Source organism: Halocynthiibacter styelae (genome assembly GCF_016123485.1).
Classification (GTDB): domain Bacteria; phylum Pseudomonadota; class Alphaproteobacteria; order Rhodobacterales; family Rhodobacteraceae; genus Halocynthiibacter; species Halocynthiibacter styelae.
Window position 1 is genome coordinate 398865 of sequence record NZ_JADCKQ010000001.1, and the last position, 57671, is coordinate 456535.

A 57671-nucleotide genomic window follows, 5' to 3' on the forward strand; every position below is an offset into this window, starting at 1 on the left:
ACCGCCAAGTGTTGGACACAGTCTGAAAATATGTCCACAATCGACTGGAAGAAAAATGTTCTTCGTAGATGTCCTCGCACAAACCGCAGAACGAAAAATCCGGGAAATAACATCAAGCCTCGGCATTCCAGACAGCTGCGTCATTTCGGAAGATGACGAACACAGCGACTACAGCTACCTGTCAGCTAAACATGGATACCTGATTTTCAGAAAGGTCTCAGGGCATTTCACATATTGGCTGACATTTCGCGCACCGGTCCTTCCGGATTGGCCCGCAGTTGAACACTATCTGCTCCCTCAAACTCTGACCCATGCAAGTTTCATGATAGAGCAATATGACAACCCGGATCAGGCTCCTTGGGACTATTATCTCATTTCAGATGGAAAACGGTACACTGCGGAACTTCTGGAACATGACGATCCACGTCTGCCCCCCAACACCTGCGAAGGATATTTTGAATTCCGCCTGACCTAATCCAACCGCCCCACCCGGCTGACGCCAATCCAGGCGCGTTGGTCCCATGTTGCAAGCTCTGCCAGGATCCAGCGCATGACCGGACCGGTTGTTGTACTGTGACCACTCAGCAAACCAACAGTTTCAAGGATCGAATTCTGCGCGAAATCATAGTGCAGGACTTTCAAACTGCCGGACAGCACCCCATCGGTCACCAGTTCCGCAGGCAATTCTGACCAGCCCAGCCCTTCGTTCACAAAGGTCAGACAACTGCGCGCGCCATCAGACACCCAGATTTTCGGGCTGATCCGATCCCCATCCGCAGACACAAGCTGACGGTGTTTCACAAGCTCTGCCCGATTAATTTCCGGCGCATGGGCCAGAGGGTGATCACAATGCACAACCGGCACCAGACGCAGAAACCCAATGCCACGTGACATGCCACCAGACGCAGCATTGCCCCGCGTTTCTTCCAGGCGGCTGACAAGCACCAGATCGGCCTGCCCGTTGTTCACCGCAGAAATCACCTCTGATCGTGGGCGTTCTTCAATATGCAGCTCAAGCCCCGGAAACTGATCCGCCAGCGCACACAGCAAGTCACGCACCCGCGACACCAGCAGGCCTTCCTCAATCCAGATCGCAAAACGGGGTTCCACCTGCGCCCCAAGCGCATCTGCCTGCCCTTCCAGCGCCGCCATACTGTCCAGAACAGATTGCGCATAGCCCAGAACCACACGCCCCTGACGGGTCAGTTCCGGCCGATACCCGCTGCGATCAAACAAGGTCAGATCCAGATCAATTTCCAGGTTTGCAATGGCCGCACTGATCGCGGATTGCGCTTTGCCCAGCTCGCGCGCAGCCGCAGAAAAGGACCCGACCTGCTGTGACACCACAAAGGCCCGCAATTGTTCAATATCCGCCAAAGCCAAACTCCATCTGCAAATCCGATAGTCATTAACTTTCTATATCAATAAAGCATCTGTTTAAACCCGGCAAACGACTCGCGAGTAAAGGACATGCGATATGAACCGCTTTCACGCCCTGCTGCTGACCACTGCCATCATGACAACCTCTGCCCAGGCCCAGACAGCCTGTGACACCACGCTTGATATCGCGATGCCCGCGCAATGTGCCGGCATCGGCGTATCCCACCCGGTGGAAGGCCTGGCCAATTTTCGGGAACTGACGACACCAGACAATGGCATTCGCCAAGGCCAGCTGTTCCGGTCCGACCAGTTGCACGACCTGACCGATGCAGATCTTGCCCTTCTGTCGGACAAGGCGATTGAAACCGTGGTTGACCTGCGGGCTGCGAATGAACTTGAAACACATCCCAACCGACATATCCCATCCGTGGATTTCACCGCCAATCTGCCAATCGGATCGGATCCCGCAGATGTTGCAAAGATCATGCCGGTTGAAGTTGCTGATCAGATCCGCCCGCTGTGGTTTGAAGGGAAATTCACCGAAATTGATGCCCTGCTGGCCGAACATAATGTTGACCTGCGCCAGACCCGCCTTGACCGCTATGAAGAGTTCGCCACAGATTTCGCACCACAGGTGTCACGTTTTCTGCATCTGCTGACAGAGGCCGATAACTACCCAGTGCTGTTCCACTGCGCCGGTGGCAAAGACCGCACGGGTTACATTGCTGCTGTCACCCTGCTTGTGCTGGGATATAGCGAAGAAGACGTGATGCGCGATTACCTCGTCACCAATGTTTTTACCTACGAAGAACTGGAACAGCTGGTCGGTCATGGCCCCGCGTCTTTGCGTCCGGCCTTTGGCGCACATCCGGAACAGATGACGAAGGCTCTGCAAACCATCAAAGACGAATACGGGTCATTTGATCTTTACCTCAGCGAGGTGCTGGATATCTCGGCAGAGGACATCAAAGCCATCCGACAGAACCTGCTGACCGACAGTTAAGATCGATTAAACCTGGAAAAGATGCGCCCGTCCGTCACCGCAAACCCAACTGCGATAATGGCAAAGCCGATCCAGGCGGCCGGCGCGATCACCTCGCCCAGAAACAACGCGCCAAGGCCAATCGCAAAGGGCGGGATTAAAAGCGTGACCAGCATCAGGTTCGCTGCCCCCGCCCGTATAAGGATGGCAAAATAAAGCACATAGGCAAACACGGTTGAAAGCGCCGCGATCCCCCAAAGCGCGCCCCAGACAGGCAGCGACAGGCTGACCGAAGGCACACCATCCACCAGCAGAACCACAGGGATCATAAGCAAAATCGTCCCACAGATCATGCCAAATGCATTCATCATGGGCGGCTGTCCCGCCAGCATGACCTTTCCCCAGACACTGGCAAACGCATAGGACACTGCGCCCAGGATCACAGCAAACTGCGCCAGGTTTCCGGGGTTCAGCCCGGCTATGGCATCGGGCCCCATAATCACCGCAACGCCTGCCAGCCCAATCACTGCGCCCGCGATTTTATTGCGCGTCAACGGTTCATCCTTCAGCAATAGTCCCGCAACCACCGCCCCAAACATCGCAGTTGTTCCGTTCAGGATGGATGCCACTCCACTGTCAATCTGCTGCTGCGCCCAGAATATCAGTGAAAATGGGATCGCATTGTTCAGCGCGCCCATCCCCAGATAGCCCAGCCAGATTTGTGGGTCGCGCGGCAGGGACAATCTTCGCAGGCGGATCAGAATGAACAGCAAGGGCAAAGCCCAGAACACCCTGTGCAAAGTGATTGTCATGGGCGGCACTTCCCGCAGGGCTATTTCAGCGAAGAAGAACGACCCGCCCCAAACCGCCGCCAGACACAGCAACATAACCAGAGATTTCGGATCCAGAGACGGTGTATTCATTGCAGCTTCCTATTTACAGATCTGACTGCAATGCATTCATCCGTATAAATCCGCGACCCGTTTCCTGCTCAAATCACTCCAATGCCAGATCAATCAGGCGCGTCGCCTGCGGGAATTTGTCCGCCACCACAGGCCGCCATTGCGCAAAGGCATCGCGGGTATCTTCGGCCGGGCTATTTGCGTAACTTAAACAGACATCCAGCCAGGCGGCTTCAAGTGGTTCGCGTTCCAGCATCGCAAACGCCGCCCCAACCATCGCCTGTATTTTCAGATTGCGTGCTGCGCCTTCCGGTGGGTTATCCTCCGGATCATCCGGGTTTAGCGTGAGAGGGAAGAAATCGTTCCGGGCGATCCGGCGCAGATCATCTGCGATATAGTCCGCATACCCCGGATACCAAAGCGCATAATAAACAATCGCAGTTGCCAGGCTGAAAGCATCATGATCCGCATCAGAATAATCCTCAATCCGCATCAATTCCGGCGGTTCTGATGAAAACCACAGCGCCTTCAGCGCATCAAGCATTTCATCCCCACCTTCCGGCACCAGATGTCCAAGATCACGCATCCAGTCGTTCAGATCCGCCGTTTCAAAAACATCCAGATAATCCAACCTCCGAATACCCTGCGCAAGCCGCGCAAAATCTGCCTGCCTAAAGGCCGGTTCCTGCCCCTTCAGTATCTTCAACGTACAGGAAAAATAGCCCAGCCGGGCGCAATCGCGACCAGAGGCCAGGACGCGCTGCAGGAGTGCGTCTTTCGCAGCTGCCCCCACAGCCGGTATTCCCGCAAAAAGCGCATCACTCCAAGCGTCACACCATTGATTAAACGTCAGCTCTGGGTTTTCCGGGCGCACCATGTCCAGATTCAGGTTCACAAGTTCAGAAATCTCGTCCGCCGTAAAATCGGGGCAAAGCCCGGCAGCCATGCGATCCGCAGCCGCCCTGTCAGTCACGGCAATCACCGCCAGCTGAAAGATATATGTATCAACCCGATTTCGGGGCTGTGCTTTGAAACGATCCCAAATACCTGACAAAATGCTTTAACCTGAATAACTTACTACGACATGTCAGATAACATACCATTTTTTCGCCCGGACGCACAGTTTTTTAACACTCCGGTCCCGTCCCCTTTTGGGAAGGCACATCAGACCACGTTACCGCAAACATTACATGTTTACGCTAACATGTTGGCGCTAAACTCTTTTCCCTCAGCCATCGCAGGCATATAGAACCCCAAATCCATATCGGATATCTGCTGTTCTCTGGAAGGAATAATCATGACTGTCACTGTTGCAATTAACGGATTTGGTCGCATTGGCCGCTGCACACTTGCACATATTTCCGAAAGCGCGCGTGATGACGTGAAGGTCGTAAAGATCAACGCAACCGGCCCACTGGACACAGCCGCCCATCTGATGCGCTATGACTCTGTGCACGGTCGTTTCCCAAATGACATCATTGTTGGTGACAAGACCCTGGATCTGGGCCGTGGCCCGATTGAGATGTTCTCAACCTACAACCCGGAAGAACTGGACTGGTCCGGCGTTGATGTGGTTCTGGAATGCACCGGCAACTTCAACGACGGCGAAAAGGCGAAAGTTCACCTGGAACGCGGCGCAAAGAAAGTTCTGATCTCTGCCCCCGCAAAGAACGTTGAGAAAACCATCGTATATGGCGTCAACGATGAGCTGATGACAGCCGGTGACACCATGATCTCCAACGGCTCCTGCACCACCAACTGCCTTGCACCACTGGTGAAAGTGCTGAATGACACGGTTGGCGTCGAGCGCGGCATCATGACCACAATCCACAGCTACACCGGCGACCAGCCAACGCTTGACCGTCGTCACAGCGATCTGTACCGCGCCCGCGCAGCCGCCATGGCGATGATCCCGACCTCTACCGGTGCCGCCAAAGCCCTGTCCGAGGTTCTGCCAGAAATGAAAGGCCGCCTGGACGGTTCCGCCATCCGCGTTCCAACCCCGAACGTATCCGCAGTTGATCTGACATTCGAAGCAGGCCGCGATGTGACCGTCGAAGAAGTCAATGCAGCCGTGAAAGCCGCCTGTGAAGGTCCAATGGGCCGCGTGATGTCATATGACCCTGAGAAAAAGGTCTCTATCGACTTCAACCACACGCCACATTCTTCTATCTTCGCACCGGACCAGACCAAAGTCATCGGCGGCCGCACCGTACGCGTTCTCGCATGGTACGACAACGAATGGGGTTTCTCTGTGCGTATGGCAGATGTAGCTGCGAAAATGGGCAACCTGTAAAAACGGCCTGCCCCCGAAATGTCAAAGCCCGGCCATCGCGCCGGGCTTTTTCTTTGCAAAATAGAAATGGGGCAAATACATTCAACCTCTGACTATTTGACCTCAGAAGGTATCTCAATGAAACTATTTGTTTCACCCGAAGCTATCAATATCACCAATGATGAATTTGACTACGAGCTCCTTACAGACTTATTTTACTATGCTTTTTACCTGACAAGGGAATGCAAAATCCCAGCCGAAACGTTTCCACCACTGTTGAACGCAGTGCAACATCTGCCCACATACGGGGAACATGTGCTTTCGGGCGGACATCTTTCAATGTTCAAACGCATGCGGTCCGAAAGTACCACAACCCTAAACGGGGTCATTGCGCTTTTCCAAATAACAGAATCCCCGGCTTTTGAAGCAATCGCCAGGGAAGCGCTTGATTGGTTTGACAAAAATGAGACCTCCCTGGATGCATTGGAAGAAGCACCTGCGGATTTGGCTAGCCTGGACCTGCGATTTGCGGAAGAATGTAATAAAAAACATGCTTTTACATTGGCAGCCCAATACGTTCGCAACACACAAGAGCTTGTCGAGTACATTGAAGGTGATGACGAACATTATGAACAACTCCGCCAATATGCCGACGAGCTGAAACATGAATATGCATCGGCACTAAAGTAACGCAAGCAACGCAGCATCAAAGGAAACTCCGGGAAATCGCTCACACCCAAGGCTTGTAACTCTCAGGCCAGAGGTTACAACTGACAGCGTAACCTCTACCAGTCAGGCCCTTCCGTGACCAACTTTTCAGCCATAGCCATTATCACCCTGTTAATCCTTTCGATGATCGTTGACGCTGTCTTCTTTGACTCTTACGGCACAGTTTACATGCTGAAAAAAATTGTTGATCTGCGTGAATGGGTGGCTTTCTGGCGTTAATTTTGCCCTGCCCGGTGACCCTCACCTGCCACACCCCTGCTTTTCCCGGAACAACACTCGCTTTCTGATTGACCTTCTCGCAAAAATGAACATGTTAGCGTTAACATATCTCATGACGGAGGGGCCACACCGGCCGAAGGACTATGGCAGTAAAAGTTGCAATCAACGGATTTGGCCGCATCGGTCGCCTGGTTCTGCGGGCGATTATTGAAACCGGCCGGACGGATCTGGAAGTCGTCGCCATCAATGATCTTGGCGATGTAGAGATGAACGCCTTGCTTCTGCAGCACGATTCCGTTCACGGGCGCTTTCCCAATGACGTGGTGGTCAACGGCGATACCATTGACGCAGGCCGCGGTCCGATCCGCGTCACCGCGATGCGCAACCCGGATGATCTGCCCTGGCAGGATGTGGATGTTGTGATGGAATGCACCGGCATCTTTAAATCGCACGAACAGGCCTCTGTTCACCTTGGTAACGGGTCTTCCAAAGTGCTGATCTCTGCCCCTTCCGGCGACGCGGATCGCATGGTGGTTTATGGCGTCAACCATGACACGCTTCTGGCCGCTGACAAGATCGTGTCCAACGCATCCTGCACCACCAACTGCCTGTCCCCGGTGGCGAAAGTCATCAATGACACTGTCGGCATTGACAAAGCCTTCATGACAACCGTGCACAGCTATACCGGCGATCAGCCGACACTGGACCGTCTGCACAAAAAAGACCCGCGCCGTGCGCGTGCCGCTGCGCTGTCCATGATCCCGACATCCACCGGTGCCGCTGTGGCCGCAACCAAAATCCTGCCGGAACTGGCAGGCAAAATGGATGGCGTTGCGATCCGTGTGCCGACCCCAAATGTGTCCTGTGTGGATCTGACCGTAGATTGCGCCCGTGACACAACTGTTGAAGAAATCAATGCCGCCATTCAGGCCGCCGCAAGTGGCCCGATGAAAGGCATCCTTGATGCAACCGACAAACCGCTGGTGTCCACTGATTTCAACCATGACCCGCATTCTTCCATCTTCCAGCTGGACGAAACCAAGGTCATCGGCGGCAACATGCTGCGGATCCTGGCCTGGTATGACAATGAATGGGGCTTCTCAAACCGTATGTGTGACACAGCGGCTTTGATGGGAAATCTGAAGTAAACCCTTTTGGGGGCTGACCTTAATGCAGGGTCAGCCCATCCTGCACCAGACGTTTGAGCATCTTCCCTGTGTCAACAAATCGCCTGGCAGGTTCCGGTGTCTGTTGTTCCAGCTCTGGGAACAGTGCATAAATGTCTTTCAGAGCCTCAACAGACATCGCCTGTTTTGCCTGCGCCCCCAGATAAAGACTTTCTGTTGGGGCACCTTCCGCATAGATGATCTCATGACGGTCAAACAGCAGATGGTGATAGCTCACCTCTGTCACCTCCTCATCCACGTAAATACCTGGCAAACGGGTCAATTTAATCGCGGGGATCATAACTTCGTCCTCCCCAAACAGACGTTTCACCTTCGCCCCCTGCACCACCATCCGGTGCTGGCGGGATACAAGGAGATCACGCGTCGGCAGAGGAGACGCCGCACAGCCCCCCAGCGCACCGGCTGAAATCCGGACGGGCGCAAGTTTTGGCTGCTCTCGCAACCAATTTCTCGTAACCTTTTGCGCCCCGACCCATCGCAGAACCTGCCAGCCACTGTCCCGGGTTAAAACACGATCCCCCACCTGCAGATCTTCAACAGGACGCAGGCCAGGTTTCGTTTCCACAAGTGTGCCACCGGCAAGGCAGACGATCTTAGGCTCATAACGTTCCTGGCTGAGCACCCGGAATGCGTCATTTCCGGAATCAAAAAACTTCGGATCAATGAAAACCGGGTTCTTCACATCCAGATCCAAAGTTGCCGGATCTACAGGAATAATCATGCTATCCCCGCCATGCAGGTTAAAGATATTGATCACTGTATATTGTGCAGTTTCACCAGTTGCTGAATCTCTGAATTCGATCACCCGAACCCCACGTCCGCGAATATCAGTATCCAGAACACCATTGATCCGTAACTGATCATTCCGGTCAGTCTTACCAAATCCGATCTGTGTGCCTCGGTCCGTATCTGTCAGAAATACTGTTTCCGGTCCGCTTTTGACAGATTCCCGATCACCGCGATCAATCACGATATTTCCATTCAGGCGGTATGCGTTTCTGATTTCAAGGTCTGTGACAGAGATCACCATCTTCGTGAAATCCTTTGCGCTTCAATTAACCTTTCGGCAATAAAGATCGAAAGGGGGTTTCAGCTAATTAGCCACACAACCTTAAATGTCAATTAATCAGAATATCAAAAAATCGGAATGCAGATCAAATATACGTGAAACGCGCCATCACTCTGAATAAAAACACATTTTAAGATATGGAATTATAAAGGTACAAATTGAAGAAAACCCTGCTCACTTAAAAGACACGGAACTCTGCGAAAGGGGGTAATAAATAAAGATGGCGGAAATTCATTTGGAATTAATACAACGCGACAGGAAAAACCGGCTCTGACATCCTGAAAAGACATCATCCGATCCCCTGAAACTGCGCTGGCGCCAGACAGATTATATTGAAACATGCGCAAGGCTTAACCCGCCTTTCACGGTGCTAAACACTTACTGTCTCAGCTGCGGCCAAGCTTTTCATAAAGCGCCGATTTCACCGCTGGCGGCACGAACTTGGTAATGTCACCGTTCAGGCGCGCAATCTCTTTCACAAGCTTCGATGCAATCGCCTGGTGCTTTGCATCCGCCATCAGAAAGACGGTTTCGACCGATGAATCAAGTGAACGGTTCATGCCAACCATCTGATATTCATACTCAAAATCCGCCACAGCACGCAGGCCGCGCACGATAACTTGTGCGCCGACATCATTGGCGCAATCAATCAGCAGATTTTCAAACGGATGGGCCACGATCTCTGTGCCGGTTTCTTTCGAAAGCACTGCGCACTCCTCCTCGATCATTGCGACACGTTCTTCCAGAGAAAACATCGGCCCTTTGTCGCGATTAATCGCAACACCAATCACCAGACGATCCACAAGCTGGGCACCACGGCGAATAATATCGAGATGCCCGTAGGTTACGGGATCAAATGTACCCGGGTAAAGACCAATGCGCATGGCGGGATTCCCTTCGCTTTTCGTAACAAGGCACGTCCCGGACAGTCCGGAACCTCATGATAACCTGTTGTCATTTCATTCCTGCAACCAGATCCAGCTGGCTGCGTTTCACAAAGCATGCACGCCAGGCCCGCAGTTGCAAGCCTCCATCGCTGCAATGCGGCATTTTTCCGCGACGGAATATTACGACAACCAGGTCGTTTACTTTCCCCCCCCGATCTGCAAACTTTGCCCGGTATTATTATGGAGAACCGGTCATGTTATCTGATCAGTATGGCAAAATCGACATTCACAGCCTCAATCCGCTGATCCTGACCATTGATGATTTTTGCGACGCTGATGAAGTCCTGAAAATTCAGAACTTTGCCCGCGCTCAGGAATTCATGCCATCCCAGGTTTCAACTGTAGAAGGGATGAAAACTGATCGCACCATCCGGTCTGCAAGCGGGTCTGAGCCCACCAAAGAAACCGAACGTATCATCGGGCCAGCCCGTGAACGCGCTGCTGATCTGTTGAACTTTACGATTAACGCAAGTGAACCAACCGCCCTGCTAAAATATGAAGTGGGTGAAGAATATAAAAATCACTTTGATACCACTGCAGATCCTGAATCAGAAACGTTTGGCCGTTGCTTTACGGCCGTCCTTTATATCAATGATGACTTTGAGGGCGGCGAAACCAGGTTTTCCCGCCTGGGCCTCGATATAAAACCTAAAGCCGGGCGCCTTGCGCTCTGGAGCAATAAACGCCCAAACGGCACAGACCCCCATCCAATGAGCTTACATGCGGGTCTGCCTGTCACTGCAGGCACCAAATGGATTGCAACCTTCTGGATCCATCGTGGCGTAGTTGGAAGGGGCGCAGCGCCTGCTGCGGTCAGTGCCCCATAATCATGCCCTGAAGCGCTTCTTTCTCCATGGAAATCTCTGAAAGCTGCGCTTTCACCACATCGCCCAGGGAAATCAGGCCAATCAGCGCGCCTTTGTCAACGACAGGCATATGACGGAAGCGGCCTTCTGTCATTTGCGACAGAACCTTATCTGTGCTGTCTTCCGGGGCGCAGGTGACAAGTTTCTTTGTCATCAGATCATTCACAGTTTCCGACATACAGCCAGGCCCGCGCTTGCCCAGTTCGCGCACGATGTCACGTTCAGACAGAATACCATCGGCCTTATTCCCATCTGTCGAAATCACAACCGTCCCGATCCGTTTTTCTGAAAGCATTGCCGCAGCTTCAGAGACACTTGCCCCTGGCTTCAGCGTCACAACCCCATCAGAAGATTTACCTTTCAGGATCTGTTGTACGAGCATATTGGGGGACCTCCTCAGGAATAAATACACTTCCAGCGTGGCCGTTTGCCCTGCCCTCTGTCAAGCCTGCGGTTCACAAAGACCTTCCAGTCGGGTCACTTCCCTGCGGATTTCCCGGGCAAGTGCGGTGGAAAACCGGTTCAGCCGTTCAACCCGCCTCTCATCCGCATGGCGCACCAGATAAAAGCTGCGGGTCAGGGACAACTGATCTGTCAGAATGCGACGGATTGGTACGTCAGAAGCCGGAATGGCAAAATCATGTACCACCGCAACCCCCGCCCCCTGGCGCATGAAATTGAACTGCACAGAGAAGGAATTGGACGAAAGATGCACTTTCTCTGCCTGCATATCAGCGAGATAATCCAGTTCTTTGTCGAAAATCATATCCGGGATGTAACCGATCAGCCGGTGATGCTTCAGATCTTCAAGCGATGTGATCTCCGGATGCCCCGCAAGATAGCTTTCCGTCGCCGCCAGATGCAGATGATAATCCGACAGTTTCTGCACCAGCAGCCGTCCCGTGTCCGGCGGTGAAACTGTCACTGCCATGTCGGCCTCACGTTTTGACAGGTTAAACACCCTAGGCAGCGCGACGATTTCAACCTCCAGCCCGGGGTTTTCATCGCAGATCTTCGCGCAGACCTGCGGCAGCAGATAATTCGCAGATCCATCCGGCGCTCCCAGACGGATCGTGCCCGTCAATAGCCCTGCCTGCCCGCGCAGTTCTTCTTCACCAAGATGCAACGCCTGTTCTGCCCGCGTGGCGTGCGCCAGCAGACGTTCGCCCTCATCCGTCAACGCATAGCCCTGCGGCGATTTCAGAAACAGCGGCGCGCCCAGGGCTTCTTCCAGCCGGGAAATCCGCCGCGCCACAGTCGCAGGATCCATCTTCAACCCTTTCCCTGCCCGCGAGATGCTTTCTTCCCGCGCCACCGCCAAAAACACCCGTGTGTCATCCCAATTCATGAATTATCCTTGCATTTTTGCAAAACCTCTTTGTGAAATTACGGCTTTTCCCGGCAAAATTGCAAGTGTAACCTGCCCCCAACGTGAAAACCTTTAGGGAGAGTTTTGATGCAAAACATCGGACATTTCATCAACGGCGCAGAAGTTGCAGGCACCACCGGCCGCACCAGCGACGTGTTCAACCCGGCCACCGGCGAAGTTCAGGCAAAACTGGCTGTGGCATCTGCCGCTGAAGTCAACGATTTCGTTGCCAAAGCCGCTGAAGCACAGGTTGCCTGGGGCAACACCAACCCACAAAAACGCGCACGCGTTATGATGGCAATGGTTGGCCTGATGAACCGCGACATGGACAAACTGGCAGAAGCCCTGTCCCGTGAGCACGGCAAAACCATCCCGGACGCCAAAGGCGATCTGCAGCGTGGCCTCGAAGTGATCGAATACTGCATCGGCGCCCCTGAAATGCTGAAAGGTGATTACACCGACGCAGCCGGCCCTGGCATCGACATGTATTCCATGCGTCAGCCTCTGGGTGTTGTGGCATCCATCATGCCGTTCAACTTCCCGGCTATGATGCCGCTTTGGCATGTTGGCCCGGCTCTGGCTTGTGGTAACGCTGTGGTTCTCAAACCATCCGAGCGTGACCCATCCGTTCCAATGATGCTGGCTGAACTCTTTGTTGAAGCTGGTCTGCCTGCGGGTTGTTTCCAGGTTGTAAACGGCGACAAAGAAGCTGTTGACGCGCTGCTGGACAATGAAACCATCATGGGCGTGTCCTTTGTGGGTTCCACCCCAATCGCGCAATACATCTATTCCCGCGCAACTGCGAACGGCAAACGTGCGCAGTGTTTCGGTGGTGCGAAAAACCACATGATCATCATGCCTGATGCGGACATCGAACAAGCCGCTGACGCGTTGATCGGTGCTGGTTTTGGCGCGGCTGGCGAACGCTGCATGGCGATTTCCGTTGCGGTGCCTGTGGGTGAAGAAACAGCAAACAAGCTGATCGACGCTCTGGTTCCACGTGTGGAAAAGCTGCGCGTTGCCCCTTACACTGACGGCAATGATGTGGATTACGGCCCGGTTGTGACCGCAGAAGCAAAACAGCGTATCCTCGGCCTGATCGAGAGCGGCGTTGAGCAAGGCGCGAAACTGGTTGTTGATAACCGCGATTTCAAACTGCAAGGTTATGAAAACGGCTTCTTCGTTGGTCCACACCTGTTCGACAATGTGACCACCGACATGGACATCTACACCCAGGAAATCTTTGGCCCTGTTCTGTCCGTTGTGCGTGCAACAACCTATGAAGAGGCCATCGGCTATGCCATGGACCACGAATATGGCAACGGCACCGCGATCTACACACGTGACGGCGACACCGCCCGTGACTTCGCACATCGCATCAACATCGGCATGGTCGGCATCAACGTGCCAATCCCTGTGCCGCTGGCCTACCACACCTTCGGCGGCTGGAAGAAATCCATGTTTGGTGACCTGAACCAGCACGGCCCGGACAGCTTCAAGTTCTACACACGCACAAAAACTGTGACCTCCCGCTGGCCATCAGGCATCAAAGAAGGCGGCGAGTTCAACTTCAAAGCGATGGACTAAGTCTTTCTTTAAAAACACTAATCGGGCGGTGCAGAAATGCGCCGCCCTTTTTCATGCGCACGCAGCTGTTGTGATTTCTCAATCTTTGATCTGCATAGTTCTACGTGATCGATCACACCCGGACCATCAATCCGGGAACCATAAACGGAACGAGGCCCGATAAAATACTGGGCGAAACAAGCTTTCTCACCGGATTTCACAAACCCGGTCTCATCCTCCGTATGGGCGGCGCCGCCACTTTATAAACGGCACGAATTCCATACCTGAAAGCGGCGGACATCCGGGCAAGGCACAGGCTTTGCACCGGTAAAAGCGCTGCCCGCCTCTGCGTTTTCCACCTCAATCATGTCGCCTCTTCTTCTTGCACTTCTCTTTTCTGCATGCTGAACTCTTCCAAACGAGTGAGGGTATTTTTATGGCACATGCAGATCCGGATTTCACAATTGGTGTTGAGGAAGAATACCTTCTGGTCGACACAGACAGCCTCGCCCTTGCCCCTGCGCCCCAGGAATTTATGGATCGCTGTGTGTCTGAACTGGAAGGCCAGGCCAGCCCTGAGTTCCTTGCCTGCCAGATCGAAATCGGCACAACGGTTTGCGCCACGACAAGCCACGCCCGCGAGGAACTGAAACGCCTGCGCAGCTGTGTGGCCCGTGTGGCCGGTGACTATAATCTCGCCCCGATCGCCGCCTCTTGTCATCCGTTTTCCGACTGGAAAGATCAGGTGCATACAGATCGCGAACGCTATCAGGTTCTGAAACGTGACCTGGCCGGTGTTGGGTATCGCATGTTGATTTCCGGCATGCATGTGCATGTGGGCATTCCGGCAAAGAACCAGCGTATCGATCTGATGAATCAGCTGAAATATTTCCTGCCACATCTGCTGGCGATGTCCGGCTCATCCCCGTTCTGGCAGGGATCAGACACCGGCATGAATTCCTATCGTCTGACAGTGTTTGACAATCTGCCGCGCACCGGCCTGCCGCCGCAGATCGACAGCTGGGGAGAATATGAACGTTCGGTCGAATCCCTTGTGGACACTGGGGTGATTGAGGACAGCTCAAAAATCTGGTGGGATCTGCGCCCCTCTGCAAAATTCCCCACGATTGAAAGCCGCATCTGTGATGTTCAGCCGACCATAGATACCACCCTTGCGCTGGCGGGTCTGACCCAATGTCTCACCCGGATGCTCTGGCGGTTGGGCAAAAAGAACCAGCGTTGGCGGCTGTATGACAACTTCCTGATTTCTGAGAACCGCTGGCGCGCGCAGCGTTATGGGGTGAATGAAGGTCTGATTGATTTCGGCGCCGGGGAAATCCTGCCGTTTTCCGAGCTGCTTGAACATATCTTTGAACTGGTGGAAGAGGATTCCGTCGCAATGAACGCCTGCGACGATATCGAAGTCGCGCGCCAGATCATTGCCGGCGGCACCGGATCCGACAAACAACGCGCGGTGTATGAGGCTGCGATTGCCGCGGGGAAAGACAAAGACGACGCGCTGAAAGACATTGTCCGTTGGTTGACAGAAGCCTTTCACGAAGGGCTGTGACGTCAGGTTTCAACGCAGTTTTCTCCTGGGATCAGCATTGCAAAACTCCTGTAACAATCGTTAATTAAACGCGTGTTCAGTTAGAATGCTTGACCCTGCCGGGAGGACATAATGGATTTCGCGCTTACCGAAGAACAAACCCTGATCTTTGACATGGCAAAAGGCTTTGCCGATGAACATATCGCGCCCTTTGCCGCAGAATGGGAAGCTGCAGGCACCGTCCCGAAGGAACTTTGGGGCAAGATGGCGGAACTGGGGTTTGGCGGGCTATATGTTTCTGAAAAGAACGGCGGATCCGGCCTGACGCGCCTTGATGCGACTCTTGTTTTTGAAGCCCTGTCTTCCGCCTGCCCGGCTGTCGCCGCCTGGCTGTCGATCCACAATATGTGCGCGGCGATGCTCGATAAATTCGCAAGCCAGCATGTGGTTGATACCTGGCTGAAACCAGCCGTGAATATGGAAAAATTCTTCGCCTATGCCCTGACCGAACCCGGTTCCGGATCAGACGCCGCCGCGTTGAAAACCCGTGCGGATCTGGTTGGCAATGAATATGTCCTGAACGGTTCCAAAGCCTTCATTTCCGGCGCGGGCTATGCCGATGCCTATGTTGTCATGTGCCGCACCGGCGGTGACGGGCCGAAAGGCGTATCCACCGTGGTTGTTGACAATGGCACCGAAGGGTTAAGTTTCGGCGGGCTTGAGAAAAAGATGGGCTGGCACGCCCAGGAAACCCGTCAGGTGCAGTTTGACGATTGCAAGATCCCCGCAACGAACCTTGTGGGTGAGGAAGGCAAAGGCTTTTCCTATGCCATGGCCGGGCTTGATGGCGGGCGTCTGAATATTTCCTCCTGCTCGCTGGGTGCCGCGCAAACTGCCCTGACGAAAACCTTAGAATACATGGGCGAACGTCAGGCCTTCGGCAAATCCATTGACCAGTTCCAGGCGCTGCAATTCCGCCTGGCGGATATGGAAATCGAACTTCAGGCCGCCCGCACCTTCCTGCGCCAGGCCGCCTGGAAGCTGGATCAAGGCGCACCGGATGCCACAAAATTCTGCGCCATGGCCAAACGTTTCGTGACCGAAACCGGGTCACAAGTTGCCAATGGTTGTCTGCAACTGCACGGCGGCTATGGCTATCTGGCAGATTACGGCATTGAGAAACTGGTGCGTGATCTGCGCGTGCATGAAATCCTGGAAGGCACCAATGAAATCATGCGCATGATCGTCGCCCGCAACCTCCTGGCGGAGCGCGGCTGATGGATCTGGTCAAATCTGACGACATCCACATCCGCCGTGAAGGCCATGTTGGTCGCATCACCCTGACCCGTCCTAAGGCATTTAATGCGCTTGGGTATCAGATGGCGCTTGAGGTGGAAAAAGCACTGGATGCCTGGCGCGATGATGACGCGGTGAAACTGATCCTTCTGGATGCAGACGGTGATCGTGCCTTCTGTGCTGGCGGTGATATTCAGGAAATGTATGACACCGCCAAGGCCGGTGACTTTGAATATGGCCGCACGTTCTGGCGCGATGAATATCGTATGAATGCCAAAATGTTCGAATTCCCCAAACCCGTAGTCAGCCTGATGCAGGGATTCACCATGGGCGGCGGCGTTGGTATCGGCTGTCATGGCTCGCACCGCGTGGTCTGTGACAGTTCCCGCATCGCCATGCCGGAATGTGGCATTGGGTTAATCCCAGATGTGGGCGGTACGCTGATCCTTGCCCGTGCGCCGGGACGTCTGGGCGAATATATCGGCATGTCCGGTGTGCAACTGGGCGCAGCGGATGCGATTTATGCCGGGTTTGCTGACTATTATATCCCGGAAGAGGCGTGGCCTGATCTTATCAAGGCACTCTGCGAAACAGGGGATGTCAGCGCTGTGGACGCTGCGGCACGAACCGCGCAGGACGGCGCACTCGCGGCAAATGAGGAAGCGATTAATCGTCATTTTACCGGCGAAACCGCCCTTGATATCCTGCGCAACCTGGACGGCGACGACAGTGAATTTGCGCAAAAGGCCCTGAAAACCCTGCGCCGGAACTCTCCGCTTGCGGTTGCTGCCACAGTCGAACTTGTACATCGTGCGCGCGGCGCAAAAGGTATCCGCGCCGCCCTTGGGCAGGAATACCGCTTTACCCATCGGGCCGCCAGTGAAGGTGACTTTATCGAAGGCATCCGTGCCCAGATCATCGACAAAGACCGCAACCCGACCTGGAAACACGCCAGCGTGGAAGATCTGTCGCCGGTGGATGTCACAAAAATGCTGATGCCCGTGCCCGGCATCAAAGTCGAATTTGAAGGAGAAGAGCCATGAAAATCGGATTTATCGGCCTTGGCAATATGGGCCATCACATGGCACGTAACCTGGCAAGCGCCGGGCATGACGTCACGGGTTTTGACCTAGCCGCCCCCTGTCCGGATGGCGTCATCAAAGCCGACAGCCCCGCGGACGTTGCCACGGGTGCCGACGTGGTTGTCACCATGCTGCCCAATGGCGCGATCCTGAAATCGGTTGCGGCGGAAATCATTCCTGCAATGTCCGCAGGTGCCGTGTTGTGCGACTGTTCCACAGTTGATGTGGAAAGCGCGCGTTCTGTGGCAGAAGACGCCAAAGCCGCAGGCCTAATGGCGGTGGATGCCCCGGTGTCTGGTGGTATTGGCGGTGCAGATGCAGGCACGCTGACGTTCATGGCTGGCGGCGATGATGCGGCCTTTAAGACGGTTACAGAATTATTTGATATCATGGGGCAAAAGGCCGTTCACTGTGGCGAAGCAGGCGCGGGTCAGGCGGCCAAGATCTGCAACAATATGATCCTTGGCATCACCATGGCAGGCACCTGCGAAGCCTTTGCTCTGGCGGATAAACTGGGCCTTGATCGTCAAAAAATGTTTGACGTGGTCAGTACCTCTTCCGGCTACTCCTGGACCATGAACGCCTATTGTCCTGCCCCCGGCGTCGGCCCGCAAAGCCCGGCGGATAATGATTACAAACCCGGATTTGCCGCGGAGCTTATGCTGAAAGATCTGCGCCTGTCCCAACAAGCTGCTGTTGCTGCCGATGCTGACACCCCCATGGGCGAACGCGCGACCGAACTTTATTCCACCTTCGTAGAAGACGAAGACGGTCAGGGCCGCGACTTTTCCGCCATGCTGCCGCGCTTTGAGAAACGTGGGCGGGACTGACAATGTCTGATTTGCGACAAAAATAACGTCGCAAATACTCTATACGGGTCACGGTGACCTCTCGCACTATGGTGTTAACGCAGCATTAACGAGGCCCGCCGTGACCCTTTCTTTCGCCGATTTCGCATCCAATCTGACCTATGACGACCTGCCAGAGGCGGTCCTTCAGGTACTGCGCCGCAGTTTCCTTGATACGATGGGCGTGGCTGCGATCGGGTCCACCACCGAAATGTCTGAAGCCGCCTATAAAGGGGCAACTGCCATGTTCGGCGTCACGTCAACCGGCCCGGCCCGCGTTATGATGCGCGGCACGGAGCTATCGCCTGCCGGGGCGGCCATGGCCAATGCCTTCACCGTGGATTCCGTTGATGCCCATGACGGAACCTCCCACTGCAAAGGCCACGCGGGCAGCGCTATTTTCCCCGCACTTATGGCGGTGGCAGATGCAGAAGCCAGCCTTGGCCGCCCCGTGGATGGTAAAACCTTTGCCATGCTTCTGGCCCTTGCCTATGAGGTCAGCTATCGCGCGGGCCTGGCCCAACACGCGACTTGCGCGGATTACCACACGTCTGGTGCCTGGACGGCTGTCGGCGTCGCGGTTGCCGTGGCACGGATGCTTGGTCTGGATAAAGAACAAATCCGCCACGCGGCAGGCATCGCCGAATACCATGGCCCGCGCAGCCAGATGATGCGCTGCATTGATTTTCCGACCATGCTACGCGATGGCGTTGGCTGGGGCGCACCCACCGGCGTGACGGCCGCCTATCTGGCCCAGGCCGGCTTCACAGGCGCACCCGCCCTGACCTGTGAAGGCACGGAAGAAGCCCATTTCTGGGAGGATCTGGGTCAGGCCTGGCGCCTGGTCGAGGACACGCATTACAAACCCTACCCCTGCTGTCGCTGGGCGCATCCCTCCGTCGATGCGGTGGCCGATCTCATGCGCGACCATGATCTGCATCATTCCCAGATTGCCTCTGTGAACATTAAAACCTTCCACAACGCGACACGTCTTGCAGGCCACGCCCCGGCAACCCTGGATGAATTCGCTTATGGCATCGCCTTCCCTGTTGCGACCATGATCGTGCGCGGCCAGATCGGTGTGCCGGAACTGACCAATGACACACTGCAAGACCCCGATATTCAGCGTATTTCAAAGGCCACACAGCTGATCGACGATCCGCATTACACAAAGATCAGCGTCGGCAAACGTTGGGCAGAGGTTTCGATGACGCTTACCGACGGGCGCATTATCAGCGCGGCACCGCGCACCCCGCGTGGGGATACGGATATGCCTCTGTCGGATCAGGAGATCAGCGACAAATTCCACCTCTTCACCGACCCGGTCCTGGGGCGCACACGCGCGGATGAGATTGAAGCACTCAGCACAGATTTTGATGCATTAAATGCCGGGGATCTCATGCGCCTGAATGAACTCTGCCTGACAGCGCCCTGATCTTTTCATCTTGCCCGAAATACTCCGGGGTCCGGGGCAGCGCCCCGGTCCGACCTGCCAGCTTTATTCTGCCGCCAGCGTCTTCCCCATCAACATTTCTTTCAGATAGCGTCCGGTGTGACTGCGCGGTTCCATCGCGACTTTTTCAGGCGTTCCAGCCACGACCAACTCGCCGCCGCCATCGCCACCTTCAGGGCCGATGTCCAGGATCCAGTCGGCGGTTTTCACCACATCCAGATTGTGTTCAATCACCACAACGGAATTGCCTTGTTCCACCAGTTCATGCAGCACTTCCAAAAGTTTACGCACATCTTCAAAATGCAAACCGGTGGTTGGTTCATCCAGAATATACAGCGTACGACCGGTGGATCGTTTCGCCAGTTCTTTTGACAGTTTCACCCGCTGCGCTTCGCCACCAGACAAAGTTGTCGCCTGTTGGCCCACTTTGATATAGCCAAGCCCGACCCGCATCAGGGCTTCCATTTTATCGCGAATGGAAGGCACTGCATCAAAGAACTGACGCGCGTCTTCAACGGTCATATCCAGCACATCCGCGATGCTTTTGCCCTTGAATTTCACCTCCAGAGTTTCACGGTTATAGCGCGCACCGTCACAGGTTTCGCAGGTCACATAGACATCGGGCAGAAAGTGCATTTCGATCTTGATCACACCGTCGCCCTGACAGGCCTCACACCGCCCGCCTTTGACGTTGAAACTGAACCGCCCGGGTTTATAGCCGCGCGCACGTGATTCAGGCAGACCGGCAAACCAGTCGCGGATCGGGGTGAACGCGCCAGTATAAGTCGCCGGGTTGGACCGTGGCGTACGCCCGATGGGGCGCTGATCAATGTCGATGACTTTGTCCAGATGTTCGAGGCCCTTGATGCTTTCACAGGGCGCAGGCGTCTGACGCGCGCCGTTCAACTGCATGCTTGCTGTCTTAAACAATGTCTCAATCGTCAGGGTCGATTTCCCGCCACCGGACACACCGGTAACACAGGTGAATTTGCCCAGCGGGAAGTCCGCAGTCACCTTTTTCAGGTTGTTGCCAGTGGCTTTTTTCACGGTGATCTTTTTCCCGTTGCCCTTACGACGCTCAGACGGCACCATAATTTCACGACTGCCTGTAAGATATTGACCTGTAACAGAAACCGGGTCTGCACAGATTTCCGCAGGGGTGCCTTTTGCAACGATTTCACCGCCATGCACACCGGCGCCTGGGCCAATATCAAAGACATAATCTGCCTCGCGGATTGCCTCTTCATCATGTTCCACAACAATCACGGTATTGCCCTGATCGCGCAGGTTCTTCAGCGTGGTCAAAAGCCGCCCATTGTCGCGTTGGTGCAGACCGATCGAAGGTTCATCCAGCACATACAGAACACCCGTCAGACCAGATCCAATCTGGCTGGCCAGACGGATACGCTGGCTTTCACCACCAGACAATGTGCCGGAATTACGCGACAGCGACAGATATTCAAGACCGACATTGTTCAGGAAACCCAGGCGTTCGCGGATCTCTTTGACAATCGCGCGGGCGATTTCTGCTTTTTGTTTACTCAGCACATCCGGCACCTGGGAAATCCAGTCCAGTGCCTCGCGGATCGACATCTGAACCACCTGCCCCACGTGCAGCAGTTCGTCAGCGCCACCAATTTTCACGGCCAGGGCTTCGTCCTTCAGACGATAGCCTTCGCAGGCCTCGCAGGATCGGTTGTTTTGATAGCGTTCGAATTCTTCACGGATAAAGTTACTGTCCGTTTCGCGGTAGCGGCGCTCCATATTGGGGACCACGCCTTCAAAGCTGCGTGAAATTTCATAAACCCGACCTGAGTCATCATAACGGAACGGAATTTCATCGCCGTTGGACCCATACAGAAACACCTGCTGAATATGTTTCGGCAGATCTTTCCAGGGGGTCTTCGGGTCAAATTCGTAGTGTTTTGCAATCGCTTCAATCGTTTGCAGGAAATAGGGTGATTTGCCCTTGCGCCAAGGCGCAATCGCCCCGTCGGACAGACGCAGGGACTGATCAGGCACCATCAGGCGTTCGTCAAAGAACAGTTCCACGCCCAGGCCGTCACAATCAGGACAGGCCCCAAAAGGCGCGTTGAAAGAAAACAGGCGCGGTTCAATCTCGGGGATGGTGAAACCGCTTTCTGGACATGCGAAATTTTCACTGAAGGTAAAGCGTTCCGGATCACCTTCCTTGGGTGCAGTTTCCAGAACCGCAATCCCATCCGCCAGATCAAGTGCTGTACGGAAGCTGTCAGCAAGACGGGTTTCCATGCCTTCGCGCACGACAATCCGATCAACCACAACATCAATGTCATGGCGGAATTTCTTGTCCAGCGTGGGCGGCTCATCCAGTTCATAAAATTCGCCGTCGACCTTTACCCGCTGGAAACCCTGCTTGCGCAATTCCAGAAACTCTTTCTTATATTCGCCTTTGCGGTCGCGGATGATCGGGGCCAGAAGAAAGCCGCGCGTGCCCTCTTCCATGTTCATCACACGATCCACCATATCCTGGACCTGCTGGGCCTCAATCGGCTTACCGGTGGCTGGGGAATATGGCGTACCAGCGCGGGCGAACAGCAGACGCAGATAGTCATAAATCTCGGTTACGGTGCCGACGGTGGAACGCGGGTTTTTCGATGTGGTTTTCTGTTCAATCGAAATCGCAGGCGACAGACCCGAGATATGATCAACGTCAGGTTTTTCCATCATATCAAGGAATTGGCGTGCATAGGCAGACAGGCTTTCGACATAGCGCCGCTGCCCTTCTGCGTAGATCGTATCAAAAGCCAGGGATGACTTGCCAGACCCGGACAGGCCGGTGATCACCACCAGTTCATCGCGCGGAATATCCACATCAATAGACTTCAGGTTATGTTCCCGCGCACCGCGTACTTCGATCTTCTTCAACTCGGCCATATCTGCCCCCGTAATGTCAGAAACAGAGATAGGGTATTCCCCCCGCCACGCCAAGGGTTAATTAAGAACTAAAAGTGAACATCCTGATCTCTGCTGACAAACCTATAAATACATATCGGCGCGCAAACGAAATTGGTTAATCCTGGCCGTATCACACCTTCTTACATGTGTTATAAGCGGTTTTTCGTTTTTTTTCTGAATTTACAATGAAATAACTACTCACCAGAATTGTCGCTGCACTTGCAGCAACAACATCTGCCCAGGCCGCTGACTGGTCCGGGGCTTACGTCGGCGCAGGCCTGTCACTGAATAATGGTACAGCTTACGACGCCAGTTTTGGAAACGGACCCGTTGACATCGACGGCGCAGAAGCCCTTCTGTTTACCGGCTATAACTGGCAGTTTAACCGATTGATCTACAGCGGTGAATTCTGGTTGGGTCTCGGCGGCCCCTCCGGTGATGACGGGGATTTTCTGCGCCCTGTCACACAGGAAAGCTCTTATGGGGTAAAAGCCCGGCTTGGCTATGACATGGACCGCTTTATGCCCTTTGTGTCACTTGGCTATGCAAACCTCAGCTATTCTGCTGATCACGATGGAGGCGGAAGCAATATCGCAAATGACAGTTTTGGCGCGACAACACTTGGAGTCGGCGCAGATTACGCCCTGAGCCGGAATACCATTCTGCGTATTGAAGCAGAACATTTGAATATTGAAGGCACCGCCTTTGATTTTGGCGGCGGCGACCTGCACGGCACAGAATTCTCTCGAAACCGTTTGAACTTAAGTGTCGCCTGGAAATTCTGATCCTTCCGGGTATACATCTGAGAAATGCCTTTTCCCCGGTCTTTCATCCCGGGGAACGGGCCATGTAAGAATGAAGGCTTCACGGTATCTGATGGCCCTTCGCAAAACCCTTGTTTCATGCAGCTTTTACCCCATTGATGTATTTTTGAGGCTATGATGCTGCTGAATTTTTCCGTGTCCAGAATGCTATCGGCTCCATGTAGGGACAGATTAGTAGCATCCCGAAAATCGAAATCGCACGCATTGTGATCGGGGATCTGTTTCTGGAAATTCCACAGGACATAGCGATCATTGCCGACGAAACCCGGGCAATATCTGATCGAATATTCCATGGGGCCGGGTCCGGGGCGGCTGATCAATCTCCAGCCGGTAACTGCAAACAACTGATACGGCCCACCGGTGCCGTTTTTTTTTGTGACAGAGTCACTGACTTGTGGGGCCCTGGTCGTGTAAACCGGGAAAAACGCAACAAACAGGACGCCAGATGTTTAATTTTATCAAAGCTATGAGTGCCGGTAAAATCGACACAGGGGAAGCCGTGGCCCGTATCAACGCCGGAACAATGACTCTGATTGATATCCGGGATCCCGGCGAAGTGCAGGCCAGCGGTATCGCATCAGGCGCGCTGCATATCCCGATGGGGCAGCTGCCCACCCGTGCCCGCCCCGGCCATAAGGATTGCGCTTCAGGCCTGACATTCGACACGCCGCTTGCGCTTTATTGTGCTTCAGGTGCACGATCTGGCATGGCGGCCCAGACCCTACGCAAAATGGGCTATAAAGAGGTACAAAATTTCGGCGCCCTCGCAGACTGGCAGCGCGCGGGCGGCACGATCACCAACATCTGACAAAAAAAACCGGAAACTTTGAAAGTTTCCGGTCCGTTTTCTTTGAAAAGAAAACGCTACCCTCACATGTGAATGGCACGTCCATAGGCATCCAGCACGCTTTCATGCATCATTTCTGACAGTGTCGGATGCGGGAAAACGGTGTGCATCAGGTCTTCTTCGGTGGTCTCAAGCTGACGCCCGATCACATAACCCTGGATCATTTCCGTCACCTCAGCACCAACCATATGCGCCCCCAGAAGTTCGCCAGTCTTTGCGTCAAACACAGTTTTCACCATGCCTTCCGGCTCACCCAAGGCAATCGCTTTGCCATTACCAATGAAGGGGAAGCGCCCGACTTTTACGTCAAAGCCCAGCTCTTTTGCTTTCGCTTCGCTATACCCAACCGAGGCGACCTGAGGATGGCAATAGGTACAGCCCGCGATGCTTTCCGGACGCACAGCATGCACCTTTTGGCCCGCGATTTTCTCAGCCACCATCACACCTTCATGACTGGCCTTATGCGCAAGCCAAGGGGCCCCGGCGATATCACCAATGGCGTAAAGCCCCGGGACGTCGGTTTCGCAATATTCATTTACCACGACATGCGTACGGTCGATCTTCACGCCCAGTTCTTCCAGGCCCAGGCCCTCAACATTGCCGACAATGCCGACAGCGGAAATGACCGTGTCAAATTCCTGTTTTTCAACTTTGCCGCCAGTTTCGATATGCGCCGTTACTTTATCAGCCGCGCGATCCAGCTGTTTGACCATGGCTTTTTCCATGATCTTCATGCCTTGTTTCACGAATTGTTTCTTCGCGAATGCGGAAATCTCGGCATCTTCCACGGGCAGAACCCGATCCATGACCTCGACCACAGTGGTATCCGCACCAAGCGTGTTGAAGAAGCTGGCAAATTCAATGCCAATCGCACCGGATCCAATCACCAGCAGTTTCTTCGGCATATGTGGCGGGTTCAGCGCGTCTTTATAGGTCCAGACACGTTTGCTGTCCGCCTCAAGCCCCGGCAGTTCGCGCGCGCGGGCACCGGTGGCAAGGATGATGTCTTTCGCTTTAAGTGTTTCAGTACCCTTTTCCGTCTGAACGCTGACTTCACCCGGACGGGTCACTTTCGCGCTTCCCATCACAACAGTCACTTTGTTTTTCTTCATCAGGTGACCAATGCCACCGGACAATTGTGCTGCAACCCCACGGGAGCGTTTCACAACCTTATCAAGGTCATAGCCAATTTTATCAGCAGAAAGGCCGTAATCCCCCGCATGCTGCATCAGATGAAACACCTCTGCAGAACGCAACAGCGCTTTCGTTGGGATACAGCCCCAGTTCAGGCAGATCCCGCCCAGATGTTCACGTTCAACAATCGCCACCTTTTTACCGAGCTGCGCAGCACGGATTGCAGCCACATAGCCACCGGGGCCAGCCCCGATCACAATAACATCATAAGAAGCCTGGGCAGGTTTTGCAGACATGGGAGAACTCCGGCAGAAAAATGATAGTTTGACGTTAAACTATTTTTTCACCCGTTTCAATATACCAGTGCATTCGGGGATTTGATTGTTCAATTCAAAGATTGCATCACGTCCTGCACCCAAAATAGAACCGCCTTCCCTGACAGGAAAGCGGTTCTATAGAAACCAATTGTGCACCCCAATAAGGATCAGGCGCGCACGGCCTCAACGGCGGAACCATAGCCACCGTCCGCAATGAAAGCAGATTCAGGTACGGTCATGGACCGATCCAGTGCCGCGTTGCGATAAGGGAAACGACCAAAGCGGCGAATGATTTCGCGATGCGCTTTGGCGTGCAACAGGTTGCCTTCACCGGCTTCCGGCATCCGTGTCAGCATCAGACGCACACAGCGTTCCTGATCAGACAGACATTCCGAATGCATCAGCGGCAGATAGAAAAACTGACGCTGAGGTTCATCAATGCGCTTGTCCCAGCCCTTATCAATCGCCTTATTCGCAACTTTGCGCGCCAGCGCATCGGTCGAAAAGGCTTTGGCGGACTCCCGGAACATATTGCGTGGGAACTGATCAAGCAGGATCAGAAGCGCAAGTGTGCTTTCCGGCTTTGCCGTCCAGCCGCACAGCTTACCGTCCCGTGCATCTTCCCACATTGTTTCAAATTTTTCGCGGATTTCAGCGTCAAGCGCCTCACCACCCATATACCAGTCACTTGGCTTTTTCTCTGAAAGCCAGAATGACAGAACCTGCTCTGGTGTATGCATTGGAACCCTCCTCCCATGCGCTTCGTGCAACTCTTTACGCATCTAGCGTTACAAAAGTTTTACACAGATACAATGGGAAACCAGCTTATCTGCGCCAAATAGTTGCCTGTATGCGACGAATGCGCCTACGTTAGCGCCAACGGTCACCGCTGGCGCTATACGTTCGGATATATCAGGTGGCGTTTTCGTCTTCGGCGGCCTCTTCCTGGGCTTCAATGAAGACTTCCTGTGCAACCTCAACCGCAACAGGTGTCGCAGATTGCAGAACCGGCGCCCAGGTCCCGCTTTCCTCAACGCTGACCGTCGGACGCTGTGTCATACGATAGGCAGCATATGCTGTCAGCGCTGTCATCAGCACGCCGATATACACATAGAATCCTTCCGGGCCGAAGACCTGCATCGCCCAGCCTGTGACAACCGGGCCTGCAATGGCCCCCAGGCCGTTGGCAAACACCAGGCCGCCAGAAGCCGCCGCCATGTCTTCCGCGTCAAGAAAGTCATTCGTATGCGCAATCGCAAGGCCGTAAAGCGGGTTTGACATGCCACCAATAATGAAAGCGGCGACCAGCAGAATCTCGAACCGGCCGCCAGCGAAGAACCCAATCACGGTGCCAATCACACCAAGCCCTGCAACAATCGCGATCAACTGACGGCGATCCATGCGATCGGAGATCCAGCCAATCGGATATTGCAGAACCATCGCGCCAATATAGAGCGCAGAGACAAAGATCGACAGTTCTCCAACGCTCATGCCGGCCTGAGTCGCGTAAACCGCCCCCATGCCGAACTGCGCCGCAAAGATCGCGCCAAGAAGCGCAACCGAAACGCAGCCCAGAGGTGAACGATTAAACAGTTCTTTCACGGACATCGCTTTGGCGGTTTCAAAGGCCGGGGTCGGGCTGATTGACAGAAGAATTGGCGCGAAAGAGATCGAAACCAGCACGGAAGAGATCACAAACAGCGTGTATCCACCGGTGTCAGCAAGGTTCAGGATGCCCTGGGCTGACACGATCCCGACCATTTGCACGATCAGGTAAAGCGACAGGGATTTTCCGCGGTTTTCATTGGACGATGCGTTGTTCAGCCAGCTTTCCGCCGTCACATACACGCCAGAGAAGCAGAAACCGATGATGACACGGCCAATGGTCCAGGCGATGGGATCGGTCAGGGTCGGATAGAGGATCAGAACCGCCGAAATGAAAGAGGCCAGCGCCGCAAAGACCCGCACATGGCCCACACGACGGATCATTTCAGGCGCCATGCGTGACCCGCCAAGGAAGCCGACAAAGTACCCCGACATAATGATCGAGAGCGAGAAGGTCGAAAATTCGTTTTCCGTCCCGACCACCCCCAGGAGCGAGCCCTGAAGGCCGTTCCCCACCATCAGAAGACCCATCCCCAAAAGCAGCGCCCAGGAATTTTTCAGCACTTCAAACATCGCATTTCCTTAATGATTGCCCATATCAGGCAGTGTTTTTCCCGACCCATACAACGGTCAGAATAAGGAAACCGTGCAGGAACGACTAATTATAGTCGTCTTCGGGCATTTTGTCGCATCTGAGTTCAGGTCAGCCCTTTGGCAGTAAGAGCGAGCTGTCGCCATAGGAGAAGAAGCGATAGCCGTCACGGATCGCGTGTTCGTAAATGCGTTTCATTTCATCCACGCCCATGAGGGCTGAGACCAGCATCATCAATGTGGATTTCGGCAGGTGGAAATTGGTCATCAGACCGTCGGCCACTTTGAAATCGAAACCGGGTGTGATGAAGATATCTGTTTCATCGGTAAATGGGGCAATTTCACCGGTATCACGGGCCGCGGATTCGATCAGGCGCAGTGCCGTTGTGCCCACCGGGATCACACGCCCGCCAGCTTCTTTTGTCGCTTTGATCTCTGCCGCGGCCTGCGCCGTGACTTCACCCCATTCCGCATGCATTTTGTGGTCGCGCACATCATCGACTTTCACGGGCAGGAATGTCCCTGCGCCCACATGCAGCGTTACATGGCTGAAATCCACGGCCATATCCGTCAGTCGATCAAGCAGTGCCTGATCAAAATGCAGACTGGCGGTTGGGGCCGCAACTGCGCCGGAATGTTTTGCAAAAACAGTCTGGTAATCCGTGTTGTCCTGATCATCTGCGGCACGTTTTGCAGCGATATAAGGCGGCAGGGGCATATTTCCGGCCTTCTGCAAAGCCACGTCAAATTCATCGCCTGTGGTGTTGAACTCAAGCAAAGCTGCGCCATCATCGCGCCCGGTCACACGGGCTTTGAAGCCGTCACCGAAGTTGATTTCCTCACCGTCTTTGACTTTACGCAGGGGTTTGATCAGCGCCCGCCAGCCCCCGGGGGTTTCCCCCAGGGGGTCAAGCAAAGTCACCTCAATTTTTGAACTGACCCGCCCCTGGGCGCTATCGCGAAAGCGCTGTCCGGTCAGACGCGCGGGAATAACTTTGGTGTCATTCAGAACCAGTCGGTCACCGGGCCGCAGAAGCTGCGCAATGTCATGTACATGATGATCCGTCAGAGACAGATCGCCCCCCTGCCCCTGCGCGACAAGAAAGCGCGAGGCTGTGCGCGGCACCGCCGGGCGGGTCGCGATCAGGTCTTCAGGCAGGTCGAAATCAAAGTCAGAAAGTTTCATAGGCGTCATCTGCGATATTCACGCGCCGCTGGCAAGATGAAAGGCAGATCCGGACAGTAAAGGTCCAGAGTTCCGGTTTTCCGGTTTTCCGGTTTTCCGGTTTTCCGGTTTTCCGGTTTTCCGGTTTTCCGGTGAAAATGGCGTTCAGACAGGGCTTGTCCAGGGAAATCAACGCCCTGATTGTGGTGAACTTACAGTTCAACCACTTTCACAGCAGATCCCTTCGCGGTCAGGGCAATCTCACCCTGACACAGACGTATCGCATCTTCGCCAAAGACCTCGCCACGCCAGCCTTTCAGCGATGGCACATCCCGCTTGCCAGACGCAATTTCATCCAGTTCAGATGCGGTGGCGATCAGCTTCTGTGCAACGCCTGCATTCTCAGCCTTGGCTTTCAGCAGCACACGCAGAAGATCCGCCAGCGCGGGGTTCACCTGGGCCTTATCTTTGTCATTACTGACCTTCGGCCAGGTCGCCGGATCGCTGTTCAAGCCCGCTTTCACAGCCTTCAGAATGCCATCTGCAACATCGCCCTTACGTGCTTCACGCAGCAGAAGGCGCGAACGACCAAGGTCCTGCGCGTTTTGTGGTTTGGTCGATGCCAGTTCCATCAGCGCATCATCCTTCATCACACGGTTGCGTGGGATGTTACGGGACTGTGCGTAGCTTTCCCGAAACTCAGCCAACTCGCGGGCAACAGCCAGAAACTTACCAGAATTTGTCCGTGTTTTCAGACGCTTCCAGGCCTCTTCCGGCTTAATGATATAGGTTTCGGGTGACAGCAGAACCTGCAGTTCTTCCTGCAACCATGGTTCACGCCCGTTCTTCTTCAGATCAGCTGAAAGCCGTTCGTAGATCATCCGCAAATGGGTCACATCCCCGACAGCATAGGTTTTCTGCGCATCGGTCAGCGGACGGCGGGACCAGTCGGTGAAACGGGAGGATTTATCAAGCGGTTGTTTTGCAATTTTACGCACAAGGGTTTCATAGCCCACCTGTTCGCCAAAACCGCACACCATCGCCGCAACCTGAGTGTCAAACAGCGGAAGCGGGAAAACGCCTGCTTCGATAAAAAAGATCTCCAGATCCTGGCGGGCGGCATGGAACACTTTCACCACGTCTTCGTTGCGGAAAAGATCGTGAAGAGGTTCCAGAGACATGCCTTCAACAAGGGGATCCACCAACACCGCGTCGGTTTTACCGTCACCCGGATAAGCCAGCTGCACAAGGCAAAGCTTTGAATAATAGGTTCGTTCGCGCAGAAATTCTGTATCAACGGTGACGTAAGGATGAGCGGCAGCGCGGGCACAAAATTCGGCAAGCGCCTGGGTGGTGGTAATTGTCTGCATGTGGCCTGATTATCTTTCTGTTTCAGACGTTGTAAGCGAAAATAATTCTCCTGGGAAGGTCAGAGACGCAAAAGCCCAGGCTCACCCGTCAGGAAATGGCGCAATACGGCCGGATAAAGCTGATGTTCCTGAACCAGAACACGTTTTGCAAGGCTGTCTGGCGTATCATCCGCCCGGATCGGAACAGAAGCCTGACCAAGCAATGGGCCATCATCCAGACCCGCAGTGACCTTATGCACAGAACAACCTGCTTCATTGTCCCCGGCCTCAATCGCCCGGGCATGGGTGTTCAGGCCTTTGTATTTCGGCAGCAGGGACGGGTGAATATTCAGAACCCGCCCTTCCCAGGCATCCACAAACACAGGGGTCAGGATGCGCATGAAACCGGCAAGGCAGATCACATCCGGCGCGGCATGGCGCAATGTATCATTCAGGGCGGCGTCAAAATCTTCACGGGTGTCATATGCTTTGTGATCGAGAACCGCAGTCGGAATACCCAGATCGCGGGCTTTCGCCAAACCACCCGCGTCCGCAATATTGCTGAGCACCAGCACAGGCGCACCAGGATGCATTGGGTCGCCCAACATATCCTGCGCCAGCGTCACCATGTTCGAGCCGCCCCCTGAAATCAGGATGGCGACCCGTTTTTTCTGCGCTTTCACAGCAGCGCGCCTTTGTAGGTCACGCCTTCACCTGCGGAAAGCTGACCCAGGGTGCAGACGTCATGGCCCGCGTCTTCAAAGATCTTTTGCGCCTCTGCGGCTTTGTCGGCAGACACAACCGCAATCATGCCAATACCGCAGTTGAAGGTCTTCAGGATCTCAGCCTGTTCCATCCCACCGGTTGCAGCCAGCCATTTGAACACGCCAGGCAGTTCCCAGGCGTTCAGGTCGATCTCAGCGCCCAGACCTTCCGGCAGAACGCGCGGCAGGTTTTCGGTCAGACCGCCACCGGTGATATGCGCAAGGCCACGCACAGCGCCCGCTTTCATCGCCGCGACAGATCCTTTGACATAAAGTTTTGTCGGCGCCAGCAAAGCCGCGCCAAGGGTGCCTTCACCCCATGGGCAATCTGCATCCCAGCCAAGGCCGGACATATCAACCAACTTGCGCACAAGGCTGTAACCGTTGGAATGCACGCCGTTTGAAGACAGGCCCAGCAGAACGTCACCTTCGCCCATTTCCGCCGGCAGGGTTGCACCGCGTTCCATCGCGCCAACCGCAAAACCCGCAAGGTCAAAGTCACCTTCGGAATACATGCCTGGCATCTCAGCGGTTTCCCCACCAATCAGGGCACAACCGGATTGCGCACAACCTTCCGCAATGCCGTTGATGATGGTGGTTGCACTGTCCAGATCCAGCTTGCCAGTGGCGAAGTAATCAAGGAAGAACAGCGGTTCCGCCCCCTGACAGATCAGGTCGTTCACACACATGGCGACGAGATCAATACCGATGGTGTCATAGTTGCCGGTGTCAATCGCGATGCGCAACTTGGTGCCAACGCCATCCGTCGCGCCGACCAGGATCGGATCGTTATAACCTGCGCCTTTCAGGTCGAACATCGCACCAAACCCGCCAAGGCCGGACATCACACCAGGACGTATGGTACGCTTGGCGGCCGGTTTGATACGTTCAACCAGCTCATTGCCTGCATCAATGTCCACACCCGCGTCTGCATAGGTGATTCCGTTCTTTCCGTCAGTCATGGTGCGCTCCGGCTCATCAGTTAGCTTTGCGCGCCAGTTATCACTCAATTGTCGCTATGTCGATTGCAGAAGGAATATGTGAGGTCTTAATCTTCACAACCGGGGAAATCCTGCGTTTTTCAGCGCGGGTCACAAAAACAACTCATTTAAGGCGGATAAACCGCCTTGGGGGGACGCATGGAATTTCTGACTGATCTTTACGCCGCTTTTTTCGGCTCTGGTGTAATGACCGCACCGGAATATCTGATCCTCAGCCTTCCGGTTGCATGGATCATCTATCTGCTGCGCCGCCGTCCCGGTGGGTTCTGGGCCTGGCTGATGCCACGTAAAATCTGGCTTCACAAATCCCACGGCCTTGACATAAAACTGTTTTTTCTCGGACGCCTGATGTCCTTTTTTAATGTGGCGGCACGTATTTCTCTGACCACATTCATTGCAATAAATGTTGGGCGCATGATCGGGCAGGAAGACCCTTTAATCTCATCCCCGCTTCTGCTGACACTGTTGCTTTGGTTGTCTGCCGATCTTGCCAGCTATGTCAGCCACCGGCTGCATCACCAGGTTCACACGCTCTGGCCGCTTCATGCCGTGCATCACAGCGCCGAGGTTCTGACCCCGTTCACCGCATACCGACAGCACCCGCTTGTGCATTTCACAGCCATACTGATCAATTCTGCCCTGATCGGCGTTGCGCAGGGTTTTTTGATCGGCGGCCATGATCCGGCCAGCATGATCTACAGCGTTGCCGGCATTAATGTGCTGTTTGTTCTGGCCAATATCGCCATGTCAAATTTCCATCACACACATCTCTGGATCAGTTTTGGACCGGTGCTGGAACATATTCTGATTTCCCCTGCACAACATCAGATCCACCACAGCACCGCCCCGAAGCACTATAACAAAAACTATGGGCATACGCTTGCGATATGGGACTGGATGTTTGGTACGCTCTATGTGATCCGGGGCATTGAAAATGTGAAATTCGGCGTTGAGGATCCACAAAAAGACCCCTCCCGAAGCTATAGTTTGCTTTACACGCTGGTCTATCCCCTGAAGCAAATGACCGCGCGGCTGCGCAAATAAAAACGGCCCCTGAAACAGGGGCCGCAGTCAACATGTCTGACGGAAATCAGAATTCCATCAGAATTTCACCTTTTCCATCGTCTTCAGCAGGCGCTTCGCGGGATGCGGCATTGCCATTGCCGGATCCACCAAATGCCCAGGCCAGAACACCGATTACCACCGCGGCAATCAGCACCTTTTCCGCCCCGTTTGATCCGGATGGCGGTGGTGTGACCACTTCTCCGGCATTCACACTGTTGACGCCCAGTGCAACGACAAGCGTTGTGCCCAGTAATGTATTGCGTAATTTCATGCGTCTCCCCTTTTCTTCTTTGGGAAAAATTCCCGACCCTATCAAAACGCGATAAATTGTCAGAAAAAGGGCGGTGTTGAATTTTGCGCAACGGAATGCATATCCCACACTGCGCGCTTGACCTCCCGTCTCAGAATGATACGGATAAGCACAGGCGGGCTTGTAGCTCAGTTGGTTAGAGCAGAGCGCTCATAACGCTTTGGTCGTAGGTTCGAGTCCTACCGGGCCTACCATTTTGAAAATCTTTTCAATAAAACAATGGGAACCTTTTCTACAGGTCACGTCCTCGACACATTAAATTTCTATGACTTACAAGTAGCCTGTCCGACGAACCGTCGATTGATTCATCCGCGTCGCGCTGAAAGAGGATCTTTGCATATCGGTCATCCAACTTGCATATCCGTTATCCAAAAAGATCATCAGAATATCTTCTGGGTTCAGGCCTGGTTCAAGAAGTTTCACAATTTCAATTACACCCCTACTAACTTTTGTATCCAGGCTCTCTGCCACAGAATGGCCGATTAACTATGTTCCTCCGCACTGCAATCTGGTGCACAGCGTCACGCTTAAAACCTTCACTGAAATTTGGCTTCCCCATAACGGGCACCTCGCCACAAAGTTAAGGAAGAAAGTGTCTGAAACATTAGGATCTATTCAACCATCCCTTGAATGCTTGCTTCTTCTGCGTCCGTGATTGGTGTTGGTTGTTTTACAGTCATATCAGGATTCGTTTCATTGTCGCTGCCCCCCTGCGAGAACAGGCACGGATCTCAGTAAAACGAACCAATTCACGCGCAAAACGGTCACCAAATGGAAGGACCTCAACCACAGCGTATAGTCATTCGAAATTGAACGAATACAGAGCAAGATTTTAGCTTGACCCGAAATTACTGGTCTGGATAGACGAACTAAGTTGCAAAGTGCAAATGTGGAGTTAACAAGTGCCAGAGTTTCATTACGCCCTCTTTAAAGCAAGCGATGTAACTGTCGCGACGTCGCCTGCCCTGAACCTGGTCACACTGAATGGTATGTCTGGTACCTTTGGGAGTGGTGGGGTCGCAACAGAGATTGTTGTAACCGATGATGACAACTTTTTGGGCAACAACCAATACACCTCTATTGGAACGGGATCTGTTGTCGATAGTACGCCCTATACAATGGCGAACACAGATGGGTCCCTTGGATTTGCTGGTGATGAGCGCTTGCAGTTCAATACGATGATCCACACGTATAATACATCTCCTGTTACGGCTTCTAACCTGTATACAAATGCATATGTGACACCCGAAGCCAGCGCATCGCAGACAAAGGAGTCTTATGGTGCAAGTTTTGGTGTCCCTTCGACACCTTCGGGCCCAGGGGTTGGTCGTTCCGTCTACGGCATCTCTTTTAACGCTACTGGCCCGGATGGGACGACCAGTTGGGCTATGCATCAGGTTCGCATTACAAGTGCGACCAATGGTACATCAGAAACATATTGGATGGTCGCTCCTACGTCGGCGGATCAGTCTCTGTCTGATCTGACATCTGCGACCTCTTTTTCCGGCGTTAGCTATGGGGGGATGTCCCTTGTCGCTCCAGCTGCGCATTCTCTCGGACTGCGAACAGGTGGACGTGCGAATTGGAGCGGTTCAAGCGAGTCCTTCGTCTGTTTCTCAAAAGGCACAATGCTCAGCACAGAAAATGGATCCATCTCTGTTGAGGAGGTGCGCGCGGGCACCTTGCTGATGACCAAAGATAATGGATTGCAACCAGTGCGTTGGATCGGATCGCGGACGGTTGCCGTGGATGACAAGACCGCACCGATATGCATCAGCGCTGATGCCTTGGGTACGGGTTTCCCAAAGCGTGACTTGCGGGTCTCTCGCCAACACCGGATGATTGTCAGATCAAAGATAGCCATGCGCATGTTTGAACAGTCCGAAGTTCTGATCGCCGCCGGGAAACTTACGGATCTTCCAGGGATTTATGTGGATAAATCAGAACCTGAGGTGGAATATTTCCATGTCCTTCTGGACCGCCACGACATAATCTTTGCTGAGGGTTCAGAAACAGAAAGTCTGTTTACAGGTGCTCATGCCTTGGACACGCTCGCACCCGAATATTATGATGAGGTGATGACGTTGTTTCCTGAGCTGTCTGATCGTGATTTTAAACCGGAGCCTGGTCGCTACATCCCGACGATCAGGCAGCAAAAGCGGCTTATTGAACGACATCTCCAGAACAACCGCCCCTTACAAATCTCTCAGCAGGAAGCAACATAAATTCAGGTGTGGCATTGTTGACGTTCCCCTCGACTATGACGATCAGGATAACGTTATCCAATGCGGTGAGGACAGGGAGCGATTGAAAACAGTCGTGATGGGTTAACCCAACTTATGTAAACGCTTACGTTGGGGGCCTCAAAGGTTTCACCACCTGTGTGGAGGCTTTCCATAAATCACCTGTTCTCACAATATGTCTCAAGTCAGCGCATTACCCCGAACAATACCGACAAGTTCAGACCATTTTCGCACCAGTGGAAACGATCAGCCCTGACAGGGAAAACGAACAGATCATCCATGACCCGCGCCAGCCGGTAGAATCGGTAAAAACCATTCCAACCAAATGCTTAAATATCTGAAATCCCAACAACTCAGGATTGTTACGCATACAGATTCCACCCAAAAGGTAGCAATTTTGACCGAATTTGTTGCTATTCGGGCACCATTTAACGGAAGGCGACGTCTTCGCGTTGTCACTCATAATATTTACGTGCAAAAAGTAATGTAACTGACGTTCAGTCTTCGAGGTAGAGTAATAATGAATCTGATTAAACAAATCGCCGCCGTCACCTTTATGAGCGCAACTGCCGCTCTGGCAGGTAATCTTGAAACAGTACGCATCGATCCGGAAGTATCCCGCTTCGACCCGATCACTCAGATCGAGCCAAGCTGCGTTGCTTACATTCCGAACGTTGTCCTCTGGGATCATGGCACCAGTCACTTTGTGACAGGCATTCAGGATCTGACCAACCTCGATCGCCGCACTGCAGGCTCTATCGCGCGGCAGTATTGCCGGGCTGTTCGCCTCAACTACCCTGACCCAATCGGTGATCTGCGCGCAAGCATCGAACAGTTCATGTAACTGCAACATCGAGTTCCCGCTAAAAAACGCAAAGCCGACGTATCCACGTCGGCTTTTTGTCGTTTCAGACTTCTGCCCCGTAGAGCCAGTCATAGCGCCGGTAAAGCAGACCAGGGGCAAACCGCCCGGCCAGCCCGGCAGACCCGAAAGATATCCCCCTCATCAGGCTGCCCTGGCTGTGAAACAGACGCAGATTGGCAGCTGATACTTCCTGCACTTTCGTTGCGCGTTGTATTCGCGTCTGAAAATAGCGATGCCCCGCTGCGATAACGTCGCCACCCTGCCCCAGCACACGTGCCAGAACCACGGCATCTTCGAACGCCGCAACCGCACCTTGCGCCATGGAAGGCAGCATAGGGTGCGCAGCATCGCCCAGCAAAACAACACGGCCGTCAGACCAGCGCGGCAGCGGTGCACGGCCATAAAGCGGCCAACGGAACATATTTCCGGCTTCCTGAATGATCTTTGTGATCACCGGCGACCAATTGCCAAAATCGCGCATTGCCTCTGCCTGTGTGCCCGCCTGCCGCCAGCCATCGCGCCCGGGCTGATCATCATGCAACGGGTTTTCTGTTTCCACGATACCAACAAAGTTAATCAGTGCGCCCTTCCGCATCCGGGTGGTCACAGCATGTTTGCCTTCCCCGGCCCAGATACATCCGGTCGGCGGCGGCACAAATTCCCCAAGACATTCCGCAGGCACAACAGCGCGCCAGGCGGTGTTGCCCGTATAAACCGGCGCGTCGCCACCAAACATCTGATTGCGCAGGCGTGAACGCACCCCATCCGCGGCGACCAGAAGATCTGCTGACAATTCGGTTCCATCGGTCAGCTGCGCAGTAACCTGATCGGCGTTCTGGTCATAGCCGGTAACCTGCGCCCCTGTGGTCAGCGCACCTGGTGCAAGAATTTCCAGGCGCGCCCGCAGGGCTTCAATCAGATCCGGGCGATACACCTGAAGATGCCGTGCGCCCCACCGCTGCGTGGCCACATCTTTCATTCTCAGTGAGAACACCTGCCGGCCCGTCGACCCCATCCGCATTTCAATCGCATCCGGTTCAAAGACCGCAGGTTCAAGTCCCGGCATAACACCAAGTTTATCAAGGATTTTTATGCCATTTGACGAAATTTGAACCCCTGCCCCGACCTCACCAATCTCTGGTGCCTGTTCCAGCACACGCACCTTATGCCCACCCTCAGTCAGAGCGATCGCGGCACAAAGCCCGCCAATTCCGCCACCTGCAATGATGATCTTCATTGTTCTGTCCCTTATTCTGCAGACATGCGCCTGTTCCCACACATTCTGCCAGTCCGGAACAAAGGTAAAGCGGACGAATTGCAGCAGCCGGGCCAGTGTCAGCGTGCGACGATCAGATCCACCTTCAAGCCGCCAAGCGCAGGGCTTTCCCCAAGACGCAGACTGCCGCCATGGGTGCGCGCGATATCAAAAGCAATCGCAAGGCCCAGTCCGGTTCCGGCACTCGATTTATTCTGATTGCGTGAAGGTTCCAGGCGGACAAAGGGTTTCACCGCCTCAGCACGGTCTTCGGGCGCGATGCCCGGCCCGTTGTCTTCCACCCGGAACACAAAGCTGCGGTCATGCATTAGCAGCGCCACCCGCACCTTACTGCCATAGCGCAAACCGTTGCCAATCAGATTATCCAATGCCCGCGCAATCGCCTGAGGTCGCAGGGACGTCAAAGGCACATAATCCGGCAAAGTCATTTTCACATCTGCCCCGTTGCGGCGCGCCTTTTCAACCGAGTCCCGCACAATTTCCACCGGGTCACATTCTGCAATCTCATCAGCCGCATCGCCACGTGCAAAATTCAGGAAGCTGTCAATCAGACGTTCCATATCGGCAATATCGTCCTGCATCGCCCCGGCTTCTTCCTCATCCTCCATCATAGAAAGCGAAAGTTTCAACCGGGTAATCGGGGTGCGCAAATCGTGGCTTACACCTGACAGCATCATCGTGCGTTGTTCAATCTGACGTTCAATTCTTGACCGCATCGCCAGAAAAGCACCACCCGCCGCCCTGACCTCTGTTGCACCACGTGGCGTATATTCCTTCCACTGCCCCTTACCGAAAGCCTCTGAGGCTTCGGCAAGCTTTTTGATCGGGCGCATCTGGTTGCGCAGGAAAATATAAGCAACCACGGTCATCAGAAGGCTGGTAAACATCATCAGCACCAACAGCTGATGCGGATTTCGGGCAGACACACGGGACCGCGGAAAGCGCACATTCAGCATTCCATGACGGGTGGGCAAGGCAAACTGCACCTGATTCTTATTGCTGCGCAGATCAACACCACCAATTTGTGGCAGACCTTCACGCAGACTGGCAATCACAATCGGTGCAGTCAGATCATAGAACACGCTTTGATCTGCGGCTTCGCGATATCCCGGTTGAAATCCGGTTTCGAATTCAAGTGGCACTGAAACGGCCTGCAGAAACCGTTCAGCCCCTGAGATATTCCCCTGCGCATCCACCTGTTCCACCACCCAGGTCAGCTCCCGCAGCACATTCCCCGTCATCTGTACCGTAACGTCTTCGTAGTGCCGTTGAATAAAGACAATGGACACCACAAGCTGAATGGTGACAATCGGCATCACCAGGATCAGCGCCGCACGGCCATAAAGTGTGCGGGGCATCAGGTTTTTCAGCCGGGTTCTGACACCGGGAAGCACCCGGGCAAATATAGAAGACATACGCATGCCTCAGCTTAACCGCGTGAGGAAGCGGCGAAAAGGTGAGAATGCACATGAATACCCAGCCCCCCACCGCCGGAGCCCTGACAGAATATGAACCGGGCGTGGCGATGGTGCTGGCACCCAACGCGTCCCCGATGACATATTGGGGGACAAATACCTGGCTGATCGGTGAAAACCGTCTGGCTGTTCTGGACCCGGGACCGATGGACCAGGCGCATCTCAGCGCCCTTATAAACGCCATCGATGGCCGGCCTGTTGACTATATCCTGGTCAGCCACGCCCATGTAGATCACTCCCCCCTTGCGCATCCCCTCGCGACACAGGTTGGTGCACCTGTTCTGGCCTTTGGCCCTGCCACCCGCGGTCAGAAACCTCATATGCAGGCCCTTGCCGCAATCGGGCTGGCAGGTGGCGGCGAAGGGATCGACACTGGTTTTAAACCGGACCGCACCCTGGAGGACGGAGAGACCATCCTTGTAGACGGCAGGATGCTGACATCCCTGCACACCCCCGGCCATATGTCGAACCATCTGTGTTTTGCCATGGAAGATATCCTGTTCTCAGCAGATCACGTCATGGGATGGGCGAGTTCTCTGGTTTCGCCCCCTGATGGTGACCTGACTGAGTTCATGAAAAGCTGTGAGAAACTCGCCGCTCGTCAGGATCGGATTTATTACCCTGGCCACGGCGCCCCCGTAGAAACCCCAGCTGACCGCATCGCCTGGCTGCTGAATCACCGCCGTTCCCGCGAAACTCAGATTGTTGCGGCGCTCCGGGATGGTCCTGCCAGTGCCTCCACGCTTACAAAAAGAATCTATACCGACGTAAACCCCGCCCTTTTGCCCGCCGCAGAGCGAAATGTGCTGGCCCATCTCATTGATCTGATACAGCGCGGCCAGGCAAAACCGCTTGGCGACCTGACCGCAGAGGTGAAATTTCAACTGATCTGATTATGACACCCCAGCAAGCGGTAGCCTGAAACCGAAGTATAAAAAAACTTCAAAAAACTGCAAAAATCCTCTGGACGCCACAAATCAGCACCGCTATATCACCCACATATTCCGGCGTAGCTCAGCGGTAGAGCAGTTGACTGTTAATCAATTTGTCGTAGGTTCGATCCCTACCGCCGGAGCCAATCACACCGCAAGGCGTTGATTGAAAACAAAAATCCCGCTCCGAGAAATCGGGCGGGTTTTTTTGTTGCACAAAGCTTTGCACAAAAGTTTGCACAGAATTCCTGCCCCTTGCCCGGCACCTCCCACCTCAGGAGGCCCTCAATGGCACTTAAACAACCTCATCTTGAACTCAGACCCACCGGCTTCTTCTGGCGCCGACGTGTTCCGGCACACGCAAAAATGCGATTCATACCCGCATTTTTTTGTTTTCCCTTAAAGACCCAGGTCATCCGCGAAGCCGCAGTTGTTGCCCGTCGCCTAACCGCGATCAGCGACATCTGCTTTTACGCAGAGATCGACATGTCGCCAGATATCATGACCAATATTTTAACAACCTACGCCAGTCTTGAGATTGAGGCGTCAGATCGTCTGCGCGCGCTGACGGGTCCGCGCAGCCGTCAGGCAGCCGAAACAGCACTTGCGGTTGAAGCCGCCTCCCGGGCTGCATTGCACGACGCCATATTCCTATGCGACAAAAGCCCTGCCCTCGATCCGATCCGTGTGACCGCGCAACATCTTGGCATTACACTTGATGAAAAAGAAGAAGATTTTTTTGTCCTTGCTGATAAAATGTTGCGCCTGCTGATCGAACTCAGCGACGAAAAAGATCGCCGGGCTCGCGGGGTTTTCTCGGACACTCAACCTTATTTACAAATGGCTCTGCAAGTTCCTCAGCCTATCCCTGCTGCCCCCTCACAAGTTCCAGTTTCTGCATCCGAGGCTCCTATCGTTAATGACAAGCAAGAAACACTTCCAGCGCAAACTCAATCGGCGACATCTTCAAATGAGGACTCTGCGATTACCGCTGCTGAGGCACCCGCAGAGGAAGAAAGACAGAAAGACGAGGTGTTTTTCGAGCGCGAGGGGCTGAAGGTTTCCGTTCAGACGGCAAAAAACCCGCCAGCCCACGTTCTCGACGGAAGCGATGGCGGCGTGCTCGATCTTTGGGATTCCTGGTTTGAATACAAGAAGAACGGCCTGAGGCAGGAAGGCTCCTATATCTACGAAGATGAGAAACTTGCCGAGAAATTCAAGAAAGATGCTGGCACCGTTCAGTCCACCCGAAAAATCATCTCGGACATGATCGGAAACAAACCGATCCACCACGTCACTGATGAGGAATGGGCGGCCTTCAATAACTTGTTGTTCAAGCTCCCGAAAAATCACGGCAAGTCACCCTTGGACAAGGAGCAACACTGTTTTGAGATCATTGAACGCGAACAGAAAAAGAAGGAACGTGAACAACGCAAAGCAGAGATCAAGATCCAAAAGGAGCGGATCGGCAAAGATGAAGCCGAAGCCCTTCGAGAAAAGGCCAACTTCAAGACAATCGCCCCCCGCACCGTGCAACGTCACCAGGGAAATCTGAGATCCGCCTTGAACCACGCAGTGGATCTTGGGGTGATCTCCCACAATTCATTCAAGCCATTTGTGCTGAGTGAAAAAGCGATCGATGAGTTGCGCAATGCGCGGCCGGAAACAACCCGCATGCTATGGTTGGGCGAGTTTAAGGATCTTCTGGGCAAGGATAAATGGACTGCGGCCAAGACCGAGATTGACGACCCGCTTTACTGGTTGCCAATCATCGCCAGACTCCACGGCTTGCGCAGTGAAGAAATCCTCCAATTGAAGCCTGAGAATATCCGAAGTGATAGTGATGTCCTGTTCTTTGACATCGAACGTGGCACCGGTCAAAGCGCCAAAAGCAACAACGCCCGCCGTTTCGTTCCTATCCACAGCCAGTTATTGGAACTGGGCTTCATGAAACTCGTCGAGCATCAAAAATCACTCGGGAAAAGAAGGATCTTTGATAAAGTGAACCGGTCAAAAAGTTCAAAGAACACCTTCACGGCAACCTTCACAAAGAAGTTTACTTACTACCGAAAATCGCGCGAGATCTATGCAGAACGGCTGGACTTCCATGCGCTTAGAACGACCTTTAACTCGAAGATGGTCGGGTATGCCATACCGGACACCGCGCGTCGCTACATGATGGGTCACAGAAACGAAGACGTGGGCATTATCAACTACCTGCCCGAAGGCTTCCCACTCAAAACACTTAAGGAGCTTCTCGAACTGGATCAAATCGACCTATCAATGGTTACCAGACGATTTGAAAAAGCCGAGACGCCGCGAAAAGGTCCCTACCTTGCCGCCCAGGATGGTGTAAAAATGAGGGCACTGAAAACTGCGTGATCGCCAATGGCTCGATCTAAACGTATTTAGGACTGTTGCCGCCGCCAACTCGGGCGGCGGCACTTCATAAGCAAACTTAGTCTACATCGCCACGATGCGAGATGCGTGACGGCGATCGACGATGCGTTGACGGGCGCATTTGAACGCTTTCCAGCTTTCAATCAAGGTCCACGCCCTTCTGAACATATCGGTAAAGAGAAAATCAGAACTGGAGTCGTTTGCTATAGCGAAATCGCCATAACCTTTGCCATCGGCAAAGGTTTCGATCTCGTTTAGGCGATTCACGAGTATCCGTTCTATCTCTTCGAACACTGCTTCATCTTTGAGATGGAAAAGGTCTGCATGAGAAATCCGCACGAGCGTTTCTGCAGTGCCAGGCGATGTGCCGATGCCGATAGAAGAGGCCGTGTTTCTCCAAAGCGCAGCAAAGCTACCTGCTGCCCTGATGGCCAATAGCGCTTCTTCTTCGCGGATTTGGTAGATGCAGCCTTGAAGAGCCATAGAAATCTCCTTTGATGGGAATTGTGATCAAGCTACGAGTCGGGTTGGTATGCGCTGGTATCATTTCATTTTGTCTTCCTTGTTCGCTTGGGTTGCACCGGTTTCTGCGCGTTCTCAACCAGAAGGAACGCGGGAAACCGGAGACAGCCAACCGGGTTATTTCATGGCACTAAGAGCTTCGAACTCGTCGAGCAGATCTTCGCTCACCATCTCCAGTTCATGCTCGCCGACTGAGCTGCCGATGTAACTGTCAGCCGTGTCGCGCGAGTGCTGGTTGCACATGATCATTGCCATGCGCACGCCCTCTTCACCTCTCGCGCCAAAATAATCATGCATCGAAGTACGGGCAATTTGCGCCCCGGTGCCAGCTATCTCGCGCCAGACATTGGTGACGTAGTTCTTTGCCACCGGAATGCCGTTGGGGTGTACGAAGAGCGGGCGCTTGCTGTTTTCCGCATGATCTCGGAGCACCTCAAGATACCGTGGATTGTTGTCCTGGAGCACCAAAGCATCAACAAACCGCGACATCATCGGATGAATTGAGCCGGGGAATTCGCGGCGACCGTCGAGCAGCGCGGTCTTACCAGGCTTATAGCCCCGAAAGCGATAGCGATCGGTATCCCAAAACAATGTCTTGCCAAAGATAATCTTGTCCCACTCTCGACGAAGCGGTAAAATTGCGGGCAACGCAAAAGCCGCTGCGCGGTTGCGCTGAATGTGCCGTTTGCTGGGGGGTACTGCCTTTTCGGCTTTTTCCAGCAAGTCGTGGGCGTCTCGGATAATATCGGGCGGGCGCCCGATGCCGTGAAGCTTGCCATACTTAAGCTGCGCCGTGTTCGCTTCCTCATCCACCAAGGTTTTCAGCGTCTGCCTCAATGCACCCATCAATTGATCGGAGTAAGTGCTTCGGTGACGGGCAAAACGCTCCAACTCTTCCCAAGTCGCGCGCAGAGTCGCGGGGCGTAAAGGTTCACCCGACCGACTGCTGATGCGCGTTGAGAGATCGGCATAAAAAGCCGTCAGCCCTTCTTGGTGCAATTCTTCCGATAGCCCTTCGCGGCGCATCACCAAAGTGTATTGGCCCAGTTTCTGCGCCATTCGCGCTTGGATGTCCGATGCAGGTGCACGCTTGTCGCCCGCCGTGCGCCGGATCCGAAGCCCTTCGAGAACGGCCTGCCAATCGGTCGGAAGGTCATTGGGAGCTACCGAGACGCTGCGGGTGTAGTGCACCCTACCTTTACTCGAATTGCCTTTGTGCTGCTTCTTTGCAGTAACAAGCGACAACGCCTCGTCGATGGCGGCAAGTTTTGGATCCGCCGCGTCGAACATGGTAAGTGCGGCGTGCAGGTGAGCCAACTGGCTCACCCCGTCACCGAGGCTCGCAAAAGCCAGGAAATCCTCGGCCAGCGGATCGGTCAGCGCAAACTGGCCAAGGTGATCGAAGAACGCATCTAAAGCACGCAATTGATCGAGGCTCAGCGTTGGAATGACAGGATGACTCGATATATCCTGCCATACGGGCTTAGCAAGGATCCGGAAACGGTTGGCCATTACCCAAACGCCTCGTCCATGATTTCATCCTGCACTTCCTCGATGACGATCGCTTCGTTTATCCATGCGTAAAACTTCTCTACGACGCTGGGGGAATTGTTCAAAAGCGTCGCAACTCTACCAATATTTGCGAGCGACCGTCTGAGCATGATGCTTGCGACACCGTGTCGAAAGTTGTGGGGCGTCATCGGCATTCCGATCGCCTCGCTCGCTTCACAGAGATATTCATAGAAGACAGACTTTGAGAGGTGCCCAGCACTTTGCAATGCGACAAATAAGTGAGGGGACTCAGAGCGCTGCAATAAGTCCTGCATCTTCCCGAAACGCAAACTTTCAAACGGCTGATCAATTCCGGCACACCATTGCGCGTTCCCATAAGGAAACAGTGGGCGAATTGTCTTGATATACCAATCAAGAGTCTGCGCGCCTTCCAGCGCGTTGCGCCGGATCTTCTGGCGCGGCACAGGTTTACCTTTTCTGACCTTCATTTCCTTTCGGTTCAACGCAATTTCGTAGTGATCTGCATGACCCGTGGGCAGGAACAGGTTCGAAGTCGGACCACGGTGACGAAGTTGAAGGACGTTTGTCACGCGGTTAGGTGCGCCACACAGTTCGATCGCCGCGAACGCTGCACACGTGCCGAACATCCGCACCTCGCGCAATTGCGACGCGGTCAACATCTTGTCCGTCGCAAGGATATCATCCGCGCGGTCGCGATAAGCAAAGTGCTGGGTAAGGAAGCTGCGCCGTCTCTGCGGAATATTGATAAGTGGGCGACAAAACTGAACCGTTTTTGGCGACATTTCGTCGGCCCTCTGCTTCCCTTCTACGAGAAATTCGCAGTCTTCACGGACCTTCGCAAGGGAGCTTGGATCCATTTCGTTGCGATCAAGAACCGTCATGACATGGCCAAAGTAGTCATATGCTGACCTTGGGTTCAGGCCATCAGGCATCTCTGACCTGTTGTTCCAGTTTGCGGCTACGACCCATGCGGTATCTTCCGTAAAAAGCTCTGAGAAATCAGTCAGCGTATCAAGGTCGATTTGGCCACCGCGCTCCCGAGATGCGCTCCAAACGTAGGAACGCAAGGCCGACCTGTAAGTGCCGACTGTCGTTGGCTGCCAAGCATCTGAGTGCTTGTCGGTTGTTCGGTCATATTTCGCGTTCTTCAGTCGGCCGATCTCCAACACTTCATCGATCCAAATGTCCAAATGTGGAGGCAACGCGTTCTCAAATCTGCGACGGGCTCTGTTGATATCAAGTTCATCGGGAAGATGTGCCGCAATACTGCGAATGCACTGATAACGCTTCAGGACTTCCAGCGCTCGTAGATGCTTGCGACGTATATTGTCGCTTGGAGCTCTGTCGAGGATCAGGGCAATAGCTTCGCAATCGAGCTCTCCCGGTTCGATAGCAGATTTGCGAGCCCAGTCGGCAAAAGCTACCACCGCGCCTGCTTCGCCCCCGTGAATGGGGCCTCCATTGTGAGACAGAGTATGCAACAGCTCGTTCAGGAGTGCCCAACCATCCTGCCGCGCTTTACGTTCCTTCTCGGCGGCAACTGCACCATTGCTATGTTCTATGCGGCGACGCACCTTGTTGCGCCATTTGTTGTAACCGTTGCGTGACTTCCAGAAACTGCGTTCTCGGCCAGGAACTTGCACCATGCGGTGTGCGAGCGGGAACATTTGGTCGAACCACTCGACATCCGCTTCAAAGCTGGCCAGCGGTGCCGCAAAGTAGTCTGCAACGCGCTTAGTAGCCCGAGCTTCGTCATCCCTCCCGGCAACGTTTGCGTCGTCATACACGTCTTGTAGGTTTTTTGGTTTTGGTGGTTCTGTTGCGACCGGGATGGCAATAGAATTCGCGATCTGAGTTAGAATGCTCATGGGGCATTTCCTTTTCTTGTTATGGAGGAGATTGGTTGTTTTCGGTGCATCTAAAGGCTTGGAGTGCAATAAATGTCATTCTGTCGCAGCTTTAACAGATCCTTAAATAGCCGACAGTTTGACATCGCGGGGCATGCAGTGCGCAGGGGCGTTTGCGGTGCAAAACGAGATCATTCAGTGCAAGAATCCGACCTCAATCTGGGCCAGACTGCACGACAAAGCGGGCTGCCGTACCAAGCACACCACCTGAAAATTCAGGCGCTGGTGTCTTTCTATTGGCCGCTTGAACCTCTGGAAGCTCCGAACAAATACGTTGTACCTCTGACTTAAAGTACCACTTCACGCCCCCCGTCAAAATGACGTGCTTTGGCTCAGCGCAACCAGTTTTTCCAAACTCGACTTCCAAGTCTGTCAAAGTACACCCCAGTGTGCCCGCGGTCTCATCCGAGGTCAGAAACAGACTCTTATTGAGAGGCAGTTCTGTGAACGTGTTTCTTGGATTTCGCGAGCACTCAATTAGCTGGCTCTGGACAAACCTGTTGCGTTTTGGGCCAAACACGTAGAGCGGTGGTAAATATAGCTGACCATCCAGGATTTTGGCTTTCAATCCATCCACGGGCTGGCCCAGTTCCTCGGCGGCCTCCGAAATCGTCATAAGTGGTGCGTTCGTAAGGTCGTCAGCTGCCTTCGCCTCCACGCCGAGCGCGCCTTCGATCACTCGACGCCAAGGATACTTGCGACCTAACGCCAGCACCCCAAGCTCTCCCAATAACTCATCAACGTTGTTTCGCGAAATCCGGAGCCATCCAGCAATTTCAACTTTATTGGCGCCGCCCATTAGGTCGCAATAACCTTCTGTTCCCATCGATATCTCCTACGTCTTTTCAGACAGGAGATGGAGGCAAACTATACATCGGAAAAACAAAAACTATGACAAACTGGATGCAGATCTAAAAGCTCATCGGCCACATCACAGGAAAACCCTGATGCGACCTCAATTTCAGTCGATAAGAAATTGAAAACATTATACTTACAAAATTTCGATTAATTCCTCGTAACATCAATGGAGTTCAAAAAAATGCCGTATCCGCAAACTGTGTCGGTTCATTTCGTCAGTAAAGCGAGAATGGCTTTTGTCTGCGGCATCAGCTCGAGGCTTACCGAGATATGAGCCCGCCATGCCGGTCCACTCGCCAGGGCGATCTCATACCCCACGAAAAAATGGTGTGGGGTATATATAGGCCAATTTCTTACCCTACGAAATATTTTTTGTAGGGTATCCTTGCGCAACAAGACGAGCATGCAAGTCTTAGTGCTTTAGTAACAACCTTCAAAAAGTCCCTCTTTTGTTCAAAATCGGAGACGATCGATCCAGCCAAGTTTCGCGCAACCGTCGTTCAGCATCCAAAATGTAGCTGCCAGGGTTGTGAGAATGGTGTCACCGAAGCCTCTAAATCCGCCGAAATCACTGCGAGTGGTTTGCCGACCGACGGCGCGCTGGCTCATTTTTTTGGAAGACAGAACCTCAATCGACCTAATGCTTGCACCAGAACCGCAATTTCTTCTATTTTTCCGCCCCCTTAAAGTGTTAGATTTTATAAAAGTTTCAGGATTACATTTTGAGAATCATCGACAACATTTCTGTCCTACTGGGAGACGAACTGAAAGAATCCGTCGAAGTCGGCTCAAAAATCCGCGTGGCGGCCAGTTGTTTTTCAATCTTTGCGTATGAAGCGCTGAGAGATGAACTGGAAAACGTCAAAGAGCTCGAGTTCATCCTGATTGACCCCACGTTCATTCCGAACGAGGCATTAGGGCGCTCAAAGAAAGAAAAACGTGAATTCTTTATCCCGAAACAACTCAGGGAAACTGCGCTCTACGGCACAGAGTTTGAGATTCATCTTCGGAACAAATTGACTCAAAAGGCCATCGCAAGACAGTGTGCGGATTGGATCCGGAGGAAGGTTACCTTCAAATCCAACGCAACTGACGCTCCGATGCAGCAGTTCGCGACCATCGAGGCAAGCAAAGGAAACAAGGTTTTCTCGCCTATCAGTGGGTTTTCGGCGGTCGACTTAGGCTACCAGCCAGGCAACGCTGTTTCTAATTTCACTCATGCATTCGAAGATGATCTGTCCACAAAAACCTATCTTTCTTTATTTGATCAAGTCTGGGCGAACCCCGAAAACGTTCAAGATGTAACGGATCAGGTCCTTCAACACATTGAGGCCGTGTACCAAGAGAACTCGCCACAACGAATTTATTTCTTGATCTTGTATAACATCTTCAAGGAATTCCTTGAAGATGTTGACGAAGATGTGCTGCCCAACGACCAGACGGGTTATCTGGATAGCCTCGTCTGGAACAAACTGTTCAACTATCAAAAAGATGCAGCCACCGGAATAATCAACAAGCTGGAAACCTATAACGGCTGTATCCTTGCGGACAGCGTTGGCTTAGGGAAAACCTTTACCGCGCTTGCGGTAGTGAAATACTATGAACTGCGGAACAAATCCGTTCTGGTTCTTTGCCCAAAAAAGCTCGCCGACAATTGGCGCAACTACAACACGAACCTTAAAACAAACCTCTTTGCAGCTGACCGTTTCAACTACGATGTCCTCTGTCACACTGACCTCTCAAGAACATCGGGCGAGTCACTGGGCATACCACTCGACCGGATCAATTGGGGCAACTATGATCTGGTCGTCATCGACGAATCTCACAATTTCAGAAATAACGACGTCTACAAGGATCGTGAAACTCGGTACCAAAAGTTGATGAACAAGGTCATCAAATCCGGCGTAAAGACGAAAGTTTTGATGCTTTCCGCGACCCCAGTTAACAACCGTTTCACCGACCTTCGCAACCAGCTCGCATTGGCTTACGAGGGGCATTCGGACACGTTGAGCCGAAACCTGAAGACCAAGTCCAGTGTTGAGGAAATCTTCCGGAAGGCCCAAACTGCCTTCAATACTTGGTCGGGGCTCCCCCCAGCGGAACGCACAGCACAATCGATTCTCAGAGCGCTGGATCTTGATTTCTTTGAGCTTTTGGACTCGGTGACAATTGCGCGTTCTCGCAAGCATATCGAGCAATTCTACGACACAGCTGACATCGGGCAATTCCCCGAGCGAAGAAAGCCAATTTCCCATCACCTCCCGATCACCTTCCGCAAGGATGTCGTGGGATTTGACGAAATTTATAGCGATCTATCCCTACTAAAAATGGCTGTCTACGCGCCGGTGAATTACATCCAACCGAGCCGCCTCAAAAAATATGAAGAGCTCTACGACACCAAAACAGAGGGCGCTAAAGGTACTTTGCGCCAGGCCGATCGCGAGCGTAGCCTGCAAGCGCTGATGACGACGAACCTTCTGAAGCGCCTTGAAAGTTCTGTAGAAGCATTCCGTCTCACCTTAGGTGCGCTGAACCGAAACATTGGTGCGATGCAGGAAGCCATTGATCGCTTCGAGGCCAGTGGCGGCAATGGCGGGATCGAAGACGTCTTAAATGAGATGGACAGCCTGGACACCGACGATGACGACCTGTTGGGCCTCGGCGAATTTACCATCGGCAAAAAGATCCAAATCGACCTTGCTGATATGGACATCCCAACCTGGAAGGCTGATTTGGGCGGTGACCACGAGATCATTCAAGGTCTTCTGGCAGAGATGGACAAGGTTGGTGTTGACGAGGATGCTAAGCTCCAACACCTAATCGAGGTCATTAGGCAAAAGATGGCCACGCCATTGAACCCAGGCAATCGCAAGGTCCTGATTTTCACTGCTTACGCAGACACCGCCGAATATCTTTATCGCCACGTCGCGCCTGCCTTAAAGGGCGCAATGGGATCTGAAACAGGAATCGTCACGGGCTCAGGAAACCCAAAAACGACACTGAAGCCTCATTACGATTTCCAATCGGTTCTGACCCTTTTTGCCCCCAAGGCGAAAGAGAAGGCACTGATTATGCCGGAGGTGCCAGAAGAACTGGACATTTTGATCGGAACCGACTGCATCTCCGAGGGGCAAAACCTTCAGGATTGCGACTACCTGATCAATTACGACATCCACTGGAACCCAGTTCGGATTGTGCAACGCTTTGGCCGGGTTGACCGGATCGGCTCACCCAACTCCGCCATTCAGTTGGTCAACTACTGGCCCGACATCTCGCTGGACGAGTACATCAACCTCAAGGAACGCGTCGAAAACCGGATGCACATCGTCGATTTGGCTGGCACTGGTGAAGACAACGTGCTGACGGCGAAAAGCAGTGATGTTGCCTACCGTAAGGACCAGCTGCAGCGCCTGCAGGAGGAGGTGATCGAGCTCGAGGATGTTAAAACCGGCGTTTCCATTACCGACTTGGGCCTGAACGACTTCCGCATGGACCTGCTGAACTACACCAAGGAACATGGCGACTTGGCCGGCCAACCCAAAGGTCTGCATGCAATCGTCCCGTCCAACCCCGCCAAAGGTCTACGCCCAGGTATGATCCTTGCTCTGCGCAACATTCAACCGGACGTGAACGTCAACCAACAGAACCGCCTGCACCCCTATTACCTGATCTACCTGGATAATGACGCCAACGTAATCGCCGACTACACTGAGGTGAAGCGACTGCTCGACATGATCCGCTCAAGCTGCAAGGGCCTGGACAAACCCATCAAGGCGCTCTGCGATGCCTTTAACTCGGAAACCAAAGATGGGCGCGAGATGGGCAAGTATTCCGAACTGCTCAGCGATGCGATCAAATCCATGATCGAAGTAAAGGAAGAGCGCGACCTCGATAGCCTCTTTTCAGGCGGACACACCACCGCGCTGACCCACACCATCGCAGGTCTCGATGATTTTGAACTGTTGGCCTTCATCGTCGTGAGGGATCCTGCATGACGGCGCTCTACGACTACCCCAAAACCGCGCTGCTGAAACGTGTCGTGCCCAAAACGCGGATTTATGAACGTGTGCAGGCAACTACGGCGCTCAAGGACAAATTCGTCGCGCAGGTGGATCAGATCACATGGCGCGTCAAACTGGCCCCGGAAACGATCAACCTGCCAGCCACCAAATCCGTGCCAGAAATCCAAATATTTCGCGTCGCGCTAAAGACAGACACTGTGCAGGATGACGTGCTCAAAGCCATCGACCGCGCCATTCCGTTTCCCATCGTGTTCGAACTTGAATACGACCAAAAAAACCAAGTCGCCGCGGCGCATAAACGCCCGTCAGAGGCCGAAACAGACAAGTGGGTTATCTCCGATTACCTACGGTCCAACTGGCTGCCAGCTGACGTGCCACGCACCACATTGCCAGTGGCGCTGAACCTCGGTGTGCTTTATGAACAGATCCTGACAGCGCTCATGCCGATTGTGCCGCAAACGGCGGAATCCTTAGGCGCGCGGATGGACCGGGCGCACGCGCTGAAAACCAAAGAGCGTGAGATCAGCCAGCTGAAATCAAAGTTGAAACGCGAGACGCAATTCAACATCAAAATGACATTGCACGGTCAGCTGCGTGAGGCGCAGGCGGACTTCGAGCATCTGAAAAAGCCGGAATAGGCAGGGGAAAGACTATGAGTGACGAGATCGACAAGCTAAAAATGCACAGCCCTGACCTGACGCAGGACAATATTGCCAAGATCCGCGCGCTGTTCCCCGGCTGCGTAACCGAGGCGGCGGGTGAGGATGGCAAGCTACGTTTGGCGGTGGATTTTGACCAGCTGCGTCAGGAATTGTCCGACAGCATCGTCGAGGGGCCGCAGGAACGCTATCACCTGAACTGGCCAGGCAAGCGCGAGGCGCTGATCACCGCCAACGCCCCCATCGCCAAAACCCTGCGCCCCGCGCGGGACGAAAGCGTGGATTTCGACACCACCCAGAACCTGTTCATCGAAGGTGACAACCTTGAGGCGCTGAAGCTGCTGCAAGAGACCTATCTGGGCAAGGTCAAGATGATCTACATCGACCCGCCGTATAACACGGGGAATGACTTTGTTTATGATGATGATTTTGCGGAAACCGTCGGTGAATTCTTGGCAAAGTCGCTTCAGGAAGATGACGACGGAAACCGCCTTGTAGCAAACCCAGAAACTAATGGGCGCTTTCACTCGGATTGGCTGTCTATGGTTTTCCCGCGCCTGCAGCTTGCGAGACGCCTATTGCGTGATGATGGTTTTATCGTCGTCAGCATTGATGACGTCGAGTGCCATGCATTGAAACGAGTGATGGACGAAGTTTTTGGAGAGGCAAATTTCGTCGCCTCGCTTGTTTGGGACAAGAACCGAAAGAACGATGCGAAATACTTCTCTGTCGGGCATGAATACATGCTTGTCTATGTGAAGTCCCTTCAAGAACTCAAAGATCATGACATCAAGTTGCGCGCGCCCAAAGAGGGTGTCGACGAAGCCAAGGCAAACTTTGCTCAGCTTCGGAAAGAGCACGGTGAAGATTGGGAGAAAATCGCAGGAGGCATGAAGGCTTACTATAAGACCTTCGAGGAGGATGATCCCCGTCTACCTCTGGCGCGATACACTAAATTTGACGCTAAAGGCCCATTCCGAGACGATGGAAACATAAACTGGCCCGGCGGCGGGGGCCCGACTTACGAAGTGCTGCATCCGGAAACCGGAAAGCCTTGCAAACTTCCTAAGAGTGGATGGCGCTACCCCACGAAGAAGCGTTTTGATGAAGAGGTCGCCAAAGGGCGTATCGTCTATGGGCCGGACGAGACAACGGTTCCGAGGGTCAGAACCAACCTTTTTGAGAATTTTGACCAAGTACTCACTTCGGTTCGTTACAGCTATGCACAAACCGCCACTCTCGAATTCGAAGAGATCTTTGATGGAAGCAGGGTGTTCGAAAACCCGAAGAACTACAAAGACTTGTCGCTATTGGTGAATTACCTTACCGGCCCAGACGATATTGTATTCGACTTCTTTGCTGGCTCTGGTTCGACAGCTCACGGTGTAATGCACGCGAATTCCAGCTATGGTGGCAACCGAATGTGTATTAGCGCTCAAATTGGAGAAGAAGTTGCCAAGGATAGCGAAGCTGCCAACTATGGATTCAAGCTAATCTCGGATATTTCCAAAGAACGCATCCGCCGCGCGGGTCAGAAAATCCTCGAAGGCGAATGTCACCCCGATTGGAACAAGGATGTCGGCTTCCGCGTGCTCAAGATCGACAGCTCCAACATGGCCGATGTGTTCTACACGCCGGATCAGACTTCTCAGGCCGATCTTCTGTCCCGTGTGGACAACGTCAAACCCGACCGCACGGCAGAGGATCTGTTGTTCCAGGTCCTGCTCGACTGGGGCGTCGATCTGACCCTGCCCATCCACCGCGAGACCGTACAAGGCAAAACCGTCTTCTTCGTCGACGACACCGCCCTGATGGCCTGTTTCGACGCTGGCATTTCGGAAGAGCTTGTCAAAGAGCTGGCAGGCCATGCCCCCATGCGGATCGTATTCAAGGACACCGGCTTTGCCAATGATCAGACCAAGATCAACGTCCGCCAGATTTTCAAAGCCATGTCGCCCGAGACCGAAGTAAAGGCGATTTGATCCCATGGACGATGCTGCCCTACACCAAAAACTGATCGAGTTGATCGCCACATGGGAAAACGAAGTTGTCGAGTTCAAAGAGGTCTCGAACGATTATGACACCGACAAGATCGGGCGCTATTTCTCGGCCATGGCGAATGAAGCCAACCTGCAAGATGTTAGCACCGGATGGCTGGTGTTTGGTGTGAACAACAAGACACGCTCTGTGGTTGGAACCGGCTACCGCTCTGAACGTGAACGCCTTGACGGATTGAAGCATCAAATCGCACAAGATGCTGACCCTCGCACAACCTTCCGTCAAATCCATGAGGTTGACGTGGATGGCAAGCGCGTTGTCATGTTTGAAATTCCAGCTGCGCCGCGTGGAATCCCAATTGCATGGAAAGGGCATTATTACGCGCGTTCAGGCGAAAGCCTCGCGCCATTGGGTATTCCGAAGCAGGACGAAATTCGTTCTCAGGCATCAGTTGGTGACTGGACAGCGCAACTGGTTGATGGCGCTACACTGGATGACCTCGACCCCGAAGCTGTCGAGCGCGCGCGCAATAATTTCGCCCAAAAACACCAGAACCGCATCGATCCAGATGAGGTCCGGGGATGGCCGGTAGCAACCTTGCTGGATCGGGCCAAGGTAACGCAGCGCGGACAGGTGACCCGCGCAGCGCTATTGCTTTTGGGGCGCGCCGAGAGCGCCTATTTGCTCTCCCCGCACCCTACGCAAATGACATGGAAACTGGTGGGCCAAGAAACCGCGTATGAGCATTTCGGCCCGCCCTTTCTTCTGACAACATCGCAACTCTATCAACGCATCCGCAATATCCAACTGCGGCTCTTGCCCGATGATGAGTTGCTGCCGCATGAGGTTTCCAAATACGATCAAAAGGTTGTGCTTGAGGCGCTGCATAATTGTATCGCACACCAAGACTATGGCCAGAACCAAAGGGTGATAGTTACGGAAAAACCGGACCGTCTGGTGCTCGAAAATGCAGGCCGCTTTTTTGAGGGTGAACCCGAAGACTATGTTCGCGGTGACAAGACCCCACGTGGATATCGAAACCCGTATCTGGTGCAAGCAATGGTCGAGCTAAACATGATCGACCAGATGGGCTATGGCATCCAACGGATGTATGAGACGCAACGCAAGCGCTACCTTCCTATGCCCGACTATGAGGTTTCCGGCGATGCTGTGGAAATGACGCTCTATGGCGGTGTCGTTGATACGGCGTATACGCGCGTCCTTATGGAAAACGGTGGATTACAGCTGACGGATGTGTTGGCTCTGGATCGTGTGCAGAAAGGCCTGGATGTGCCAGACGCCGCGATTCAAGCACTTAAACGCAAGGGCTTAGTCGAAGGCCGCAAACCCCGCTTTCGGGTTTCAGCAGCTGTAGCGGCCCTATCGGCGACTAAGGCCGAGTACATCAAAACACGGGCGTTTGACGACCAGCATTATGCCGATTTGATACTTAATTATCTAAGTGAGTTTGGCAGCGCCTCAAGAAAGGAAGTTGATAACCTGTTGTGGGACAAACTCAGCGATGCACTGAATGCTGCGCAGAAGAAAAGTAAAATTGGCAATATACTCAGCAAGTTAAGGGCCGAAGATGTGATTTTCAATGCAGGTTCCCGACCTGCGCCTCAATGGAAGAAGTGCGAATGAAACGGGAACATCCTAAGAAAGAAAATAAGAAAGAAAATAAGAAAGAAACGCCGAATTTAAGAAAGCGTCGCTCATGAAGATCAAGTTCAAGTCGCAAGACTATCAGACAGCCGCGGTCAAGGCTGTCGTCGATTGCTTCGAAGGCCAGCCCAACATGGCGGGCCAGGTCTACCGGATTGATCCTGGTGTCCGCGCGCAGATGCGGTCCGATGAAGATGGCTTTCGCAACGCCGATTTCGCCATGCCTGCGAGCCAGATTCTGGAAAACATCCGCAAGGTGCAGCAACGTCAGAACCTGCCCCTGTCCGAAAGCCTAAGCACTTTTGTCGATGACAAGGGCAAGCCCAAGAAGGCGAGCTATAAGGCGGGCGCTGCCATCAACCTCGACATCGAGATGGAGACCGGAACGGGCAAGACCTATTGCTATATCAAATCCATCTTCGAGATGAACAAGCGCTATGGCTGGTCCAAGTTCATCATCATGGTGCCGTCGATTGCGATCCGCGAAGGCGTGGCCAAGTCGCTGGAGATGACAGCAGAGCATTTCGTCGAAAGCTACAGCAAGAAGGCACGGTTCTTCATCTACAATTCCAAGCGGCTGCACGAGCTGGAGAGCTTTTCCTCGGACGCGGGCATCAACGTGATGGTGATCAACCGTCAGGCATTCGAGGCCGCAAACAAGAAGAATGCCAGCGAAGAAGCGCGTCGGATTTACAGAGAGCTTGACGACTTCCAATCACGCCGCCCCATCGACGTGATTGCCAAGAACCGCCCGATATTGATCCTCGACGAACCGCAAAATATGGAAGGGCCTGCGTTTCTGACGGCACTGCCACAGTTCAACCCGCTGTTCATCCTGCGCTATTCTGCGACCCACAAGACGATCCACAACAAGGTGCATCGTCTGGATGCGGTCGATGCGTTCAGCCAGAAGCTGGTCAAGAAGATCGAAGTGCGCGGCATTCAGGCCAAGGGTCTGACGGGCACGAATGCGTATCTTTATCTGGAGGGCATCCAGATTTCCAAGAGCGACCCTGTGGCGCGGGTCGAGATGGAGGTGAAAACCAACTCGGGCATCAAGCGGGCGCTGCGCAAGGTCGAGAAAGGTCGCAACCTCTTCGATCTGTCCAAGGGGCTTGATCAATACCGTGATTTTGTGGTCTCCGACATCGATGCGCGCGTGGATGAGGTGCATTTCACCAACGGGGCCGTTCTGAAAGCCGGTGAAGCCAGTGGCGACATCACCGAACGCGACATCCGCCGCATTCAAATTCGCGAGACAATCTCAGCCCATCTGGAACGTGAAAAGCAGCTATTCACCAAGGGTATCAAGGTGCTTTCGTTGTTTTTTATTGATGAAGTTGTGAAGTATCGCGACTATAGCGCTGATGATGAAAAAGGCGAATATGCCCATGTGTTTGAAGAGGAATATGAGGCCCTGAAGGCGGAGTATCTTGGGGAGCTGCCACTCGAAGACGAAGCCTATCGCAACCACCTTGAAGGCATTCAGGTTGGTACCACACACAACGGTTACTTCTCGATTGACAAGAAGGGCAAGCTGGTTGATCCCAAGGTCAAGGCGCGTGGAGAGTTTGCAGGCCTGACGGATGATGTATCTGCGTACGACCTGATCCTGAAAGACAAAGAGCGACTTCTATCGTTTGAGGAACCGACACGCTTCATTTTCTCACATTCTGCTTTGCGTGAGG

The 57671-nt window shown here is 53.6% G+C and carries 47 protein-coding genes and 2 tRNA genes (2 of these 49 cut by a window edge); 27 read left to right on the forward strand and 22 right to left on the reverse strand.

What is annotated here, in order from left to right; genetic code table 11:
* On the forward strand, nucleotides 1–475 hold the 3' portion of the coding sequence (locus H1D41_RS01955) for a hypothetical protein (RefSeq protein ID WP_228847317.1). Its footprint begins 50 nt before the window's first position; only the last 475 of its 525 coding nucleotides appear in the window; its start codon lies beyond the left edge, outside the window; it ends in the stop codon at nucleotides 473–475.
* On the opposite strand, the gene H1D41_RS01960 is transcribed toward H1D41_RS01955, so the two are convergent.
* Nucleotides 472–1377: a LysR family transcriptional regulator gene (locus H1D41_RS01960; RefSeq protein ID WP_228847318.1), complete on the reverse strand. Its 906-nt coding sequence runs from the start codon at nucleotides 1375–1377 to the stop codon at nucleotides 472–474. The genes H1D41_RS01955 and H1D41_RS01960 overlap by 4 nt on opposite strands.
* A gap of 100 nt (nucleotides 1378–1477) precedes the next feature.
* On the opposite strand from H1D41_RS01960, the gene H1D41_RS01965 reads away from it, so the two are divergent.
* On the forward strand, nucleotides 1478–2383 hold the full coding sequence (locus tag H1D41_RS01965; RefSeq protein WP_228847319.1) for a tyrosine-protein phosphatase: 906 nt from the start codon (nucleotides 1478–1480) through the stop codon (nucleotides 2381–2383).
* Here the strand turns inward: H1D41_RS01965 and H1D41_RS01970 are convergent.
* Both H1D41_RS01970 and H1D41_RS01975 read right to left on the reverse strand, forming a co-directional pair.
* Nucleotides 2380–3285 (reverse strand): DMT family transporter, encoded by a 906-nt coding sequence (locus H1D41_RS01970; protein WP_228847320.1) that lies wholly within the window; start codon nucleotides 3283–3285, stop codon nucleotides 2380–2382. The two genes, H1D41_RS01965 and H1D41_RS01970, sit on opposite strands and share 4 nt — an antisense overlap.
* Nucleotides 3286–3358: 73 nt before the next feature.
* Complete coding sequence (locus H1D41_RS01975) at nucleotides 3359–4318, reverse strand: hypothetical protein (protein ID WP_228847321.1); 960 nt, start codon at nucleotides 4316–4318, stop codon at nucleotides 3359–3361.
* A 243-nt stretch (nucleotides 4319–4561) separates the two neighbouring features.
* On the opposite strand from H1D41_RS01975, the gene gap (H1D41_RS01980) reads away from it, so the two are divergent.
* The 4 genes from gap (H1D41_RS01980) (at nucleotide 4562) to gap (H1D41_RS01995) (ending at nucleotide 7635) form a co-directional block, all read left to right on the forward strand.
* Nucleotides 4562–5560 (forward strand): type I glyceraldehyde-3-phosphate dehydrogenase, encoded by a 999-nt coding sequence (gene gap, locus H1D41_RS01980; RefSeq protein ID WP_228847322.1) that lies wholly within the window; start codon nucleotides 4562–4564, stop codon nucleotides 5558–5560.
* Between the two features lie 117 nt (nucleotides 5561–5677).
* The gene (locus H1D41_RS01985) at nucleotides 5678–6229 is read left to right on the forward strand and encodes a hypothetical protein (protein ID WP_228847323.1); all 552 of its coding nucleotides are present in this window, start codon (nucleotides 5678–5680) and stop codon (nucleotides 6227–6229) included.
* Between the two features lie 114 nt (nucleotides 6230–6343).
* Nucleotides 6344–6487: a hypothetical protein gene (locus tag H1D41_RS01990; protein ID WP_228847324.1), complete on the forward strand. Its 144-nt coding sequence runs from the start codon at nucleotides 6344–6346 to the stop codon at nucleotides 6485–6487.
* Nucleotides 6488–6630: 143 nt separating this feature from the next.
* On the forward strand, nucleotides 6631–7635 hold the full coding sequence (gap, locus tag H1D41_RS01995; protein ID WP_228847325.1) for a type I glyceraldehyde-3-phosphate dehydrogenase: 1005 nt from the start codon (nucleotides 6631–6633) through the stop codon (nucleotides 7633–7635).
* 19 nt (nucleotides 7636–7654) lie between these two features.
* On the opposite strand, the gene H1D41_RS02000 is transcribed toward gap (H1D41_RS01995), so the two are convergent.
* The gene (locus H1D41_RS02000) at nucleotides 7655–8704 is read right to left on the reverse strand and encodes a Hint domain-containing protein (protein WP_228847326.1); all 1050 of its coding nucleotides are present in this window, start codon (nucleotides 8702–8704) and stop codon (nucleotides 7655–7657) included.
* A gap of 425 nt (nucleotides 8705–9129) precedes the next feature.
* Nucleotides 9130–9627 carry a pantetheine-phosphate adenylyltransferase gene (coaD, locus tag H1D41_RS02005; RefSeq protein WP_228847327.1) on the reverse strand — a complete coding sequence of 166 codons (498 nt, stop codon included), beginning with the start codon at nucleotides 9625–9627 and terminating at the stop codon, nucleotides 9130–9132.
* A gap of 257 nt (nucleotides 9628–9884) precedes the next feature.
* Between coaD and H1D41_RS02010 the strand changes: the two genes are divergently transcribed.
* Nucleotides 9885–10517, forward strand: coding sequence for a prolyl hydroxylase family protein (locus H1D41_RS02010; protein WP_228847328.1), 633 nt, complete (start codon nucleotides 9885–9887; stop codon nucleotides 10515–10517).
* Here the strand turns inward: H1D41_RS02010 and H1D41_RS02015 are convergent.
* Nucleotides 10504–10938, reverse strand: coding sequence for a CBS domain-containing protein (locus H1D41_RS02015; protein WP_228847329.1), 435 nt, complete (start codon nucleotides 10936–10938; stop codon nucleotides 10504–10506). The genes H1D41_RS02010 and H1D41_RS02015 overlap by 14 nt on opposite strands.
* Nucleotides 10939–10998: 60 nt before the next feature.
* Nucleotides 10999–11904 carry a LysR family transcriptional regulator gene (locus tag H1D41_RS02020; RefSeq protein ID WP_228847330.1) on the reverse strand — a complete coding sequence of 302 codons (906 nt, stop codon included), beginning with the start codon at nucleotides 11902–11904 and terminating at the stop codon, nucleotides 10999–11001.
* A gap of 108 nt (nucleotides 11905–12012) precedes the next feature.
* Here H1D41_RS02020 and H1D41_RS02025 point away from each other — a divergent pair, with 108 nt between their 5' ends.
* From H1D41_RS02025 to H1D41_RS18370, 6 genes are all read left to right on the forward strand, one after another.
* Nucleotides 12013–13512 carry a CoA-acylating methylmalonate-semialdehyde dehydrogenase gene (locus tag H1D41_RS02025; RefSeq protein WP_228847331.1) on the forward strand — a complete coding sequence of 500 codons (1500 nt, stop codon included), beginning with the start codon at nucleotides 12013–12015 and terminating at the stop codon, nucleotides 13510–13512.
* Nucleotides 13513–13927: 415 nt separating this feature from the next.
* Complete coding sequence (locus H1D41_RS02030; protein WP_228847332.1) at nucleotides 13928–15061, forward strand: carboxylate-amine ligase; 1134 nt, start codon at nucleotides 13928–13930, stop codon at nucleotides 15059–15061.
* A 111-nt stretch (nucleotides 15062–15172) separates the two neighbouring features.
* Nucleotides 15173–16318 carry an acyl-CoA dehydrogenase family protein gene (locus H1D41_RS02035; RefSeq protein ID WP_228847333.1) on the forward strand — a complete coding sequence of 382 codons (1146 nt, stop codon included), beginning with the start codon at nucleotides 15173–15175 and terminating at the stop codon, nucleotides 16316–16318.
* Nucleotides 16318–17379 (forward strand): enoyl-CoA hydratase/isomerase family protein, encoded by a 1062-nt coding sequence (locus H1D41_RS02040; protein ID WP_228847334.1) that lies wholly within the window; start codon nucleotides 16318–16320, stop codon nucleotides 17377–17379. Before H1D41_RS02035 ends, H1D41_RS02040 begins: the two co-directional genes overlap by 1 nt.
* On the forward strand, nucleotides 17376–18248 hold the full coding sequence (gene mmsB, locus H1D41_RS02045) for a 3-hydroxyisobutyrate dehydrogenase (RefSeq protein WP_228847335.1): 873 nt from the start codon (nucleotides 17376–17378) through the stop codon (nucleotides 18246–18248). Before H1D41_RS02040 ends, mmsB begins: the two co-directional genes overlap by 4 nt.
* A 100-nt stretch (nucleotides 18249–18348) precedes the next feature.
* Nucleotides 18349–19701 carry an MmgE/PrpD family protein gene (locus tag H1D41_RS18370; protein WP_228847336.1) on the forward strand — a complete coding sequence of 451 codons (1353 nt, stop codon included), beginning with the start codon at nucleotides 18349–18351 and terminating at the stop codon, nucleotides 19699–19701.
* A 63-nt stretch (nucleotides 19702–19764) separates the two neighbouring features.
* Here H1D41_RS18370 and uvrA read toward each other — a convergent pair whose 3' ends face one another.
* Entirely contained in the window at nucleotides 19765–22635 is a 2871-nt protein-coding gene (gene uvrA / locus H1D41_RS02055; protein ID WP_228847337.1) for an excinuclease ABC subunit UvrA, read from the reverse strand.
* Between the two features lie 227 nt (nucleotides 22636–22862).
* Between uvrA and H1D41_RS02060 the strand changes: the two genes are divergently transcribed.
* Both H1D41_RS02060 and H1D41_RS02065 read left to right on the forward strand, forming a co-directional pair.
* Nucleotides 22863–23441, forward strand: a complete 579-nt coding sequence (locus H1D41_RS02060; protein ID WP_228847384.1) for an outer membrane protein — start codon at nucleotides 22863–22865, stop codon at nucleotides 23439–23441.
* A 484-nt stretch (nucleotides 23442–23925) separates the two neighbouring features.
* Nucleotides 23926–24288, forward strand: coding sequence for a rhodanese-like domain-containing protein (locus H1D41_RS02065; RefSeq protein ID WP_228847338.1), 363 nt, complete (start codon nucleotides 23926–23928; stop codon nucleotides 24286–24288).
* A 62-nt stretch (nucleotides 24289–24350) separates the two neighbouring features.
* Here the strand turns inward: H1D41_RS02065 and lpdA are convergent, their stop codons facing one another.
* From lpdA to purM, 7 genes are all read right to left on the reverse strand, one after another.
* Entirely contained in the window at nucleotides 24351–25757 is a 1407-nt protein-coding gene (lpdA, locus tag H1D41_RS02070; RefSeq protein WP_228847339.1) for a dihydrolipoyl dehydrogenase, read from the reverse strand.
* Nucleotides 25758–25945: 188 nt separating this feature from the next.
* Nucleotides 25946–26518: a DUF924 family protein gene (locus tag H1D41_RS02075; protein WP_228847340.1), complete on the reverse strand. Its 573-nt coding sequence runs from the start codon at nucleotides 26516–26518 to the stop codon at nucleotides 25946–25948.
* A gap of 172 nt (nucleotides 26519–26690) precedes the next feature.
* The gene (locus tag H1D41_RS02080) at nucleotides 26691–27956 is read right to left on the reverse strand and encodes an MFS transporter (protein ID WP_228847341.1); all 1266 of its coding nucleotides are present in this window, start codon (nucleotides 27954–27956) and stop codon (nucleotides 26691–26693) included.
* Nucleotides 27957–28086: 130 nt separating this feature from the next.
* Nucleotides 28087–29160, reverse strand: coding sequence for a tRNA preQ1(34) S-adenosylmethionine ribosyltransferase-isomerase QueA (queA, locus tag H1D41_RS02085; RefSeq protein WP_228847342.1), 1074 nt, complete (start codon nucleotides 29158–29160; stop codon nucleotides 28087–28089).
* 191 nt (nucleotides 29161–29351) lie between these two features.
* Nucleotides 29352–30509, reverse strand: coding sequence for a ribonuclease D (gene rnd / locus H1D41_RS02090; protein ID WP_228847343.1), 1158 nt, complete (start codon nucleotides 30507–30509; stop codon nucleotides 29352–29354).
* A gap of 59 nt (nucleotides 30510–30568) precedes the next feature.
* Nucleotides 30569–31171: a phosphoribosylglycinamide formyltransferase gene (gene purN / locus H1D41_RS02095; protein WP_324250250.1), complete on the reverse strand. Its 603-nt coding sequence runs from the start codon at nucleotides 31169–31171 to the stop codon at nucleotides 30569–30571.
* The gene (gene purM / locus H1D41_RS02100) at nucleotides 31168–32214 is read right to left on the reverse strand and encodes a phosphoribosylformylglycinamidine cyclo-ligase (protein WP_228847344.1); all 1047 of its coding nucleotides are present in this window, start codon (nucleotides 32212–32214) and stop codon (nucleotides 31168–31170) included. Before purM ends, purN begins: the two co-directional genes overlap by 4 nt.
* A gap of 177 nt (nucleotides 32215–32391) precedes the next feature.
* On the opposite strand from purM, the gene H1D41_RS02105 reads away from it, so the two are divergent.
* Nucleotides 32392–33297: a sterol desaturase family protein gene (locus tag H1D41_RS02105; RefSeq protein ID WP_228847345.1), complete on the forward strand. Its 906-nt coding sequence runs from the start codon at nucleotides 32392–32394 to the stop codon at nucleotides 33295–33297.
* Nucleotides 33298–33343: 46 nt separating this feature from the next.
* Here the strand turns inward: H1D41_RS02105 and H1D41_RS02110 are convergent, their stop codons facing one another.
* Complete coding sequence (locus H1D41_RS02110) at nucleotides 33344–33589, reverse strand: hypothetical protein (protein WP_228847346.1); 246 nt, start codon at nucleotides 33587–33589, stop codon at nucleotides 33344–33346.
* 156 nt (nucleotides 33590–33745) lie between these two features.
* Between H1D41_RS02110 and H1D41_RS02115 the strand changes: the two genes are divergently transcribed.
* The 3 genes from H1D41_RS02115 to H1D41_RS02125 all read left to right on the forward strand — a co-directional run bounded on the left by H1D41_RS02115 (nucleotide 33746) and on the right by H1D41_RS02125 (nucleotide 36715).
* Nucleotides 33746–33822, forward strand: a tRNA-Ile gene (locus H1D41_RS02115).
* Nucleotides 33823–34530: 708 nt separating this feature from the next.
* Nucleotides 34531–35853 carry a Hint domain-containing protein gene (locus H1D41_RS18375; RefSeq protein WP_228847347.1) on the forward strand — a complete coding sequence of 441 codons (1323 nt, stop codon included), beginning with the start codon at nucleotides 34531–34533 and terminating at the stop codon, nucleotides 35851–35853.
* Between the two features lie 538 nt (nucleotides 35854–36391).
* The gene (locus tag H1D41_RS02125; RefSeq protein ID WP_228847348.1) at nucleotides 36392–36715 is read left to right on the forward strand and encodes a hypothetical protein; all 324 of its coding nucleotides are present in this window, start codon (nucleotides 36392–36394) and stop codon (nucleotides 36713–36715) included.
* 64 nt (nucleotides 36716–36779) lie between these two features.
* Here H1D41_RS02125 and H1D41_RS02130 read toward each other — a convergent pair whose 3' ends face one another.
* Both H1D41_RS02130 and H1D41_RS02135 read right to left on the reverse strand, forming a co-directional pair.
* Nucleotides 36780–37973, reverse strand: a complete 1194-nt coding sequence (locus tag H1D41_RS02130) for an FAD-dependent monooxygenase (RefSeq protein ID WP_228847349.1) — start codon at nucleotides 37971–37973, stop codon at nucleotides 36780–36782.
* 98 nt (nucleotides 37974–38071) lie between these two features.
* Nucleotides 38072–39370 carry an ATP-binding protein gene (locus tag H1D41_RS02135; protein ID WP_228847350.1) on the reverse strand — a complete coding sequence of 433 codons (1299 nt, stop codon included), beginning with the start codon at nucleotides 39368–39370 and terminating at the stop codon, nucleotides 38072–38074.
* Nucleotides 39371–39480: 110 nt separating this feature from the next.
* On the opposite strand from H1D41_RS02135, the gene H1D41_RS02140 reads away from it, so the two are divergent.
* The 3 genes from H1D41_RS02140 to H1D41_RS02150 all read left to right on the forward strand — a co-directional run bounded on the left by H1D41_RS02140 (nucleotide 39481) and on the right by H1D41_RS02150 (nucleotide 42801).
* A complete protein-coding gene (locus tag H1D41_RS02140) occupies nucleotides 39481–40380 on the forward strand; it encodes an MBL fold metallo-hydrolase (RefSeq protein ID WP_228847351.1) in 900 nt (299 codons plus the stop codon).
* Nucleotides 40381–40490: 110 nt separating this feature from the next.
* A tRNA-Asn gene (locus H1D41_RS02145) sits at nucleotides 40491–40565 on the forward strand.
* A 142-nt stretch (nucleotides 40566–40707) separates the two neighbouring features.
* Complete coding sequence (locus tag H1D41_RS02150; RefSeq protein ID WP_228847352.1) at nucleotides 40708–42801, forward strand: tyrosine-type recombinase/integrase; 2094 nt, start codon at nucleotides 40708–40710, stop codon at nucleotides 42799–42801.
* Between the two features lie 81 nt (nucleotides 42802–42882).
* On the opposite strand, the gene H1D41_RS02155 is transcribed toward H1D41_RS02150, so the two are convergent.
* The 4 genes from H1D41_RS02155 to H1D41_RS02170 all read right to left on the reverse strand — a co-directional run bounded on the left by H1D41_RS02155 (nucleotide 42883) and on the right by H1D41_RS02170 (nucleotide 47607).
* Nucleotides 42883–43302, reverse strand: a complete 420-nt coding sequence (locus H1D41_RS02155; RefSeq protein WP_228847353.1) for a hypothetical protein — start codon at nucleotides 43300–43302, stop codon at nucleotides 42883–42885.
* A gap of 156 nt (nucleotides 43303–43458) precedes the next feature.
* Nucleotides 43459–44853 carry a hypothetical protein gene (locus H1D41_RS02160; RefSeq protein ID WP_228847354.1) on the reverse strand — a complete coding sequence of 465 codons (1395 nt, stop codon included), beginning with the start codon at nucleotides 44851–44853 and terminating at the stop codon, nucleotides 43459–43461.
* Nucleotides 44853–46742, reverse strand: coding sequence for a hypothetical protein (locus H1D41_RS02165; protein ID WP_228847355.1), 1890 nt, complete (start codon nucleotides 46740–46742; stop codon nucleotides 44853–44855). Before H1D41_RS02165 ends, H1D41_RS02160 begins: the two co-directional genes overlap by 1 nt.
* 193 nt (nucleotides 46743–46935) lie before the next feature.
* Entirely contained in the window at nucleotides 46936–47607 is a 672-nt protein-coding gene (locus tag H1D41_RS02170; protein ID WP_228847356.1) for a hypothetical protein, read from the reverse strand.
* A 754-nt stretch (nucleotides 47608–48361) separates the two neighbouring features.
* Here H1D41_RS02170 and H1D41_RS02175 point away from each other — a divergent pair.
* The 5 genes from H1D41_RS02175 to H1D41_RS02195 form a co-directional block, all read left to right on the forward strand.
* A complete protein-coding gene (locus H1D41_RS02175; protein WP_228847357.1) occupies nucleotides 48362–51634 on the forward strand; it encodes a helicase-related protein in 3273 nt (1090 codons plus the stop codon).
* Nucleotides 51631–52299, forward strand: coding sequence for a DUF4391 domain-containing protein (locus H1D41_RS02180; protein ID WP_228847358.1), 669 nt, complete (start codon nucleotides 51631–51633; stop codon nucleotides 52297–52299). The genes H1D41_RS02175 and H1D41_RS02180 overlap by 4 nt, the downstream gene beginning before the upstream one ends.
* A 14-nt stretch (nucleotides 52300–52313) precedes the next feature.
* Complete coding sequence (locus H1D41_RS02185) at nucleotides 52314–54302, forward strand: site-specific DNA-methyltransferase (protein WP_228847359.1); 1989 nt, start codon at nucleotides 52314–52316, stop codon at nucleotides 54300–54302.
* A gap of 4 nt (nucleotides 54303–54306) precedes the next feature.
* Nucleotides 54307–55962 (forward strand): RNA-binding domain-containing protein, encoded by a 1656-nt coding sequence (locus H1D41_RS02190; RefSeq protein ID WP_228847360.1) that lies wholly within the window; start codon nucleotides 54307–54309, stop codon nucleotides 55960–55962.
* A 73-nt stretch (nucleotides 55963–56035) separates the two neighbouring features.
* On the forward strand, nucleotides 56036–57671 hold the 5' portion of the coding sequence (locus tag H1D41_RS02195; RefSeq protein WP_228847361.1) for a type III restriction-modification system endonuclease. Its footprint extends 1457 nt past the window's final position; the window shows 1636 of its 3093 coding nt (coding positions 1–1636); it begins with the start codon at nucleotides 56036–56038; its stop codon lies off the right edge, out of view.

Coding starts and splice junctions, on each gene's coding strand:
- H1D41_RS02150 (WP_228847352.1), top strand. CDS start 40,708: ATGGCACTTAAACAACCTCATCTTGAACTCAGACCCACCGGCTTCTTC.
- H1D41_RS02030 (WP_228847332.1), top strand. CDS start 13,928: ATGGCACATGCAGATCCGGATTTCACAATTGGTGTTGAGGAAGAATAC.
- purM (WP_228847344.1), bottom strand. CDS start 32,214: ATGACTGACGGAAAGAACGGAATCACCTATGCAGACGCGGGTGTGGAC.
- uvrA (WP_228847337.1), bottom strand. CDS start 22,635: ATGGCCGAGTTGAAGAAGATCGAAGTACGCGGTGCGCGGGAACATAAC.
- H1D41_RS01985 (WP_228847323.1), top strand. CDS start 5,678: ATGAAACTATTTGTTTCACCCGAAGCTATCAATATCACCAATGATGAA.
- H1D41_RS02185 (WP_228847359.1), top strand. CDS start 52,314: ATGAGTGACGAGATCGACAAGCTAAAAATGCACAGCCCTGACCTGACG.
- coaD (WP_228847327.1), bottom strand. CDS start 9,627: ATGCGCATTGGTCTTTACCCGGGTACATTTGATCCCGTAACCTACGGG.
- lpdA (WP_228847339.1), bottom strand. CDS start 25,757: ATGTCTGCAAAACCTGCCCAGGCTTCTTATGATGTTATTGTGATCGGG.
- H1D41_RS02015 (WP_228847329.1), bottom strand. CDS start 10,938: ATGCTCGTACAACAGATCCTGAAAGGTAAATCTTCTGATGGGGTTGTG.
- H1D41_RS02110 (WP_228847346.1), bottom strand. CDS start 33,589: ATGAAATTACGCAATACATTACTGGGCACAACGCTTGTCGTTGCACTG.
- H1D41_RS02140 (WP_228847351.1), top strand. CDS start 39,481: ATGAATACCCAGCCCCCCACCGCCGGAGCCCTGACAGAATATGAACCG.
- H1D41_RS02040 (WP_228847334.1), top strand. CDS start 16,318: ATGGATCTGGTCAAATCTGACGACATCCACATCCGCCGTGAAGGCCAT.
- H1D41_RS02135 (WP_228847350.1), bottom strand. CDS start 39,370: ATGCCCCGCACACTTTATGGCCGTGCGGCGCTGATCCTGGTGATGCCG.
- H1D41_RS01965 (WP_228847319.1), top strand. CDS start 1,478: ATGAACCGCTTTCACGCCCTGCTGCTGACCACTGCCATCATGACAACC.
- gap (WP_228847322.1), top strand. CDS start 4,562: ATGACTGTCACTGTTGCAATTAACGGATTTGGTCGCATTGGCCGCTGC.
- H1D41_RS02010 (WP_228847328.1), top strand. CDS start 9,885: ATGTTATCTGATCAGTATGGCAAAATCGACATTCACAGCCTCAATCCG.
- H1D41_RS02160 (WP_228847354.1), bottom strand. CDS start 44,853: ATGGCCAACCGTTTCCGGATCCTTGCTAAGCCCGTATGGCAGGATATA.
- H1D41_RS01970 (WP_228847320.1), bottom strand. CDS start 3,285: ATGAATACACCGTCTCTGGATCCGAAATCTCTGGTTATGTTGCTGTGT.
- H1D41_RS02075 (WP_228847340.1), bottom strand. CDS start 26,518: ATGCATACACCAGAGCAGGTTCTGTCATTCTGGCTTTCAGAGAAAAAG.
- H1D41_RS02080 (WP_228847341.1), bottom strand. CDS start 27,956: ATGTTTGAAGTGCTGAAAAATTCCTGGGCGCTGCTTTTGGGGATGGGT.
- H1D41_RS02130 (WP_228847349.1), bottom strand. CDS start 37,973: ATGAAGATCATCATTGCAGGTGGCGGAATTGGCGGGCTTTGTGCCGCG.
- H1D41_RS02065 (WP_228847338.1), top strand. CDS start 23,926: ATGTTTAATTTTATCAAAGCTATGAGTGCCGGTAAAATCGACACAGGG.
- mmsB (WP_228847335.1), top strand. CDS start 17,376: ATGAAAATCGGATTTATCGGCCTTGGCAATATGGGCCATCACATGGCA.
- H1D41_RS02165 (WP_228847355.1), bottom strand. CDS start 46,742: ATGAGCATTCTAACTCAGATCGCGAATTCTATTGCCATCCCGGTCGCA.
- H1D41_RS02105 (WP_228847345.1), top strand. CDS start 32,392: ATGGAATTTCTGACTGATCTTTACGCCGCTTTTTTCGGCTCTGGTGTA.
- H1D41_RS02155 (WP_228847353.1), bottom strand. CDS start 43,302: ATGGCTCTTCAAGGCTGCATCTACCAAATCCGCGAAGAAGAAGCGCTA.
- rnd (WP_228847343.1), bottom strand. CDS start 30,509: ATGCAGACAATTACCACCACCCAGGCGCTTGCCGAATTTTGTGCCCGC.
- H1D41_RS02170 (WP_228847356.1), bottom strand. CDS start 47,607: ATGGGAACAGAAGGTTATTGCGACCTAATGGGCGGCGCCAATAAAGTT.
- H1D41_RS02180 (WP_228847358.1), top strand. CDS start 51,631: ATGACGGCGCTCTACGACTACCCCAAAACCGCGCTGCTGAAACGTGTC.
- H1D41_RS02125 (WP_228847348.1), top strand. CDS start 36,392: ATGAATCTGATTAAACAAATCGCCGCCGTCACCTTTATGAGCGCAACT.
- H1D41_RS02190 (WP_228847360.1), top strand. CDS start 54,307: ATGGACGATGCTGCCCTACACCAAAAACTGATCGAGTTGATCGCCACA.
- H1D41_RS02000 (WP_228847326.1), bottom strand. CDS start 8,704: ATGGTGATCTCTGTCACAGACCTTGAAATCAGAAACGCATACCGCCTG.
- queA (WP_228847342.1), bottom strand. CDS start 29,160: ATGAAACTTTCTGACTTTGATTTCGACCTGCCTGAAGACCTGATCGCG.
- gap (WP_228847325.1), top strand. CDS start 6,631: ATGGCAGTAAAAGTTGCAATCAACGGATTTGGCCGCATCGGTCGCCTG.
- H1D41_RS02025 (WP_228847331.1), top strand. CDS start 12,013: ATGCAAAACATCGGACATTTCATCAACGGCGCAGAAGTTGCAGGCACC.
- H1D41_RS02035 (WP_228847333.1), top strand. CDS start 15,173: ATGGATTTCGCGCTTACCGAAGAACAAACCCTGATCTTTGACATGGCA.
- H1D41_RS02020 (WP_228847330.1), bottom strand. CDS start 11,904: ATGAATTGGGATGACACACGGGTGTTTTTGGCGGTGGCGCGGGAAGAA.